Origin of the sequence: Marinobacter nanhaiticus D15-8W (assembly GCF_036511935.1) — a bacterium.
GTDB classification, from domain to species: Bacteria; Pseudomonadota; Gammaproteobacteria; order Pseudomonadales; family Oleiphilaceae; genus Marinobacter_A; species Marinobacter_A nanhaiticus.
Genome location: NZ_AP028878.1, coordinates 633,018 through 690,688, shown reverse-complemented (window position 1 = coordinate 690,688; position 57,671 = coordinate 633,018). Strand labels below are relative to the sequence as shown.

Genomic DNA, 57,671 nt, shown 5'->3' with positions numbered 1-57,671 from the left:
AATGGAGGAAGGCGCCCGCTACAAGCTCTACATCCCGTCTGACCTGGCGTATGGCCCGGGCGGCAACCGTTCGATCGGCCCCAACGAAACGCTGATCTTCGACGTGGAACTGCTTGAGGTTAACCCGTCCGAAGACGGGGGCGACTCCGGCGAACAGGGCGAATAAGACCCGCCCTCGGAACGCAAAAGAGCCGGCAACTGCCGGCTCTTTTTGTATTGGCGTCTGTTAAAGCGTTGCCCCGACCGGTAAATCAGGCGGACGACGAGGACGTCATGACCTTTTCCGCATGGACATTGTGCAGGTGCTCGATGAGGAAATCTTCCAGGGAGAAGCGGGTTTCCAACTGCTCGCCCAACTGGGATAACGGCTCCATCAGCGCCTTGAGTTGATCTTCATCGAGACTGTCGGCACTGAGTCGATCATTGAACGACAGCGCCACTTCCGTGGTGGCTTCAATCTTTGGATAAACCCGCGCCATCAGGTCGAGACCACCATCATCGAACTCCTTGGCCTCCTGGATCAGTTGTTCGTAAATCTCGAAGTGACCTGCCGACACATAGTCGACCAGTACCTCGCAGAAACGGACAAAGCGCGTATGGATGCTATCCACATTACTAAAATCCGTGGTTCCGCTGATATCGCAGAACTTGACGATCAGGTCCTGTCGATCGCGCAGCCAGCGATCAATCAATTCGCTGACACCACCCCACCTTTCCCGGGCATTCTGCACGTTGTCGAGCATGTGTCCTCCTAAGTCCGAAAGCTCGGGAGCCGCTAAACAGCAACTCCTTCTTGTCGTTATCGTACGGAAGTTACCCCAGGGGCTCCAGCCCGGGCAAGCGTTTCATTGAGTCTTCATGCAGCAAAGACTCAAAGATGTCGCTGACGGCCAAATGCGCCGAACAGAATCGCAATGCCGAGTACGAACAGCAGGGTAAAAAAGATCGCCGTCCACCCCGGAATACTCAATCCAAGGAACCGCCAGACCACCTGGGCGCAGTCACCGGTACCCTGTAGGGCAATACGGAATACGTCCAGTATCGGCATGACGTCCAGCAGGTAATCCACCGACGGACCACAGGCTGGCACCTGGTCTTCGGGCAGGCTCTGCAGCCACAGCTGACGGCCGGCCAAGGCAACCCCCACAGCGGAAAATACGGCGAGGAACAGCCCGTAGATGCGCCCACCCCACTCTTTGGGATTATGCAGCGCTGCGATCAGCGCCAGGATACCCACGACCGAAATCGCAATCCGCTGCAGCCAGCACAACGGACAGGGCTCCAGACCCATGACGTATTCCATGTAGAAGGCAACGGCCATCAACGCCGCACAGACAAGGAAAATCAGCAAAAATACAAGACGTCGACCGGGCATGGGCATCCTCAACAGGTTGAATCCTTATTTGGTGGCAGCGCAAGCGAACATCGCCGCAGGCTGTATCGAGACGTTGATAGACCAGACTGCGTCGATTCAGTTTCCGGAGGTAGAAGTTCCGGAGGCGAGAGTCCCGCAGAGCCAACCTCCGGACACGTCGCGCATTTGTGGCGTGTCCGATAGCATCCGTAAGTAAAGGACTGCTATTCTGGCAAGAAGCCTCTGATTAAGCACCCGTTTTTATCGGGATGCGCCGCCTTCGGCGATAAAACAGGATATGAAGGAGAACTGCAAGCCCATGACGCTACGACGCCTCGCCCTCGCCGCCAGCCTGGCCCTACTCTGCACCGGGCCATTACCGCTTCAGGCGGAGGAAGAGGAAACTGACGAGGCCGCCGAGGAGCAGGCTGAACCGGCGCAGTCGATCTATGTGGAGATGCAGCCACCCTTCGTGACCAACATCGGCCAGTCCAGCGGTCGTCTGAGTTACGTGAAGGCAGAAGTCACGCTGCGCGTGGCTTCGGCGGAAGCCGAGACAGCGGTCAACAACCACAAACCCCGGCTGCGGCATGAAATGGTAATGATGCTGGGCAACCAGAACCGCGAGGAACTCTCCACACCGCGGGGGCAGGAAGCGCTGCGCGCGAAGGCGCTTGAACAGTTCAATCAGGTTCTCGAAGACGAACAGACGGGAGCGGAAATCAAGGACGTGCTGTTCACGTCCTTCGTTGTCCAGCGGTAAGAGATCTCGGCAGCCGGCGCCAGCTACAGGAGAGCCTTACGTCAGCCCTGCCGACTCAGGCAATACGATCACTGAGGCCCGGCGCATCCTGGCGTAGCGCCTGCTCACCATCCTCCCAACCGGCTTCCCAGGCGGCGACGACCACCTCCCCACGATAGGGACAGCGTTCGCGGGCCATACCCATCACCGCCGCCATATACCCTTGGCGATAGGCCTTGTTGAGTGACTCCACATCCCAGCCGAGCTTGATGTCCCTGGCCATGGCGGGTCTCCTCTCGCCATCCAAACCACCGCGAACCGGACCGGCCGGCCCGAACCTGTAACAAAAATTAACAGGCGTTATCGACCCGGACAAGTGGCTGTTCGGGATTTGTGCGACAGGTCCGAAATCGCCCAGCAGGGATGTGATCAGTCGCGCAAATAGGCCTCGAGATACTCATCAAATGTCACACGATCACTGTCTTCCAGCTCTTTCTGTTCGGCGATGGAGTCCGTCGCCATCCTGGCAAAAACTGCGTCCGTTTCGGCGTCCAATGCATCCTCTCGCAGGCTCGCCTGGTGACGTCGGGATTGCGCCATGCCCCAGGCCAGATGACCTTCGCCGGACGCCTGCATAGACGCCAACACACGCGCAGAGCGGATCAAGCCAGGGTTGGCTACTGCTTCACGCTGCGCCTCCAGCGCTTTGCTATAAGTCCGCTCTCCCCCGTTAAGACCATCCAGCAGCGACGCTAGCTCTGACAGGCGATCCAGGGTCTGCATGGCAGCGTCGCGAACCGGCTTCAGCTCCCCACCGAAACAGATCTTCAGGTCGTCCTGGCGCCCCTGACCGACGACGTCCTTATAGCTGCCATCGAGCCGTTCGCACTCAGCGTCACCGATAACGTCGCTATCGCTGAGCAGACAATCGAGCAGGAACACATCGAGAAAGTCGATCTGTTGCGCGCCAATCCCCAGCGGCTCGAACGGGTCGAGGTCCAGGCAGCGTACTTCCACATACTCCACGCCACGGCTCTTGAGCGCCTGGATCGGCTTCTCACCGCGCTCCGTGGAACGCTTGGGGCGAATGGCACTATAGTACTCATTCTCGATCTGCAGCACGCTGGTATTGATCTGCTTGTACTCGCCCTGCTCGTCTTTGAGGCCGAGGTTCTCGTAGGGCGGCCAGGGCGTGTGGATCGCCCGGTACAGCGTATCGGTATAGGTGCGCAATTCGTTAAAGCAGATATCCAGCGAGGCCTGGGCATTGTTGTGGTAGCCCAGGTCGCCCATACGCAGGGACGTCGCGGTGTCGCCGAACCAGGTGTCTTCGGAGAATTTGCTCAGGTGATGGGAGACGCCATTCACGAAGCTGGCATCCAGCGCCGGCGAGGCGCCGAACAGCAGCATCAACAGCCAGCTACGGCGGCGGAAATTGCGGATCAGCCAGAAATACTGGTCGGACTTGAAATCCTGCAGCGAGCGGGAATCCCCCAGCAGTTGCTGCCAGCACTCCCAGAAGTGGTCCGGCAGGGAGAAGTTGTAGTGCACGCCAGCGATACTCTGCATCATCCGGCCATAGCGGACCGCCAGCCCACGCCGATAGACATGGCGCAGCCGGCCGCTGTTGGACGAACCGTATTCAGCGATGCGAATACTGGGATCGCCGTCCAGCCGGCAGGGCATGCTGGGCGACCAGAGTACTTCGTCACCGAGGCGGGACTGGACGAAGCGGTGGGTATCGCCGAGGGACTTGAGCAGACTATCCGTCGAGTCGCAGACGGGCGTGATCAGCTCCATTAGCGCCTCGGAATAATCCGTGGTGATTTGCGGATGGGTCAGGGTTGAACCCAACTCCGCCGGGTGAGGGGTCTGGGCGATAAAGCCATTCCGGTCGACCCTCAGGCCCTCCTTTTCCAACCCCTTGCGGAAGCCGGTCCAGTCCTTGGCAGCGAACTGCTGGAATAACGCCCTGCGGGACTCGCCCATGGTCATGCTCCTGGTACGAAGCCGCCGAGCCCTTCAGCAGGGACCGGCGGCGGATTGTCTGTAGTTCAACGGCCGTTCTTGCGAGCCGAAGCAAGTGCCTGAGCCAGTGCTCCCGCCATGGCGCCCTGCGAGGCCTTCTGCTGATCGCGCCCCTTACCGGCATTGCCCTGACCGCCGCGGGGACGATCTCCGCCTCCGCGATTCCGCTCGCCCCGACCGGCGTTGTTGCTCTCGCCAGGCTGATCGTCCATACGCATGGACAGGCCGATTCGTTTACGCGGCACATCCACTTCCATGACCTTCACCTTGACGATATCGCCCGCCTTGACCACCTCGCGCGGGTCCTTCACGAACTGGTGGGACAGCGCCGAGATATGCACCAGGCCATCCTGGTGTACACCAATATCCACGAACGCCCCAAAATTGGTGACGTTGGTCACGCTACCTTCCAGCACCATACCCGGTTTGAGGTCGTTGAGGGTTTCCACACCCTCTTCGAAACTGGCAAAGCGAAACTCTGGTCTGGGGTCGCGGCCGGGTTTTTCAAGCTCCGCGATAATGTCCTGTACAGTCGGCAGACCAAATTTATCGCTGACGTAGCGCTTGGGATCGAGGCTGCGCAGGAACGCGCTGTCCCCAACGATCTGGTCGATGGAACGGCCGCTATCCTTGGCGATAGCCTGGACGATGCCATAGGCCTCGGGATGTACCGAGGAGCGGTCCAGCGGGTTCTCGCCGCCCGCAATGCGCAGGAAGCCCGCCGCCTGTTCATAGGTCTTGGCGCCCAGGCGCGGCACGTCCAACAACTGCTTGCGGTTACGGAACGCACCGTTCTGGGTGCGGAAGTCGACGATATTCTGGGCGGTGACCTGGTTCAAGCCGGCGACCCGGGCTAGCAAGGGCACCGACGCCGTATTCAAGTCCACGCCGACGGCGTTTACGCAGTCTTCCACCACCGCATCCAGGCTGCGTGCCAGCTGTACTTGGGATACGTCGTGCTGGTACTGCCCTACGCCGATGGATTTGGGCTCGATCTTCACAAGCTCCGCCAGCGGATCCTGAAGGCGACGGCCAATGGAAACGGCGCCACGGATGGTAACGTCCAGGTCCGGCAGCTCACGGCTGGCAAATTCGGAGGCGGAATAGATCGATGCGCCGGATTCGTTGACCACGATACGGGCCAGGTTGAGTTCCGGATACCGTTTGATCAGATCTCCGGCCAGCTTCTCGGTCTCGCGGGAAGCGGTGCCGTTGCCGATGGCTATCAGCTCGAGCTTGTACTGGCGGCACCACTTGGCCAGCTGTTCGATGGACTGCTCCCATTTGTTTTGCGGCGCGTGAGGGAAAATAGCGCCGTGGTCGACCACCTGGCCAGTACCTTCGATCACAGCGACCTTCACCCCTGTGCGCAGACCCGGGTCCAGCGCCAGTGTCGGCCGCGGGCCGGCTGGGGCCAGCAGCAAGAGATCCTTGATGTTGGCGGCGAAGACCTGGATGGCTTCGGCTTCGGCCGCTTCCCGCACCTGGGCGACCAGTTCGGTTTCCAGGTGGGTGGAGAGTTTGACGCGCCAGGTCCAACGCACGACTTCAGCCAGCCAACGGTCGGCGGCGCGGCCCTGGTCGCGGACCTTCCAGTGGCCCGCAATCTTCTGCTCGGCAGGAGAGACCTTGGTGCGGTCGTCCTCGTCATCACCCACGACAATGCTGTAGTTGAGCACGCCCTCGTTGCGGCCACGCAAAATCGCCAGCGCCCGATGGGAAGGCACTTTCTTCAGCGGTTCACTGTGCTCGAAGTAATCACGGAACTTGGCGCCTTCGTTTTCCTTGCCGGCAACCACCGTGACTTTCAGGGTGCCCTGCTCCCAGAGGAAATCACGCAACTGACCGAGCAGCTCGGCATCCTCGGCAAAACGCTCCATCAGGATGAACTTGGCCCCATCGAGAGCCGCCTTGGCATCGTCCACGCCGGCATCCTTGTTGATGTAGTCGGCGGCCAGAGTGTCGGGATCCTGCGTCGGATCGTCGTACAGCGCATCCGCCAAGGGTTCGAGACCGGCTTCGCGGGCAATCTGCGCCTTGGTGCGGCGCTTGGGCTTGTACGGCAGGTAAAGATCTTCCAGACGGTTCTTGGTATCGGCGGTCTCAATGGACTCGCGCAACTCGTCGGTCAGTTTGCCCTGCTCTTCGATACTGTCGAGGATAGTCTTGCGCCGGTCTTCCAACTCACGCAGGTAACGCAGGCGTTCTTCCAGCGTTCGCAGTTGGCTGTCATCCAGGGAACCGGTGACTTCTTTGCGGTAGCGGGCAATAAAGGGAACGGTGGCGCCTTCATCGAGAAGTTCAACGGTTGCGCTGACCTGCTGCTGCCGGACGCCCAGTTCATCGGCGATCCGCTGGAAAATGCTGTTCATGCCACCTCACTTGCGTTGCATGGGTATGGTTTTGAATGGACGACCTACCGGACGAAACCGCGCATTATAGCGCCGTGACGGCCAATTTCACGACCGTCGATTTGCCCCGGGACAAGTTTATCCAGAGCAATACGAATGGCGCCAGAGACGTGCTGATGACGCCGAAGCTTTGCTGATGACGAAAGCTACAGGGCCTTATTGGCCCAGGCAAGCGAGGTTGTTGCGGGCTTCGAGAAACTCCAGGAGTTCGTTCCAGGGCATGGGTTTGGCGTAATAGTAACCCTGCACTTCGTCGCAATGTTGCTGGCGCAGGAAATCGAGCTGACCCTCGGTCTCTACCCCCTCGGCGACCACGCTCATCTGCAGGCTGTGGGCCAGGCTGATAATCGCGCGGATGATGTGCTCCGCATCGCCGCTCTGGCCCAGGCGCTGAACGAAGGACTTGTCGATTTTCACCAGCGAGATCGGCAGGTGCTGGAGGTTGCTGAGTGAGGAAAATCCGGTACCGAAATCGTCCAGCGCAAAGCTGATGCCCAACTGGTTGAGCTCCCGCAGACAACGCTGGGCGTAGTCCGGGTCGTGCATCATCGCACTTTCGGTCAACTCCAGCTCCAGCAGGCTGGTGTCGATACTGGCGTTGTAGATGATGCGGAAAATGGTTTCCGTCATCTTGCGATCGTGGAACTGGCGGAACGACAGGTTCACTGCGAACACCATGCCCGGATAGCCCAGGGATGAGGCTTCCCGCAGCCGGTCACAGGCCTGCTCCAGCACCCAGTAGCCGATGGGCACGATCAGGCCGCTACGCTCGGCCGCCGGAATGAACTCGTCCGGCCCCACCAGCCCGCGCTCGGGATGGTTCCAACGCAGCAGGCATTCCACGCCACGTACTTCCTCGGATACCAGGTCGATCCGCGGCTGGTAATAGAGCTCCAGTTGCCGGCCGCGCAAGGCGTTACGCAGGTCCGCCTCGAGGGTGAGCTGGCGCCCGACGGTCAGATGCAGTTGCTGGTTATAGAAACGGTAGCTGGTGCCGGCATCGCGCTTGGCCTCGAACATGGCCCGGTTGGCCTGGCGAAGCAGGAGTTCCGGCGTGTTGCCGGCTTCGGGGTAGGTGGAGATCCCGACGCTGGCGCTGAGCACCACGCTCTTGCCGTCGATCACCACCGGATTGTTCATGGCGCTGACCAGTTTGCGGATGATCTGGGTTACATCCAGGGAATTTTCGACCCGTTCGATGATAATGGCAAACTCGTCGCCGCCGATACGCATCAGCGAGTCCACCCGCCGCAGGTTCTGGCGTAACCGCTCCGCCAACTTGAGGATCAGTTGGTCCCCAGCCTGGTAACCGAGGCTGTCGTTGACCGCGCGGAATTCATCCAGGTTGATATGCAGCAGCGCCAGGCGCTGATCGTGACGTTCTGCCCGATGGATGGCCTGCTGCAGACGATCGAAGAACAAATCGCGGTTGATGAAACTGCCGGCCATATCTCGGCCCAACTGCCCCTGCGTCGTCTCGTGGACCCGCTGACGGAAGAGCGCGCAGAGCAGCGCCCGCCCCAGGTTCCAGGGATCGAGTCTGCCTTTGGTCAGGTAGTCTACCGCGCCATTGACACGCGCCAGGGGCAGGCCGATATTTTCCGGCTCGGCGCCCAGCGCGACGACAGGCCGCTCGTCTCCGGCCACGGACAGGTATTGCAGGAATACCGCCTGGGAGGAGACGAACATAATGCTGTCCCAAAGCACAACATCGAACTGGGTGTTGGCAACCAGGTCTTCACAGTCAGCCAGGTCCGGGCACCAGGTAATATCCAACCTCAGTTCCGGATTCTGGTGGAGCATGTGCCGGTACCACAGGTAATCCTGCAGCTCCGGCGTCAGTATGAGCAGACGGATGCTCGTGGCGTTCCACGCGTCCTCGGTATCATTCATTAGCAGCGGCCAACTCCCTTGTATCCCGTGCGGCCATTACCACACACTCATGCCGAATACCCCTCCGCGCATCGGGTACAACAGGTTCAGCAGACAAATTTACGAAACGTCCTCTCCGTAGGACGCAAGGAAAGCATAGTCGACCCGGGCGCCGGATGCAGCGCCTTTTTAATCTTTACCATGCGGTCCTTCACTACGATATGCCTTTGCCTACTATGTATTTTTACTACCGATTACTCTTTACGACTAAACGGTAAGGCACGGCTTCGACCTACATTCTCTCACGCATTACCGAACACGCTTACTCTTTTCCACCAAATGGAACGGCACCGGCGTGTAGAATACCCACCCTCACATGTAGAATAGCGGAGCTCGATTCTCCACGGCAGGCCACTCTGTGTCACAGCTCAATCCCCGTCAACGTGAAGCCGTTCGTTATGTGGATGGCCCCATGCTGGTGCTGGCCGGTGCCGGTAGCGGCAAGACCAGCGTTATTACGCGCAAGATGGCGTACCTGATCGAACAGGTGGGTATTCCCGGGCGCCATATTGCGGCGCTGACCTTCACCAACAAAGCTGCACGGGAAATGAAGGAGCGGGTCACCAAACTGGTGGACCGCAAACTGGCCCGTGGCCTGACCGTATCCACCTTCCATAACCTCGGCCTCAACATGATCCGTGAGGAGCATACCCACCTGGGTTATCACCCCGGCTTCTCCATCTTCGATGCCGAGGACGCCAAGGCCCTGCTGCAGGACCTGATGCTGCGAGAAGCCAGCGCCGATGCCGGTGACGAGCTGTCCGACATCCAGATGACCATCTCCAACTGGAAAAATGCCATGCTGGCGCCGGGTCACGCCGTCAGCCGCGCCGCCGATGAACGCGAACAGCGTATCGCCCTGATCTACAAGCGCTACCAGGAATACCTCAAAGCCTACAACGCGGTGGACTTCGACGACCTGATCCTGCTTCCTGTGCAGCTATTCCAATCCAATCCGGAGGTACTGGCCAAGTGGCGGCGCAAGATCCGCTACCTGCTGGTAGACGAGTACCAGGACACCAACCTGTGCCAGTACGAACTGGTCAAACTCCTGGTCGCCGAGCGCGCGGCCTTTACGGTGGTTGGCGACGATGACCAGTCGATCTACGCCTGGCGCGGCGCCCGTCCGGAGAACCTGGCGACCCTGAAGGACGACTTCCCCAGCCTGAAAATCGTCAAGCTGGAGCAGAACTATCGCTCTACCTCCCGTATCCTGCGCTGCGCCAACACCGTTATCGCCAACAACCCCCACGTGTTTGAGAAGGCGTTGTGGAGTGATCATGCGATTGGCGACGAAATTCGCATCATCCGCTGCCGTAACGAGGATTCAGAAGCCGAACGTATCGCAACTGAAATCCTGGACCAGAAACTCAAGAAAGGCATCGACTTCCGGGATTTCGCCGTACTCTATCGCGGCAACCACCAGTCGCGCCTGCTGGAGATGAAACTCCAGGCTTACCAGATTCCCTACCGGATTTCTGGCGGCCAGTCCTTCTTCTCCCGCAACGAGATCAAGGACGCCATGGGCTACCTGCGGCTAATGATCAACCCGGACGACGACGCCGCGTTCCTGCGGGTCGTGAACGTTCCTCGCCGTGAAATCGGCCCGTCTACACTTGAACAGCTGGGAAATTATGCCCGCGGCCGCAAGGTCAGCATGTTCCGCGCCCTGCACGACCTGGGCGCCGCCGAGCATGTGGCCGAGCGAGGACTCGACAAACTGCGCCGTTTTGCCCACTGGACCGACCGTACCTGCCAGCGCATGTACCAGGAAGATCCAATCCCGGTGATCAAGCAGCTATTCACCGATATCGAGTACGAGGAGTGGCTGCACCAGCATGCCGGCACGCCCAAGCAGGCCGAGCGGCGGATGGAGAACGTGTGGTACCTGGTGGATTCCATCCAGCGCATGCTGGACGACGGCAAGGGTACAGCGGATGAGATGGGCATCGAAGATGCCATCAGCCGGCTGATCCTGCGGGACATGATGGAGCGCCAGGAAGAGGAAGACGACAGCGACAAGGTCCAATTGCTGACCCTGCACGCTTCGAAGGGCCTGGAATTTCCCCACGTGTTCATGATGGGACTGGAGGAGGAAATCCTGCCCCACCGTTCCAGCATCGAGGAAAACTCCATCGAGGAAGAGCGCCGCCTGATGTACGTGGGGATTACCCGCGCCCGCCAGACCCTGGCGCTGACCTATGCCGCCCAGCGCAAGCAGTATGGGGAAAAGATCGAGACCATTCCCAGCCGCTTCCTGGACGAACTGCCGCCGGACGACGTGCTCTGGGAAGGCATGGGCGATACGGACGCTGCCGCCAACCAGCGCAAGGGTAAGGCCACCTTGAGCGCCCTGCTTGGCGATCTCGGCGCCTGAAAACAAAAAACGCCAGGTCTAATGCCTGGCGTTTTTGTCATTCGAAGATCAGTCGTTCTTATTGACTGCCTTCCACCATGTGCTCTACCGCCGCCTGGATTTCCTCATCCGGGCAGCTTGCGCACCCGCCTTTCGCCGGCATGGCATTGAAACCGTTGATCGCATGGTTGATCAGGGTATCCATGCCCTTCTCGATACGTGGCGACCAGGCGGACGCATCGCCAAACTTCGGTGCGCCGGCAACGCCCGTGCTATGACAGGCGGCACACACGGACTGGTAGACTTCCTCGCCGGAACGGGGACCACTGGAAGCTTCAGCCGGAGCGGGGGCCGTCAGTATATCGCCACAGTCCTCGCCTTCGACACATACCGTACCGACCGGCTCGATGCGCGAACGGATCTGGTCTTCCACTGCGGCCATTGCACCGCTGGCCCAAAGGCCCATACCAAGCAGCAACGCCGCCAGCACTCTCATCATCTTCACAGTGTGTACCTCACCTGGAATTTGTTTGGGAGCCCCCGAGCAACTCCTCGATCGCCTCTGAATGCCCGCGAGGGCATGTCTTAAAGGCAGCATCCGTTCAAGATGCGCAGAGGCGGTTCAGGCGTTGCTTCGAGGCGCCTTTTATTCTTGCCACGCATTATAGCGGCAGGTTTGCTCCAAAAAAACCTGAGTCGGTCAGACTTTATACGCATACCCACCAAAGCGCTGTGGAAGCGTCCAACTTAAAAATCCGTTAATCACCTGACCCGTCGCCGTCGTAATGGGTATGATAGGTGCCAAAGTACAGGAGCCCGGAATGCCCAAGCACTCGTCGTCAGAAAAATCTTCGCCAAAAGAGTCGTCGTCCAACGAAGCTCCAGACTCGACACCCGAACACGCGTCATCCAAGTACTTTCCAAAGGCGCACCCCTGGCGTCGCCCCTTGCTGATCATGGAATTCGGTGCCCTCGCCGTACTGCTGGGCTCCATGTTTACCCTGGGCCGCATGGCCGGCCCTGACGGCAACGTCAACCCCGCCTGGCTACTGGTTCCAACCCTGGCCAGCCTGGCGGTATTCGTCAGCTTTATCGGCCTGATGTACCTGCGATGGGTGGCCAACGTACGCGCCGAAGCCGCCATCAAACATAAACTGATCTTCGCCATACTCACGCTGACGCTGCTCGGCATCTGGGCTTACGGCATCGCCCAGACCTGGCGCAGCCTGTGACTTGTTTGCTGTAGTCCAATCGCCGGAACATAGAATAAGGACGGAACCAACCATGCGAGTATTACCCGCCCTATGCCTTATTGCGGCTGCGCCCCTGGTCGCCAACGCCCAGGACGCTGCGGATCAACCTGATTTCTCGGACATGACTCCACAGGAATGTGCCCTGGTGGAAAACGGCGTTAAGCGCCTGGCCTGTTACGACGCCCTGACGAATCCCCCGCAGGTTCGGGCACAGGCCACCGAGGAAGAAATCGAAGAAGCGAATTCGGCCACCGATCCGCTGGGTTTCCAGCCCAGCGACGACGCCGATACCGACGCAATATCCAACGGTGATGTAGAGACGGACGAGAACAGCCAGGCGAACTCCCTGGTCAGCCGCTACCTCGCTGCCGAGAGAGCGCTTTTCTCTTTTTCAGGCAGTTTCCTGACCCACCGTCCGACTTACATCCTCCCCTACACCTACGTCCACGAGCCGAACCAGCGCCCCTATAGCCCGCGCACCGGCTACACGGACTACGACAATTCACTGGACTATGACGAAGCCAAGTACCAGATCAGCTTCAAGGTACCGCTACTGACAGGGGTCTTTGACGAAAAGACGACCCTCTGGTTCGGCTATACCCAACTCTCGTTCTGGCAGCTCTTCAACGACGATGGGTCCAAACCCTTCCGGGAAACCAACTACGAGCCGGAGATCTTCGTCCGCTACGCCTCCCAGTGGGATTTCGGCCCGGGCCGCGTGGAGGCCCTCACCCTGGGTATCAACCACCAGTCCAATGGCCAGTCCGAACCGAAGTCACGTAGTTGGAACCGTATCCTCGGCGGTGTCGCCTACAGCTACGACCGCTGGTTGTTCATGGTCCAGCCCTGGTACCGGATTCCGGAAGACGAAGATGAAGACGACAACCCCAATATCGAAAACTACATGGGTTATGCCAACTACTGGGCGGTCTACAAGGTCGACGAGCAACGCACCCTGTCGCTCAAGCTACTCAACAACCTGAAAGCCGATGAGAACCGCACCTCGGTACAAGTTGGTTACAGCTTCCCACTGGGCGAGACCGTCAAGGGCTACGTTCACTACTACAACGGCTACGGTGAGAGCCTGATCGACTACAACGAGCGCATCCAGCGGATTGGTATCGGGATCATGCTGAACGACTGGCTGTAATCGGCCCACGGATGGCTACTGCGCAGCCCCAATAAAAAACGCCCGGTTCAAGCCGGGCGTTTTTGCATCTACCCGTTACACAGGATCAGGCGTTAAGCGCATCCATATCCTTCAGCAGCTGTTCGGTTTTCTGCTCCATCAGCGCCTTGTCACCGCGGGATTCCACATTCAGCCGAACCACCGGCTCAGTGTTCGACATTCGCAGGTTGAAGCGCCAGTCCTTGAAGGCGACACTCAGGCCGTCCACGTGACTGATGGATTCGGCATCCCCGCTGTACTTTTCCTCAATCGCCTTGATTACTTCCGGCGGATTATCGATGGTCCGATTGATCTCGCCACTGGCTGGATAGGCATCGATACGGGCATCGATCAGCGACGACAGGGTCTGTCCGGACTGGCAGATACGCTCGGCCAGCAGCAACCAGGGAATCATGCCGCTGTCGCAATAGGCGAAATCCTTGAAGTAATGGTGGGCGCTCATTTCACCGCCGTAGAGGGCGTCCTCGGCACGCATGCGCTCCTTGATGAAGGCATGGCCGGTCTTACTCTCGACCGCGCGACCACCGGCCTGCTCTACGAGGTCCTGCGTGTTCCAGACCAGGCGTGGGTCGTGGATTACAGCCCCGCCCTTACCGTGCTTGCGCAGGAACTGGTCCGCCAGCAGACCCACAATGTAATAGCCTTCGATAAAGCGGCCGTTCTCGTCCCAGAAGAAGCAGCGATCGTAGTCGCCGTCCCAGGCAATGCCCAGATCCGCCTGATTCGATTTCACCGCATCTTCGGTGACCTTGCGATTCTCCGGCAGGATCGGATTGGGCACGCCGTTCGGGAAGTTGCCGTCCGGCTCGTTCTGCAGCTTGATGAAATTGAAAGGCAGCCTGGATTCGAGCTGGTCGATGACCCGGCCCGCGCCGCCATTACCCGCATTCACCACGATGGCCAATGGCTTGAGGCTAGCGCTGTCGACGTAGCCCAGCAGGTGCTCGATATAGTCGTCCTCCGCTTCCAGCGTGTGGTAGGCGCCGGGCGTTGCGGCGTCTTCGAAGGCTTCGTCGAGGCGGTCGTGGATATCCCGCAGGCCGGTATCGTTGCTGATGGGTTTGGAATCCTCCCGCACCAGCTTCATGCCGTTATAGTCCTTCGGGTTGTGACTTGCGGTCACCATGATGCCACCGTCCATCTTGTAGTGGCTGGTGGCAAAATATACCTGCTCCGTGCCGCATAGGCCGATGTCATAGACATCCGCGCCGGCGGCCATCAAACCCTTGCCCAGCGCCTCGGCCATTTCCGGGCTGGACAGGCGGATGTCATAGCCGACGATCACGTTCTTCGCTCCGGTTACGGCGACATAGGCGCGTCCAATGCGCTCGGCCAGTTCCGGATTGATCTGGTCGGGAATCCGACCGCGGATGTCATATGCCTTGAAGCATGAATAGCCCATCAAAATCTCCTTTTGCGGCTTTGCGGGAGCCTTGAACGACTCCTCAATCACGAATCTTCTTTCCTGTTTTCATTCTAGGCCGAGCGAAACGCCGCCAGAACTTACAATCCCGACAGATCAGGTCTTCTGCATGGCTGTTTCGGGTGTCTCCGAGCCATCGGAAGCGGCGCTCTCCGCCGTCCGGCCATAGTTGTCCTGCAGACGCTCGATATCGTCCTCGCCCAAATAGGCGCCGGATTGTACCTCAATTAACTCCAATGGAATCTTCCCGGGATTGGCCAACCGGTGCACGGCGCCGATCGGGATGTATGTCGACTGATTCTCTGTCAGCAGGTAGGTTTCATCGTTGCGGGTCACCTCGGCGGTACCCCGTACCACAATCCAGTGTTCAGCCCGATGGTGATGTTTCTGCAGGGAAAGTTGCTCGCCCGGCTTCACCGTAATCCGTTTGACCTGGAAACGGGTACCACTATCCACGCTGTCATAGCTGCCCCAAGGGCGATAGACCTCCCGGTGATTTGTCACTTCCGAACGGCCCTCTTCGCGCAGGCGTTCGACCAGCCCTTTTACCTCCTGCACGCGATGCCGACGCGCCACCAGCAGGGCGTCCCGGGTATCAACCACCACGAGATCGTTCACCCCCAACAAGGCCACCAACCGATCCTTCGAGTGCACCAGGCAGCCCTGCGATTGCTCCAGCAGCGCCTCGCCGATCACAACATTCTGCTGATCGTCGCTGACCTGGGATTCCCAGTAGGTCGCCCACGAAGCCACATCGCGCCAACCGGAATCCATCGGAATGACCACGGCACGGTCGGTTTTCTCCATGACAGCCCGGTCCACGGCCTCTTCCGGGCAGTGCTCATAGACTTCCGCAGGAATACGGCAGAATTCCAGATCCTGCCAAACGTTCCTGGCGGCAAGTTGGCAGGTATCGTAGATATCGGGGCTGTGCTTCTGGAGTTCTTCCAGGTAGCGATCGGCCCTACACATAAAGATGCCGCTATTCCAGAAGTGACTGCCCTGGGAAAGCATACCCTCCGCAGCGGACCGATCTGGCTTCTCCACGAACTGGGTCACGCGGAAAACACCGTCGGGCAACGACCGGTCCGGTTCCGAGCCGATATAGCCGAATTCCGTATCCGGCCCTTGGGGCAACACACCGAACAACACGAGCGAACCGGCTTCAGCGGCCGCTTCCCCACGCGACAGGGCCGCGCGGAAGGCATCCTCATCTTTCATCTGGTGATCTGCTGGCAGCACCAGCATGATCGCTTGGGGGTCGTCCGCTGCGATCTGCAGTGCTGCCATGGCCACAGCAGGCGCGGTATTGCGGGCGAACGGCTCGAGCAGGATGCCGCGCGGCTCACAATCGATCGCGGCCAACTGTTCGCTGAGGATAAAGCGGTGCTGGTTGCTCGCCACGATCAATGGTGCCGAAACCCGATCTGACGGCAGCCGCGACAACGTCTGCTGCAGCAGGCTGTGATCGCCAGCCAACTGAAGAAACTGTTTGGGAAATGCCTCGCGGGACAACGGCCACAAGCGCGAGCCGGCGCCGCCAGAAAGAATCACTGGAATCATGGAAATGTCCTCCCTGAAAGCCCCGCCTGAGACGCGTCCTTGGATGCCTCCCGACTACAGCGAGCGCTATACGTCGAATGATACTGCCTGGGGAATATGACACAGCGGAGTCCCCCACCTCGGGGAAGATTCAATATCCATGCCCCTGGGTGCTGAAAGCCTGCTCCGCAGCCACAGGCTCCGGCGATAATACACAGGAATTCAAGGACCTGGCGGAAGATTAAAAAGAGATAAAGTGCGGGCAATGCGCCGGCGAACGGAATGTAGGCGGGAGTAAAGCACAACGGCGGAGCAAATGCCCCAAAAGAACCCGGGAATCAGGCAAGTGTTGCCGAGCAGGAAGGGAAATCAGGTACCGGCAGAACGCCGGCACCTGTAATCATTCAGCCGTCAGCGTGGCCGCTCTGCAGCTGAACGTAATTCTGGATACCCATCTTGCCGATCATGTCGAGCTGGGTTTCGAGCCAGTCGATATGATCTTCCTCGCTATCGAGGATGCTGCGGAACAGCGCCCGGCTGGTGTAATCGTTGACCTGCTCGCAGTGCGTGATGGCTTCCTTTAGATCTTTGTGGGCAGCATGCTCCAGTTTCAGATCGCATTCGATCATCTCCTGGACATCCTCGCCAATCAGCAGCTTGTTCAGATCCTGCAGATTCGGCAGCCCTTCGAGGAAAAGGATGCGCTCGATCAGCTGATCGGCGTGCTTCATCTCATCGATGGATTCTTCGTATTCCTTCGCGGCCAGGTGAGTAATTCCCCAGTCCTTGTACATCCGCGAGTGGAGAAAGTACTGGTTAATCGCCGTCAGTTCGTTGGCGAGTACCTTGTTGAGGTACTGAATGACCTTCTTATCACCTTTCATGGCAGCGAACTCCTATCCTGATGCATGGAAAACAGTAGGATAGACCCATTTCCCGCAATAAAAAATCGCAGCGGAAAATGATTCGCAGTGATATCAGTGAGTAAGACGCAGTAAGCGCGTCATTCAGTAAAGGCGACCTGCGCGGGAATAACGATCAGGCGGGTTGGGCAAGCATGCCGGCAAGCGTCATGTATTCTTCAGTCTGACACTCACGCAAGATCTCACGTGCCGTAGAAGCACAACGGCCACATTGACGGCCAACACCCATCTCCTTACCCAATTGACGCATGGAGCGACATCCTTCCTCGGCTGCCTGGCGAATCTGGCGGTCGGTCACCCCATGACAAAGGCATACGTACATAAAGATAAGTCTCATAGCCGTGATCAATGTTGATGATAATTATTGTTATTCGCGAATGTAAATGCAACCCCTTTGAGTGAAGTTTGTGTAACGGATAACCAGTACTGTGTATACGGACGCACCAATGAGAAGACTGGACAGAACGTCGACTCGCACGTAAGATTGCGCACTCGAATTTGGCGCCACGTGCCCGATTCTGCGCCCGTAGCTCAGCTGGGCGGAAGCGGATAAAGCGGAAGCGTAGCTTTCGCCCGCTGGAGCGGCCGTCGCGATGCAACGCGGCGGACTGGACCCGAAGGGGAGCGTGTTACGCTCTAGCCAGTGCACCGCAAGTTGAGTCGAACTTTTTCAGTTCGGAAGTATGAACAAGTTTATTTGCGCCCGTAGCTCAGCTGGATAGAGCGTTGCCCTCCGGAGGCAAAGGTCATAGGTTCGAATCCTATCGGGCGCGCCATATTCCATAAAAAAAGCCCCGCCACGTGCGGGGCTTTTTTTATGGAACTTTGATTTGCTCGATGGCAGATGAGTGACCTGCCCCCAGCATTTAATCCAGCTGCTCCCTAGTAATGTTCGTTGCTTGACCCTACTCCCATATTAGGCTCGGCCAGAATTGGAAAAATCCGGCTCCAATTGCCTCTGCTTTCTTCGTGAAACCTCATACTTTCTGGCTTAGTCCGAGGGCGTGGGCCACCCAACGCAGAGTGGGGGTGACCACGAGCTCGTCAGCGTAAGGAAGCTAGGCCTGCATACCCATTCGAAACGCGCTTACCAATGCCTGAATCACATCGTTAGAAGCAGCGCCTGCGTCGGCACAAAGCCTTTCAACTGAGCCTCCATAAAGTAAAGATTTGAGAAACAAAAGCGTTTGGATCTCAGCCGCCCTCGCAACATCTGCTCCCAACACATGAGCCGCCGCCATACGGGTATCCCAGCCATATTTCTCGAGGATATCCGCGTGCTCGCCATACAGCCGGTCGGTGATTGCCGGAATATTTTCATAGTTGTGGAGCAGGTAGAAAAAGTCCGCAGCATCTTTCCGTCGAACTTGAGGTTCCCTCTCAGACCAAGACACCAACTTAAGAAGGGCTAGCCCAACCGGGCTGGCAACAGGCACATCAAGCGGCGGTTGACCGCCAACGATGACAAGATCAGCGGATGCCAGTGCTTCCGTAAAACCCATCACCCCCATGTGGCGATCTTCATCCGGCCACTCGATCCTGGCACCGGCACCCGCGAGCGGCCCAAAGGGAATAATATCCAATGGCATATTGTGCTCGTCGACCAATCGGTGGGCGATCTTCGTTTCCCGATAGCCGCTAGCGATCAGACTTGTCTTTATGGCATCGAAAGACTCCCAATCCTCGACTTGAACCGCCAAGTCGATATCTCGCGTAGCCCTCTGAATCTGTGCCCCATAGCCATGGTGCATCACAAGATCCCTGGCCGATGCGCCCACAATAATAAATGGCACCTGTTTCTCAGAGGCAACCCGAACAATAGCTTCATACGTTCTTCGTTGAATCGGATCAATCGCGCTCGAGTCGATCTTTAATTCGGCCATACAGGCGCTCCGCAGATTCCAGGTTGCGAGGATCTCCAGTGGCGACAAGATCGGCGTAGACCAGAATATCTGGCGCCACTTCAGGGTTGTTCGAGCAAGCAGACTGGCCGGTGAGATGCCAGAACTTCTCTACGATGCAGATGGTGTCCGATTCACCCTGTAAGCCGTCGCTCTTTTTCCGTAGGCGATGCCGCAACACCACATCCTTCAGGCGTTCTCGAGGGAGGTAGAGTTTTCCCCGCGCTGGCGATAGATAAGGATCGAAGAGGTAAGCGCCGACTTCTCCGCTCCAGCGTCCTCCAAACTCCGATGCCTGGATCTCTTTCCACGGAAATTGGTAAGGCGTTTGGAACCAGCCCAGCTCCATGCTCGGCAGAAGAATTTCGGGGTAACCCTCTACCCAACGATCCAACAAAGCGAGTGGCCGCTTGAGTCGCCGCTCTTTGGTTTTTCCCCGTTCGCCAATGTAACCCTGCGCCTTCAAGTCATTAATAACCCATCCAATGGTGCCAAGCGATACGCCAGCAGCGGCTGCAATCGCTCTGTAGGTCTGTCCTACGAGATCAGGATCGACCAGGAAGCAGAGAACCAGCTTGAGCCCTGAAGCGTTAAAGGCCCGCGTCGCTTTTGGGGACATGGAAAGAGCGCTTAAGGGGCGATGGCCTTTGATAAAAATATGGAGACCATTGCCATTAAGGTAGGTGTTCCCGGCGGCGTCGATAAACTGAACCCCGGACTCGCGCAGGCGGTCGGCCATATTGGGGTTAATAAAATCTGCGACAAGGAGAGAAGGTTCAGGCAGCTTGTTCAACTGAGCGATAAGTGCGCCGGTATTCGCCTGCTGGGCCCAGCGTTTCAGTTGCGCATTGTATTGGATATTCTGGGGACGCAGAGTTAATAAGGCGTCGACACCGATATCGCGTCCAGTAGACGTCTTGCCATCGCACTCGAAGTTTAATCCGGTTTCACGATTGAATACGTTAAGCGCTTGTTCCAGCAGATCGACCTCTGCGTTCGGGTTTTCCATAGCGTATCTCCAAGCTTGTTCACAGAATAGCAGCGTTCATTAATAATGAACAAGCCAATTTAATGAACAAAGCCCGCTTTGAGCCTCCTCCCCCATAGACGACACTGACCTATCGGCAGCGCTCTACTTCTACTTGTAAATAATTCTTACAAGCTGCCCGCCTCGCACAAAACTACACTCCCAACCGCCGCACGATCCAAAACAACAAAACCCCACAAACACCCACGATCACACCGCCCACCATAAACGCCACACCAAACCCGGCAGCGGCAAACACCGCGCCGAATACCAACGGCGCAACCAGCTTCACTGCCCTGTTCCCCATCAGCCGCATACCCAGCGCGCCGGAACGTTGCTCGCTGTTTACGCTCTCGGCCAGCAGGACCATAGACAACGGCTGTGAGAGGCCGGCCCCGATACCGACCAAAGCGGAGAGAATGCCGAGAATGACAACGGTATGGACGCTACCGGTGAACGCCAGACCAACCGTCATAGCCGCGACGGAGACAAGAACGGTGGTTTCCCGCCCGCCGAGAATGGAGATGATGCGGCTGGTGAAAGGCCGCACGAGCATGGACGCGATCGCGCGCAGACTCACCAGAACGCCAATGGTGGAAGCCCCCATGCCCAGGCCGTCCAGGTAGACCGGCAGGTAACTGCCGTGAGCCGTAAGGGCAAACATGGCGGCCATGGTAACGGCGATGGAGACCTGTACGCCGCGACTGGTTTTCAGCAGTCGACCCTGGGCGCGGAAGCCACTGACGGCACGGTTGGTGGTTCGACCCTGCCGGGCATCACCGACCAGTCCCAGCGCCAGGAAGGCACCGATCAGGGACAAGAGCACCATGGCATAGAACGCCGGCTCTGGCGTGCCATAGAGGTCGATCAATCCGCCGGCGAGTAGCGGGCCAAGCACCTGGCCGCCGGACAGCCAGGTGGTATACCAACCGAAATAGTTCTCCAGCGTCTTGCCGGTGCCCAGGCTAGAAACCACAGTCTGCGCCGCAAGCACCATCTGCATTTGGGCAATGCCGATCAGTAATTGGGCCGCGAACAGACCAATGATCGAGGGGAAGAGCAGGATGAGGCAGACGCCCAACGCCGCGATCAACGCGCCCACAATAATGGATAAACGCCCACCCCGGCGGGTGACGAAGCCACCCATGGGAATGGCGAAGAATAACGGCAATACTGCCGGCGCGGCGAAGATGGCTCCCAGCTCCAGCGGCGAGGCGTCCAGGTCCAGCGCGTAGACCGGGATTGCGACGAGCAACATGGCCTGCGCCACGAACGCCGCCGTCATTGCGATGCAGATAAGGCGAAAGTTGAGCCGGTTGTCGCTGCGCGCTCCGTTATCGGTGTGTAGAGCTTCTTTTAGCGGGTTACTCAAGGGTGTGATGGAACCTCATTCCGGGTAAGCCTATTGGCTATGGAGAGATTAAATTAAACTAGGCAAGCACTATTGCCGAGCCTACGCGGTAAAGCGCGGCGCCAGAACCATGAATCATGACGACACTCAACTTAAGGCGCCTTCCTACCTGAAACAGGGGCCCGCCATTAACCGGTGGCGTCGATGATCGTTACGCCGCCACCTCAAGCTCCCCTTCACCCAATACCCATTGCCTGAACAGATTCACTACCTCGTCGTCCTTTCGGTGATCGGGCAGTACGAAGTAGTAACCGCCGCGATTCTGGAAACTGTGCGAAACCGGAACAATCAGCTGCCCGGAAGCCAGTTCACGCTCGATCAGGAATGGCGGCACCAGCGCAATGCCCATGCCGTGGGTGGCCGCCTCCGCCAGCATGGTGAAGAGTTCATAACGCGGCCCGGACATATCCCGCTCCACCCGCATATCCAATGACCGGAACCATTCGCGCCAGGCGTAGGGACGCGTGGTCTGCTGCAGCAGGGGATAGTTCGTGATGTCCTCACAGGTCAGGGCGGTATCCGGCGCGATTAGCTCCGGGCTGCACACGGGGACCGGCCGCTCGTGCATGAACAGCGTGGTCTGGGTGCCCGACCAGTTGCCGTCGCCGAAATAGATCGCGGCGTCGAACGGCGTGTCCGAGAACAGGAAAGGCCGTGTCTTGTTGGTCATGTTGATCGTAATGTTCGGATGCAGCGCCTTGAACTTGCGTAGTCGCGGGATCAGCCAGCGGGTGCCGAAGGTGGGCACAACCGCCAGCTCAAGTGCGTTTTCCGTGCCATGATTACCCATGACCGAGAGCGTATCCCGCTCGATTTCGTTGAGCCGCTGCGCCACCAGGCGATGGTAGTTGTAGCCGGCATCCGTGAGCCTCACGCCCTGGCGACCGCGGCGGAACAACTTGACGCCAAGGAATTCTTCCAGCGATGCAATCTGGCGGCAGATAGCGCTCTGGGTCAGCGACAGCTCCTGGGCCGCTTCGGTGAAACTGACATGGCGTGCTGCCGCCTCGAAACCCATCAGAACGGTTGTACTGGGGACCTTACGACGCATGAATGTGCTCCCGGTGCGCTCGACACCTGTTACGCTACTCTATTGAGAGAATGAGATTCTTGAAGTGAGTTTTATGCACAATGAGATGAAATATTATCGCTTGAGTCAACGCTCACAGATTCTTTAGCATGCTCTAAACCAAAAATACTGCGTGCTCCCGCATCCTGAGACACATCGCCAACACCGCTAAATGTGAGGTTAACGAACAATGAGCCGCTCCAAAGCCGAATTTGACTGGTTAAGCCCGCTCCTACTGGACGACCAGCTGGAAGAAGAAGAGCGCATGGTGCGCGATACCGCCTATAGCTATGCACAGGACAAACTGGCGCCCCGTATACTGGACGCCTTCCGCAACGAGAACACCGACCCGGCCATCTTCCGCGAAATGGGTGAGCTCGGTCTGTTGGGCGCCACGATTCCCGAACAGTACGGCGGCGCTGGCTTGAACTACGTGTCCTACGGCCTGATTGCCCGGGAAGTCGAGCGGGTCGATTCCGGCTACCGCTCCATGATGAGCGTGCAATCCTCCCTGGTCATGGTGCCGATCAATGAATTCGGCTCCGAAGAGCAGAAGCAGAAGTACCTGCCCAAGCTGGCCAGCGGCGAGTGGATTGGCTGCTTCGGCCTGACCGAACCCAACCACGGCTCCGACCCCGGCAGCATGGAAACCCGCGCCAAGAAAGTAGACGGTGGGTACAAGCTGAGCGGCAGCAAGATCTGGATCACCAACAGCCCGATCGCCGATGTATTCGTAGTGTGGGCTAAAACCGAAGACGGCAAGATCCGCGGCTTTATCCTGGACAAGGGCATGAAGGGCCTGAGCGCGCCCGCCATTCACGGTAAGGTCAGCCTGCGCGCATCCATTACCGGCGAGATTGTGATGGATGAAGTCTTCGTGCCGGAAGAGAACATGTTCCCGGAGGTCACCGGCCTGCGCGGTCCGTTCACCTGCCTGAACTCCGCACGCTACGGCATCGCCTGGGGCGCCCTGGGTGCCGCCGAATTCTGCTGGACCGCCGCCCGCCAGTACGTATTGGATCGCAAGCAGTTTGGTCGCCCGCTGGCCGCCAATCAGTTGATCCAGAAGAAACTGGCGGACATGCAGACTGAAATCACCCTCGGCCTGCAGGGCTGCCTGCGTCTCGGTCGCCTGAAAGACGAAGAAAAGGCTGCCGTGGAAATCACCTCGCTGATGAAGCGCAACTCCTGTGGCAAGGCACTGGATATTGCCCGTACCGCCCGTGACATGCTCGGCGGCAACGGCGTATCCGATGAGTACGGCGTCATCCGCCACATGGTGAACCTGGAAGCCGTCAACACCTACGAGGGCACCCACGACGTTCACGCCCTGATCCTCGGTCGCGCCCAGACCGGCATCCAGGCGTTTTCTGGCTCGTAACCACCCTCCCCCTATACGTCTGACCGGCAGTCGGCCTGAAGCTGCCCGGTCAGACCGCTTTCCCTTCACATGCGATGGAGGCGATCCACTCGTGCCTGTATCTTCAGAATCCAAACCCTCGGCATCCGGCCCGCTGAGCCACCTGACCGTTCTCGACCTGAGCCGTATCCTGGCCGGACCCTGGACCACCCAGATCCTTGCGGATCTCGGTGCCCGCGTCATTAAGGTGGAAAGCATCAGCGGTGATGACACTCGACGCTGGGGCCCTCCCTTCCTGACCCGCGAGGCCGAAGACGCCAGCATCGAGGGTTCCGACGCGGCCTATTTCACATGCTGCAACCGTAATAAGGAATCTGTCTGCGTCGACTTTTCCAAACCGGAAGGCGCGGAACTGATCCGCAAGCTGGCGGGCTCCGCCGACATCCTGGTGGAGAACTTCAAGGTCGGCGGCCTGAAGAAATATGGCCTCGACTACGCCAGCCTGCAAAAGGTGAACCCGCGACTGGTCTATTGCTCCATCACCGGCTTTGGCCAAACAGGCCCCTACGCCAGCCGGGCCGGCTACGACTTCCTGATCCAGGGCATGGGCGGCCTGATGAGCATTACCGGCCATCCGGAAACCGAAGAGCGCCGTGCCGAGCCGCTCAAGACAGGCGTTGCGATCACCGACGAATTCACCGGGATGTATGCGGCAACGTCGATCCTCGCCGCGATTGCCAGTCGCGAACAGACTGGCGAAGGCCAGCACATCGATTGCTCGTTGTTCGACTGTCAGGTCGCCATGCTGGCCAACCAGGGTTCCAATTGGCTGGTGGGCAAACGCACGCCAAAGCCAATGGGCAACAACCATCCCAACCTGGTGCCCTACCGGGCCTACCCGGTGCAGGATGGTCATGTCATCATCGCCTGCGGCAATGACCGTCAGTACCGTTCGCTCTGCGACGTTCTCGAGCTCAAGGCGCTTGGTGAAGATCCTCGATTCCTGACCAACGCGGACCGTGTCGCAAACCGAGCCGAACTGGAAAGCCTGCTCGAGGAGCGCCTCGCCCATTTCCCCCGCGAGCGTATTATCAACCTGCTTGAGATCGCCGGGGTCCCCTGTGGGCCGATCAATACCATTCCGGAAGTGTTCGAGGACCCCCAGGTTATCGCCCGGGAGATGGTCGTGCCGATGAAGCGGGCCGATGGCTTCGAGATTCCCACAGTCGCCTTCCCGGCAAAATTCAGCGGGACGCCGGCGAACTATCGATCTGCCCCTCCTCGCCTGGGTGATCGCACCCACGCCTTACTCGCAGAAGACCTGGCGCTGGATCAGGCGACCATCGAGAACCTGGTCAAATCCGGCGTCGTTGCCTGAGCACGGCGCCAACTGTCAGCGAACGATTCGAACCCTGGCCTATTACCGTAGGCCAGCCCATCTTCAGGCACCGGTCGGCACGCACATGAAGGCGATCATGTCGCCGACCGACCTTGCCAACCCAATCCACTGACACACCCTGACGATCCCCTGTCTGGATTGCCCCCTGGCAACCGCCGGCGTCAACCAAACTCTTAGCCCAACAAAGTTTTATCGCGGTCAGCATGACAGGGAGACGGGAGCCTTCCGCATGAGCTGCAAGACCGTGGGCACCTTCGGCGCCTCAGAAGCTGAAGCATCTGCTACATGCTCGAGTTATCTAGAAATGTAGCCGACGATTCGGAAACGCCCACCGAGCTGTCCATTCCCGGAATGGTTTCCGTTACATGGGCTCCCGCTAAAGTGCGACGCACAAAAAAAGGCCCCGGGACAATGCCCGAGGCCAAAAGAGTCAGCAACTCGTCAGGAAAGACGCAACTTATGCCTTCGCCAATCAGAAGCCGTATTGAATCATGGCCTGCAGGCGGACCGCGTCACCTTCGTCGCCATTCACCTGTTCGCGTGTGTGGTAGCCCGCTTCCACACCGTAGGTGAGCTGCTCGAACGGCGACCAGATGTAGTTGACGAAGGTGCTGCTATAACGCTCGTCCGTCGTGGCCGCAATGTCGCCGCTCTCATAGCCATCATCCAGATCAGCGATCACCAGGCCGTAGCCGAGGTTGAATGCACCCGGGCCTGCGTTGACGGTCATGCTCACGCCGCCGCCGGTCGCTTCGATGGTTTCCAGGTTGCCATCGCCGTCGACATAACCCGGGCCTGCGGGACTCAGGTAAATGTAGCCGCCGATACCGTCGCCGTGGCTGATAGAGCCACGGATGGTGATGCTATCCGTCAGCTTGGTATTGGCCTCCACCATCAGACCCCAGCCCGTGGCGCTATCGTCATCCCAGTTCGGATTGGCGGTATCGGAGCCCTCTGCATCGTATTCGAGGAAACGTACGAGCGCCGCTGCAGCGTATTTAACCGGTCCTACACTGCTCTGGTAGCGGGCGGTCAGGTCAGGCAGACGATACTGGTTGGTACCGTCGGCCTGGATGTCACCACCGGCCGCACCGCTACCTTCCGGATCTTCAGCAGAAAATGAGAAAGGCCCGGTCGTATAACGAACCTGCGCCTGGCGTCCACCGCCCTGACCCAATGAGCCATTGAAATCAACGGTCTGGTAGAGACTCAGCACGTTACCGAAGTTACTCCAGGTCTGACCGGCGAGGATACCGTTCCAGGTGCCGTAGGCATGACGCAGGCGGAATTCGCCGCCGCCGCCGCCAAAACCGTTATTGCCGTAAAAATCCCCTTCGATGACGGTTTTCAGCGTATCGCCGGCAACCGGTGTCGAGGTCTTGAGACCCAGACGGCTCTGGAACGCGTGCATATTGGTATGGCCGTCGACCCCGTCCTCGTCATCGAGACGGATCTTGCTGCGGATAATGGTATTTCCCAGATCGGCGTCGACGTCATAGATCAGGTCAAGCTTTGCATAACCATACAGATCAATGTCTGTTTTATTGACAGTGAGATCCGCCGCCTGAAGTGAGGAAGCGGCCAGCAAAGACAGTGTACCCACGGAAAGCGCGAGCAGGTTCTTACGAGTGTTTAAGAGCATAAACCCCCCAGTGACTGTGTCTATATATCGTTGTTGGTTTGGCTTAGAGAAGTCGGCGGGTGAGTCGTCGCGTTCGTTTTTCTGAGTTGGTGGAACGCAAGACCTCTCAGTATTTCTTCTTATTGACTCACGATTTTGATACTACATGAACTTGTATTTTTTACAATACAATTAAAAGCGGTTTTATAGACTCATTTTTGTATCTTTTTGATACAGGAGGAAGGCGATCGATATCGCAGACACAGCGATGGCGGGAAGGGGGGAAGTTGGAAGGAAGCCGAACCTGGCCGACGACCGTTGCAGAAAAAGGCCGGGCGGCCCCCGAAAGGTATCGCCCGGCCACGTCGTACGCCTCTAGCCGAGCGAGGGCAGCCAGGTGACGATGCCGGGGAAAGCCACCAGCAAGGCCACGAGCAGGAGAGAACAGGCGATATAGGGAATCGCAGCCAGGTATATCGACTTCATGGTCGTTCCCGGTGGCGCCACACCTTTCATAACGAACAGGTTCAGGCCCAGGGGCGGCGTCGAGAAGCCCACTTCCAGCGCAATCAGCGTAATGATGGAGAACCACACCAGGTCGAAACCCAGCGACTGCGCCAATGGGAAGAAGAAGGGCACGGTAATCATCATGATGGAGATCGCCTCCATGAAGGTGCCTAGAACCAGCAGCACCAGGAACATGCAAGCCAGCATCAGCAGCGGCGGCAGGTCAAAGCTGGTCGCCCAGGAAATCAACCCGCTGGAGGCGCCCGAGAAGGCAAGCAGTTGGCTGAAGGTGGCGGACCCGAACACGATCAGGTATGCCATCAAGGTCACTTTCAGCGCGCCGGCAACGGATAGCTTGAACGCGCTCAACGACAGCTCGCCGAAAACCAGCGCCAGGACGATCACGCCAAGGGCGCCGAAAGCCGCCGATTCCGATGGCGTGGCGAAGCCGGTCAGCATCATCACCACGATCATCACAATGACGCTCAACATCGGCAGGATATCCCGCAGGAATATCTTGAGCTTCTCCCCGAGGGATACGGTCTGGACTTCGTATGCCGGCGCAGCATCCGGTCTGAACCGGGTCTTCAGCCAGATGGTCACCATATACAGCAGCGCCAGCAGGACGCCGGGCACGATACCGCCGATGAGCACATCCCCGATATCGATCTTGGCCAGGGTGGCCAGCAGGACGCCCAACGCGGAAGGCGGAATGATGATCGCAAGCCCGCCAGTACCGAGAATCGGGCCGATCGACATGTAGCTCTTGTAGCCGCGACGCTCCATTTCCGGCACCAGCAGCGAGCCCAACAGCGCAGTCGATCCCATGGAGGAACCACTCAGCGTGGAAAAGGCCGTACCGCCAACCACTGTCACGTAAGACAGACGACCGGGCACCTTCCCCATCAATTGATCGATGGCATTGAACATTCGCATCCCGAGACCGGTGCGAAAGAACAGCTCGCCCATAAGCAGGAACAAGGGAATCGGCACCAGGCCGAAGTTCGAGAGCGCGCCAAAACCGTTGTTCAGTAGCTGGGTCAGCCCGGCGTTGCCGCCCATGAAGTACCAGGCGCCGACAAGGTTTGCACCGATAAACGCAAACGCGACGGGCGCCCCGATCAGCATCAGGATCAGCACGAACGACAGCAGGAAAAACAAGGATTCATGCCAGGCCATATTACGCGTCCCCGTTTTCGCAACTGTGGAAGGTTTCTTTGGAGAACATGAAGCGGGTGAACTCTATCCCCATAAGCAGGAAGCTGACCGGGTAGGTCACCGTGAATATCCACATGGGAACGAAGTACGTGCGGACGTCGTAATCGTTGCTTTCGATATTCTGCAGCACGAGCTCCAGACCCACCCAGGCCAGCACGAAGCTGATAACGGCGCAGATCAACATGACGAGTCTCGAAAGGCTATTCAGCAACGGCGGAGGCAGGCGGTTGATCGCAACCTCGATGTACACATGCCCTTTTTCCCGTACGAGCCAGGGCGCGCCCAGCAACGTCAGGTAGAACATCGAATATTCGGTTGAGGAGAACAGCCACGCGGGCGGCTGAAATCCGAGATTTCGTATAGCTACAGACAGCACCACAGCCACCATGAGCCATACCAGCAGCGCAGCCGCCAGAAAGGCCATGGCATCAATAAGCCTGTTGTAGAATCGACTTAACGAAGACATAGGAACACTCGCCGGGATAAGGAGACAGCCCGGCAGGCGCCGGGCGTCGGTCGATTAGTTCTGTTGCGGCTCGTTGAATTTCTCGACCAGCTCCTTGGCATTCTCCAGGCCGCCCGGCTGCCGCTCCATGTGGGAGCGCATACGGTTCAGCGACGCTTCCTTGGCTGCCTTGAGATAGGTATCAGCGGCGTCGCCTTTCAGCACGAAGGGCGTCATACCGCTCTCATCGAGCTCGGCTTGCTGCTTACTGGCCAGGGCATCGAACGCTTCGGCACTTTCCCGCTCATGCTTGATCGCCACGCTTTGCAGGATTTCCTTTGCCTCGTCGCTCAGCTTGTTCCAGCTCTTGAGGTTGACGATGGCACCCATATCCGTTGAGTAGAATGCAGGATCGATGCGGTAGTTGAGGAACTTGTCCCAGTTCAGGTCCTTCATGCCGATCTGGGTCCAGCCCGTTGAATCCACGGTGCTGCGCTCAAGGGCCGAATAGACGTCAGTGGTCGGCAGACTGATGGGCTGGGCCTTCAGGTAATCGGTGAAGAATGCGTTGTAGACCGGGTTACTGCGAAGGCGAATGCCGGACATATCCAGGTTGCCTTCGTTATCCAGCTTAGGCTCGTTCACGGTGTAAAGATTGTACTTAACCCCGCTGTCGAACCAGCCCAGATAGTAGACACCCATCTTCTTCTGGTGGATCTCGTTCAGCAGGTCGAGACCACCGGATTCACGGGCGTAGATGGCATTGGTGTTGGATGAGATCAGCGCATCGCGTTCCGGGAGCTTGTCGGCGTAGAAGCTGGCGGCCGTGTAGGCCATGTCGACCACGCCGTTACGCACCGCAGTGGGCTGCTGGGACAGGCCAATAACCTCCGGACCACCCAGGACGCGAATATTGATGACGCCCTTCCCCTTCTCGTTGACCTCATCAACGAAGTCGAGAAAGCTCTGGGTGTAGATCAGCGATGTCGGGAACGCGTGAACAGCCTTGAGCTGCTGTTCTTCGGCCGACGCATTCAGTGCCAGGAATAGAGAGAGAGCGCCCGTCAGTGTACGAATTGGATTTTTCATAATAACCTCGAATGGTTGTTTTTGCTGTCGGCAGTTATTTGATTTTATTGGAGTAAATATCTATATCAGGCCAGCCATGGGTACTGGTCCAGATAGTCTTCCCTGAACCGCTCGATGTCCGGCGTCCTGGCGAGGGTCAGGTCGATGTCGTCCCAACCGTTGAGCAGTTTTTCCTTCCAGGTCGGGTTTACGTCGAACGAAACCTCGCCCCCTTGAAACGTGATGGCCTGGGATTTCAGATCGACCGTGACCGGCCTGGGCTCGCCTGCAAGCGCGTCCAACAGACGCTCGGCATCCGCTTCGCTCACCACGGCAGGCAACAAACCGTTGTTGACCGCATTGGAGGCAAAGATATCGCCGAAACTCGGCGCAACAACGCAACGGAAGCCGAAATCGACCATGGCGTATACCGCCGCTTCCCGTGAGGAGCCACCACCGAAGTTTCGACGGGCCACCAGGATTTCCGAGCCGGCGGCCTGTTCGTGATTGAGGATAAAGTCCCGGGGTTTGCCCTCCGCGTCGAAGCGGTGGTCGTGGAGCAGGAAGCCGCCGTAGCCCTTGGCCCTCGACTCCTTCATGAACCGGGCCGGGATCAACTGGTCCGTATCGACATTCTCGAGCGGCAGCGGGCACGCCGGCGATGAGACTTTCACCAAAGGTTCCATAACGACTTACCCCTGCAGATCGCGAATATCGGTGAGATGACCGCTGATGGCGGCGGCCGCCACCATGGCCGGCGACATCAGGTGTGTCCGGGCACCGGGTCCCTGGCGGCCCTTGAAGTTACGGTTGGTCGTGGAGGCGCAGCGCTCGCCGCTGGGAATGAGATCGCCGTTCATGCCTACGCACATGGAGCATCCGGATTCCCGCCACTCCAGCCCAGCATCCGTGAAGACCTTGTCCAGGCCCTCTTGCTCAGCCTGCGCTTTTACCTGGGTAGAACCGGGAGAGACGATGCCGCCGACCTTGCAGCGCTTGCCACGCAAGACCTCTGCCGCCGAGCGTAGGTCTTCGATGCGGGCGTTGGTGCAGGAACCAATAAAGACCCTGTCCACTTGGATATCGGTCAGCTTCTGTCCGGGCTTGAGCCCCATATAGTCGAGACTGTCCCGGATTTGCCGCGCCTTGGCTTCGGATCCGGCAACCTCAGGATCGGGCACGGCGCCATCGATGGGCAGGGCCTCTTCAGGCGAGACGCCCCAGGTGACCGTCGGCGCGACGTCCCGGCCGTCGAGGATCACCTCGCGGTCGAATTCAGCATCAGCGTCGCTGTATAGCGTGCGCCAATACATCTCCGCCTTTTCGAGCGCCTCGCCTTCCGGCGAGAACGGGCGCCCTTTGACGTAATCGATGGTTTTGTCGTCGGGCGCAATCATCCCGCACCGGCCACCACCTTCGATGGAAAGGTTGCACAGCGTGAGACGCGCCTCGACACTCAGGGCATCGATCACCTCACCCGCGTATTCGATGGCATAACCCCGCGCTCCGTCGGCGCCGAGAATCGATATCCAGGCGAGCGCGATGTCCTTGGCGGTCACGCCCGGTGCGAGCGCGCCATCGATACGGATGCGCATGCGCTTGGGCTTGGTTTGCCAGAGGGTCTGGGTGGCCAGCACATGGGCGACTTCCGAGGCACCGATACCGAAGGCCAGCGCGCCAAGCGCCCCGTGGGTGGACGTATGGCTGTCGCCACACACCATGAGCAGGCCGGGCTGGGTGATGCCCTGCTCGGGCCCGACCACATGGACAATACCCTGGCGCGGGTCGTCCAGACCGATCAGCTTGACCCCGTGGCGACGGGTGTTCTCGACCAACTGCTCAATGACGTTGCGAACCTTGGACTGGACGGCAATCAAGTCGCGGCCGATGGTGGGCACATAATGATCTGCAATGCCGATGGTCTGTTCGGGATGGCGAACGGCAAGGTCCCGCTCGGCCAGCTTATTGAAGGCGTGAAAGGACCCTTCGTGCGCGAGGTGGCGATCCACCCAGAGCAATGACTGCCCCTCGTCGTTCCGGCAGATCTCGTGTGCCTGCCAGATTTTGTCAAACAGTGTCTTGCCTGCCATGCCCGACTCTCTAATCAGTGCTCATCAGTGAGTGGCTCGATACCCGTTCGGGGACCGACCCAAATGTCTCTTATAGAAATCTTCAAATGTATTATTTTGAATACATATGAAGGTATACCACTCCTTTCAGAGATGTCAACTCACGGAAGCATGGCTTGGCATTCAGGATTTCGTTGTAGCCATCGGCTGCCAGTAGCGCTCGTCCTCGTCGCCAGCCCGGCTCAGATCGATCTCGATGCGGTAGCGGTCAGGCCGATAGAGCGCATGGAGGTACTCCACGCCCTGGCCATTCTTGTCGAAGACAACACGGGTGAGGGAAATCAAGGGTGAGCCCACTGACACGTCGAGGGCCTCGGCCACGTCCTTGGTGGCAAGTACTGCGGAAATGCTCTGGGTCGCGTGGTCCACATGCACACCACTTCGTTCAAGTAACGCAAACAGGGGCGTCGTCGCCAGATCGGCTTCGTCGTAGCTCAGCGCAATGTGCTCCGGAACATGGGTTGTGAGGTAGGAGAAAGGTTTGTCTTCTGCGAGACGCACCCGGATCGAACGCTGGGTTCGCTCGCCGGGCGCCAGTTTCAGCCGCCCCTGAATGGTTTCGGATGGCAACCCGTACCCAAACTCCAGAAGGCGCACCCGGGAACTCTCACCCAGCTTGACCATATTGGGCAGCAGGTTGGAGACGCTCGCACTCATAACGGTCGCGCCCACAGGGCGCTCGCAGACCAGCGTGCCGACCCCCGGCTTCCGGCTGATCAGCCCTTCTTCGGTCAGGGCTTCCAGGGCCCGACGCACCGTGACCCGGGATACCTGGTGCTCCTCGGCCAACCTCAGCTCGCCCGGTATTTTCGAGCCCGGGCTCATCCGACCGCTGACGATCGCGTCTTTCAATAGAAGAAACAGCTGATGCGACTTGGTACCACCAGGCCCATTAGCGGATAAGGATGTCACCATTTAACTTGCCTCACAGTTTCTGGAGCCATCCCAGACTTGACAGCTCATCTTCGTAGAACATATAAATGTATTATGTATAGAACAATGAAACATTCAAGTGAAGGCATCGAACCGCGCCTATCACTGCAGAAGGATCCGTTATGCCAATGCTACAGGTCAATTTGTTATCGGGGTATAGCGGCGAATTGAAGATGCGCCTGATGCGCGCGCTGACGGCCGTCATCAGGGGAACAACCCGGGCCAAACCCGAAGCTATCACGGTATGGCTCAACGAAGTCGATCCTTCGGCCTACAGCCGCGGCGGCCTCTCTCGCCAGCCCGGCCCCGAAGCCCGGGATCCGGAAGCGCTGGTCCATGATTATCTGGAGGCGATGCAGAAGCGCGATCTCAGGAGCGCCCATGAATGTCTTGCCGATGATTTCGTCATGACCTTTCCCGGTAGCGGACAACTTTCCTCCCTGCGCCAACTGGTGGACTGGGCAAAGGACCGCTATCGCTACGTCGACAAGACCATCACCTCGACCAATGTCAGCTACGAAATGAACAAGGTGGTGGTGTTCGTTTCTGGAACGCTGTCGGGCGAGTGGCCGGATGGTGAGCGTTTCGATGGCGTCCGTTTTATCGACCGGTTCGAAATCGTCCACGACCGGTTGGTCCGCCAGGACGTGTGGAACGATCTGGCCAACACCCGCCCCTAAGTTCGCTCGGCGCCAAAGGCCAAACCAGTTCATGACCGGCAGTACGCCAGACCCGCTGCCGCCTATAATCAAAAACCGAACGGAAACTTGTATGCCAGCAACCCAAAACGCCGTCCCGTCGATGGCCCTTAAAGACAAGCTGCACAATCCGGAGATTGTGGTGGCGCCAGGCGTCTATGATGCACTGAGCGCTTCCCTGGCCGAACAGGCCGGCTTCGACACCGTCTATCTTTCCGGTGCCAGTATCGCCTACACCAAACTGGGCCGCCCCGACATTGGCCTGATGAGCCTGACCGAGGTCAACGACTCGCTTGCACATATCCGCGAGCGCACGGATATTTCCATCGTCGTTGATTGCGATACCGGTTTCGGCAACGCGCTGAACGTTATGCGCAGTGTGCGCATGCTTGAACGCTCCGGCGCCAACGCGATCCAGCTGGAAGACCAGACCTATCCAAAGCGCTGCGGACACCTTCAGGGCAAGACCCTGGTCAGCACCGGTGAAATGGTCGGCAAGGTTAAGGCGGCGCTCGATGCCCGCCATAGCGATCAGACCCTCATCATTGGTCGTACCGATGCCATCGCTGCGGAAGGCCTGGAAAGCGCGCTCGAGCGGGCGAATGCCTACTACGAGGCCGGCGCCGACGTTATCTTCGTCGAGGGTATCCGTTCGGCCGATCAGGTACAGCAGGTCATGGGCCAGTTCGGCGGTCGCATTCCGGTCATGGCCAACATGGTCGAGGGCGGCGACACGCCGCTGCAGGATGCCAGCACCCTGCAATCGCTGGGATTCTCGATGGTGATCTTTCCAGGCGCACTGGTTCGCGCACTGACCCATATGGCCTCCCGCTTCTTCGAAACGTTGAAAGCCGATGGAACCACCGACAATTTCCGCGACCAGATGTTCGACTTCAAACAGCTGAACGACTACCTGGGCACACAAACGATGCTTGAACTGGGCGAGCGTTACGAAGATAGCGCACGCTGAGACAGGCGGATCCCGAATAGACGAGGTACACGATGCAAACGACCGACAAAACCGCAAAAGAGATCTTCTTTGACGTCATGGCGAACCCGCAGCGGGTTCCTTTCGGTTTTGGCAAGAAAGCGGTGCTGGTGAACGTCGACCCGCAAAAGGCCTATACCCGGACCGACCTCTACAAGACCGCCTATGAGACCGATCCGCGTCAGCTGGAATACGTCAACGCCCTCGCCGAACGTTTCCGCCGGCTGGGTTGGCCGGTCGTCTGGACCCACGTCGCGTTCCTGGATTCGGCCGAAGACGCCGGCGTGTGGGGCACGCGTACCGATACCCCAGACTCTCTCCAGAACATCAAGTACGGGTCTGATCGCGCCGCCTTCGACGAGCGCGTGAACATCGATTACGACCGGGACGTCGTCTACACCAAGCGCATGCCGTCCGCCTTCTTCGAGACGCCCTTGCAGTCATTGCTGGTATGGCACCAGGTGGACACCGTTATCGTTACCGGCGGTTCCACCTCCGGCTGCATCCGGGCGACGGCGGTCGAGAGCCTCTCGCGCGGCTACCGTACGATCGTTCCGGAAGAGTGCGTGGCCGACAAGCACGAGAGCTACCACTACGCCAACCTGACCGATCTGCACCTGAAGTACGCGGATGTGGTCAAGGTCCAGAGCGCGCTGGACTGGCTGGACCAGCAGGCCGCCGAAAAAGCGTAACGGCCGCTACAGCCCGACGGGGAGCGAGGGGTGGGGCATCCCTCGCTGTCACCTCCCAGATTCATCAAGAGGCGGAAGGTTATGAAAGAGAGTCTTGGCGTTTACGATTATTGGCCCTACAAGGACCGCCCCAAGATCCGCTGGCCCAACGGCGCCAAGGTCGCCTTCTGGGTCGCGCCCAATATCGAATTCTATGAGCTGGACCCGCCGGACAACCCCTACCGGAAGGCCTGGCCCCAGCCCAGCCCCGCACTCCCGGGCTATACCATCCGCGACTATGGCAACCGCGTGGGTCACCGCCGCCAGATGGCGCTGCTCGACAAATACGGTATCCGCGGGTCCGTCTCCCTCTCCGTCGCCCTGTGCGAGCACTACCCCGAGATTATCGAGATGTGCCAGGAGCGCGACTGGGAACTCTTCAGCCATGGCATCTACAACACCCGCTATACCTACGGCCTGAGCGAGCAGCAGGAACGCGACATGATTCGCGATTCCATCGAAACCATCTATCGCCATACCGGGCAGAAATGTGCCGGGTATCTCGCGCCCGCCCTGTCCCACTCGGAACGCACACTCGACCTGTTTGCCGAAGTGGGCACCGAACTCTTCGGCGACGAGGCGGGCATATACACCTGCGACCTGTTCCATGACGACCAGCCCACCCCGGTGTCGGTACGCAGTGGCAAGCGATTCATCTCGATCCCCTATTCACTGGAGATGAACGACACCATCGTTTACGCGGTCAACAAAGTCGAACCGCGCCACTACGGTGAAATCCTCAAACGCCACTTCGACCGTCTATATCAGGAAGGCGAGGAATCCGGCACCGTCATGTGCATCCCTACCCACAACTACCAGGTGAGCTGTCCGCACCGGATCAAGGCCTTCGAAGAAGTCCTCGAGTACATCACCGGCCACAGCGACGTCTGGGTAGCGACTGGTCGGGAAATCGCCGACTACTACCTTGAGCACTACTACGATGCCGCGCTGGACGATATCGAACGGAAAAAGGGGAGTGTGAAATGAGCCTCGACAACGATTATCTCGAGTACCCCTGGCGCGCCTACGGCAACGACCATGAACGCTATGACTGGTCGATGCTGGCCGATCGGCCAGCCGTTACCTGGCCTGGTGACAAGCCCCTGGCGGTATGGATCAATACGTCTCTAGAATTCTATCCGCTCAACCAGCAAGGCAAGCCGTTCAAGGTCCCCAACGGCATGAAAATGCCTTACCCGGATCTGCGGCATTTCACCCTCCGTGACTACGGCAACCGGGTTGGCATCTACCGCTGCCTGAAGGCGTTCGAGCGCTTCGGCATCCGCCCGACCTTCGCCATCAACACCCAACTGGCGCAGGACACGCCCTACCTGCTGGAGCAGTTGCTGGCATTCGACGGCGAGATCCTTTGCCACGGCTGGAACATGGATCACCTGCATTACGGCGGTCAGGACAAGGACGAGGAAGCAGAGCTGGTGAAGCGCTCTGTCGATACCCTGCAGGAACTGACAGGACGCTCCGTCCGGGGCTGGCTCAGCCCGGCCAAGAACCAGAGCTGGAACACGCCGGACCTCCTGGCGGCCAACGGCATCGAATACTGTTGCGACTGGGTGAACGACGACATGCCCTATGCGTTCAGGACCGAAAACGGCCCGCTGACCATGATGCCCCTGTCCACCGAACTCGAAGATCAGTTCGTGATTGGCCAGAACCTCCATTCCGAGGATTCCTGGGTCGAACAGGTCAAGGATGCCTGTGACTTCCTGCTGGAAGAGGCAGCAACCCAGGGCGGCCGCATGCTCGCTCTCAACATCCACCCATGGCTGATCGGCCAGCCCCACCGTATCAGCAGCCTGGAAGCCGTGCTCGAATACATCGCCGGCCGCGATGACATCTGGCAGGCGCCCGCTGGTGAGATCCTGGATGCATTCACCGCGCAGACTGCAAAAGAGGACTGAACCATGGCAGACGTCAAGCTGGATGGTGCAACCCGCTCCTTCGACTTTTCACTGCCACTGGTGATCATCGGCGCCGGTGCTTGCGGACTGGTCGCTGGCCTGGCGGCCAAATCGATGGGTATCGACGCCGTCGTCCTCGAGCGTGACGCCATACCGCGCGGCAGTACTTTCATGTCTTCAGGTTTCGTGCCGGCGGCGGGAACGCGATTCCAAAAGGACGCGGGTGTCGATGACTCTGCGGACATCATGGCAGCGGACATCCTGCGCAAGACACACCATGAAGCCGACCCGGAAATCGTCGCCCAGCTGGCCAAAGCCTCGGGCGAAATCGTTGAGTGGCTGGCCGATGAGCATGGCATCCCGTTCGAACTGGTAGAGGGCTTCCTCTACCCTGGTCACAGCCGAATGCGCATGCATTGCACACCGCGGCGGACCGGGGAAGAGCTGATGGCGTGCCTGCTTAATGCCGCGGAGAAGGCAGGGCTCGATGTCCTCACCGAAGCCCAGGTCATCACGTTGCATACCGACGAGGAAAAACGGGTACACGGCCTGTCCTACCGCCGACCCGACGGCGCCATTGAACAGCTGGGCTGCCAGACCCTGGTGCTCGCCTGCAATGGCTACGGGGGCAACCCCGACCTGATCGCTCGCCACATCCCCCAGATGAAGGATGCGCTCTACTTCGGTCATAAAGGCAACCAGGGCGAAGCCGTCCTTTGGGGCGAAGCCATGAACGCCAGTCTCAAGGACATGGGCGCCTACCAGGGTCATGGCTCCCTAGCCTGGCCGCACCAGACGCTGATTTCCTGGGCGGTAATGATGCAGGGTGGTATCCAGATCAACCGTGAAGGGCGGCGATTCTCCAACGAACACGGCGGCTATTCCGAACAGGCCGCCGTCGTCCTCAAGCAACCGGAGGGCATTGCCTTCAACATCTTCGACGCCCGCATCCATGAGCAGGTGCTGCAGTTCGAAGACTATCATTACGCGTTCAACACCGGCGCCGTGCGGGTTTTCGACTCGGCGGAGGCGCTGGCCGAAGGACTGGATTTGCCGCTAGAGGACACACGCGCCACTTTCGACGAAATGGAACGGCTGCAAGCTGAGGCGGGCACAGATCGATTCGGACGTCGCTTCGACCCGAAACTGCGTCTGGCCGCGCCCTACTACGTCATACGTGTGACCGGCGCCCTCTTCCATACCCAGGGCGGCCTTGAGATTTCGACCGACGGCCGTGTACTCGATACCGAAGGCCACCCGCTGCCCAACCTCTATGCAGGCGGCGGCGCAGCTCGTGGTGTCTCCGGTGCCAGCGATAGCGGATATATGTCCGGCAATGGATTGCTCAGCGCCGTGGTCATGGGCGCAATAGCCGGCCGCTCCGCAGCGATGGCCGTCAACGATGCCGAGACGACGAGCGTCTGATCGGCTGTCTCGCTCCTCCAATCCCTCACCATCCCTCCGAGTTGTCACGACCTTGGGCGCTGGCGATTGCCACCCCGGCGCCCCTTTTTTCTGGTTCATCGCTGATTAGCGTGACAGGGGTCAGGAGTCCTCCACACGAGTCGTAAGACCATGGGCACCTTCGGCGCCTCAGAAGCTGAAGCATCTGCTACATGCTCGAGTGGTCTGTAAAATGTAGCCGACGCTTCAGGGGGTGTTGCAAAAGCTTGCGGCTTGAAGCCTCTCTCCCCTGGCGGGAGAGAGGTTTGGAGTGTGCAAACCGGCAACATAGGTAACACCTCAAGCCGGGAACATGGGTTACACAAGTTACGGTATGGGCAAGGAGGACGCGCCCATGCCCTGGAAAGAGACTTGTGTAATGGATCTGAAGATGCAGTTGATCGCGGCCTGGCTGCAGGGCGGGCACGGTGTAAGCGATCTGGCCCGCGGCTACGGCATTAGCCGCAAGACGGCTTACAAGTGGATCAGGCGCTACCAGGAGGAAGGTGCCGGTGGGCTGCAGGAGCGCTCCCGAGCGCCGCACTATTGCCCACATGCAGTGACGGAGGACGTGGCTGAACAGATTGTGGCGATCAAGAAAGTCCATCCCAGCTTTGGCCCCAAGAAGGTTCTGGACCGCTTGCGTGAGCTAGAACCGGCGATGGCATTGCCGGCAGACAGCACGGCCGGTGAGATACTCAAAGCGGCGGGTCTGGTCAAGAAACGGCGCTACAAGCGGCCGTACCCGGCCGACCCGCAACCGTTTGAACTGGGTGATCGCAATAATGCGCTGTGGAGTGTGGACTACAAGGGGCAGTACCGGACGGCCGGCGGGCGCTGGTGTTATCCGCTCACGGTAACCGACAATGCCAGCCGTTATGTCTTGGGCTGTCATGGCGTGAGCGCAACAGACTACGTCCAGGCGAAGCCGATTATGGAATGGGTTTTCCATGAGTACGGTCTGCCGGAGGGGATCTTGTCCGACAACGGGGCGCCCTTCGCCAGTCGCTCAGCAGGAGGTCTGACGCGACTGTCGAAATGGTGGGTCGAGCTGGGCATTGGGGTGCATCGTAGCAAGCCGGGAACGCCCACACAGAATGCCCGTCACGAGCGCATGCACGGTTCACTGAATCGAGCAGTGGGTGGACGGATGCGCGGGACAAGCTTGATGCAGCAACAGACCACGCTGCAGGCATTCCGTGAGGAGTTTAACGAACAACGCAGCCATGAGGCGCTGGGCAGGCAAACACCGGCCAGCGTGTATCAGCCCTCAAGGCGTCGGTACTCGCCCGTGCTGCGCCCGATTGAATATAACGTGGACCAGGCGGTTCGCAACGTTCGTCACAACGGCGAAATCAAGTGGCAGGGCCATCTGATCTACATCAGCGGGCTGTTAGCCAGACATCGCGTAGGCCTGCAAGAGGTGGAGAATGACCGGGTCGAGGTGCGATACAGCACCCATCTGCTCGGTCATATTAACCTCAAAACCGCGCGATTGGAGCCCGCATGCGAGTGGCATGCGGGGGAATAGGTGTAACCCATGTTGCCGGTTCAAAGTGTTACCTATGTTCCGGTTGCACAGAGAGAGGGGCGAGGCAAAAGCCTCGCTCGAAGTCGGCTCTGGCAACGATGAGTGCCTGACGGCGCTACCCCCTCTCCCCGGCCCTCTCCCGCGAGGGGAGAGGGAGTTTATGCCGGTATTTTTGAGATACGGCTACTTTTGAAACGCCCTCTTCAACTTCGGAGCAGCCCGACGGGCTGCCCATTCCCGGAATCCTTTCCGTTATACGGATTCCCGCTGCAGTGCTATGGACATTGTTCTTGCGTTTATCGGCAAAAAACCGGAAGACCTGCATATATTTAAGCCTGCAAGCCGCCACTGCCCAATCCCGAAGTAATCGCTCATTTTCCAGACAACCATCTTCAAATCCAGACTACCCGAAACCCGCACTTTACGTTAAGGTCAACCCTGACCGATCCAGCCGGGTTTTATTCAAACCCGGCCATTCGGCATCAAGAGAGCTCTGTCGCATCCGGTTGATCATCGGAAAATGCGGCGAAAACACATTGCCCGGCAACGCTTACATACGGTCGACACAGATCGGGTGAACAAACTGCGGGCTATGTATTGCGTTCTATACTCTGGAAAAGATCCCGAGGGAACGGAGTTCTCTATAAAGATTGGATGCCCCCACAAGGGGCGTCTCGTTCCTCAAGCCACTACCCCAGGAAGAGGATTATGACAACAACAAGATCCAAGGTTGTGTACTCCCCGAATTTCACCGATGGTGCGGAATTCCACATTCCCACCTTCAAGATGCTCAAGCAGGACGGCTCCCTATACAAGGGTGCCAAAGCCCCTGACATCGACAAAGACAAAGCCCTGCGCATCTACCGCGCGATGGTGACGACCCGGGTGCTCGACGAGCGCATGCTTGCTGCCCAGCGCCAGGGCCGGCTGAGTTTCTACATGCAGTGTACCGGCGAGGAAGCCGCCGTAATTGGCAGTACCGCCGCGCTCGACGACGCCGACATGATCATGGCCCAGTACCGTGAACAGGGCGCCCTGGCCTACCGTGGCTTCACCATCGACGAGTTCATGAACCAGCTGTTCGGCAACGAGAAGGACTACGGCAAGGGCCGTCAGATGCCGGTTCACTATGGCTCGACCAAGCTGCATTACATGACCATTTCCTCGCCGCTGGCCACGCAGATTCCCCAGGCGACCGGCTACGCCTACGGCCAGAAGCTCTCCGGCCAGGGCCACTGCACGGTGACCTATTTTGGCGAAGGCGCCGCGTCGGAGGGCGACTTCCACGCCGCCCTGAACATGGCTGCCGTGCATCGCGTGCCGGTCATCTTTTTCTGCCGCAACAACGGCTATGCGATCTCTACGCCGGCGATCGAGCAGTTTGCGGCAGATGGGGTGGCGCCACGGGCCTATGGTTACAAGATGGATGTTATCCGTGTCGACGGCAACGACGTCCTCGCGGTCCATGAAGCGACCCGCCTTGCCCGCAAAATGGCGGTGGAAGAAAACCGGCCGGTGTTGATTGAAGCCATGACCTATCGTCTGGCCGCTCACTCTTCCTCGGACGACCCATCCGGCTATCGCAGCAAGGATGAAGAGGCCAGTTGGCGCGAGAAGGATCCGCTGCTGCGCATGCAGCGCTGGATGCAGAAGCACAAATGGTGGACCGAGGACGACGAGAAGAAGCTCCAGGAGGAGCTGCGCCGTGAAGTCCTGGAAACCATGAAGCGCGCCCAGAAACGGCCGCCACCCCCGCTTGAGTCCCTGGTGACCGATGTCTATGACCAGGCACCTCCGACGCTGAACGCCCAGTTCGAGAAGCTCAAGGCCCATATCCGCAAGTATCCGGACGCCTATCCGAAGAGCGCGAACGATCCGTCCATCACGTCGAAGGGAGGGGCCTGATATGGCGAAGATGAATATGCTCCAGGCCATCAACGATGCCCTGGATATCGCGATGGCCGGTGACGACCGGGTACTGTGTTTCGGTGAGGATGTCGGCGTCTTCGGCGGCGTGTTCCGGGCCACCAGCAACCTGCAGCAGAAGTACGGTAAGGCACGGTGTTTCAATACGCCGCTGGTGGAACAGGGCATCGTCGGTTTCGCCAATGGTCTGGCGGCACAGGGCTCGATTCCCGTAGCTGAGATCCAGTTTGCGGACTATATCTTTCCGGCGTTCGACCAGATCGTGAACGAGTCCGCCAAGTACCGCTACCGGTCGGGCAACCTGTTCAACGTGGGCGGCCTGACCATTCGAGCACCTTACGGCGGCGGTATTGCCGGCGGTTTGTATCACTCCCAGTCCCCGGAAGCCTACTTTGCCCACACCCCGGGCCTGAAGATCGCCGTGCCACGCAATCCGCACCAGGCTAAGGGGTTGTTGCTGGGCGCGATCCACGATCCGAATCCGACCCTGTTCTTCGAACCCAAACGTCTCTACCGCGCCTCTGTCGGTGAAGTGCCCGAGGGCGAATACCAGTTGCCCTTGGGCGAAGCCGAAGTGCTCAAGGAAGGCACAGATGTCACTGTGCTGGGCTGGGGCGCGCAAATGGAGGTGATCGAGAAAGCCGTCGAGAAGGCGGAAAAGGAAGGTATTTCCTGTGAAGTCATCGACCTGCGCACGATCCTGCCGTGGGATGTGGAAACCGTCGCCGACTCGGTGTTCAAGACCGGCCGGCTGGTCGTCACCCACGAAGCACCGCTGACCGGCGGCTTCGCTGGCGAGATCGCCGCCACGATCCAGGAACGCTGCTTCCTCTATCTGGAATCCCCGATCGCTCGGGTCACCGGGATGGATACGCCCTTCCCGCTGGTGCTGGAAAAAGAGCACCTGCCCAACGAGCTGAAGGTCTATGAAGCCATCAAAGACAGCGTGGAATTCTAGGTCCCCGATTTTCGTTGGGGATGAGGGAAGGACAGGAGAGAACAACCATGAGCGATTTTATACTGCCCGATATCGGCGAAGGTATCGTGGAGTGCGAGCTGGTCAAATGGCTGGTGAGCGAAGGCGACATCATCGAAGAAGACCAGCCTGTGGCCGAGGTCATGACCGACAAGGCCCTGGTGGAAATCCCCGCGCCCTACAAGGGCCGCGTGGCACGTCTCTACCACCAGGAAGGCGACATCGCCAAGGTGCATGAGCCGCTGTTCGAGCTGATCGCCGAAGAGGATGAAGATAGTGGCGACAGTGCTTCGGCAAAAACGCCATCCACTGCGGAAAGCTACACCAAGAACGTCCAGGAAGCGGAGCAGAAAGGCCAGACCGCCGTTTCCGATGATGGCGAAACCGAGGACTTCATCCTGCCGGATATCGGCGAGGGTATCGTCGAGTGTGAGGTGGTGGAATGGCGCATCGCCGAAGGCGACGAAATCGAGGAAGACCAGCCCGTCGTCGATGTAATGACCGACAAGGCTATGGTGGAAATCACTGCCCCCAAGGCCGGCCGGGTGTCCAAGCTGTATTACCAGAAGGAAGAACAGGCCAAGGTGCACTCGCCACTGTTCGCCTTCGTGCCCCGTGAGCGCGAGGAAGATTCGGCGCCCGCGAAAGCCCAGCAGCAAGCCGAGCCCAAGAGCAGCGAATCGGTGCCGGCCACCGCCAAGAGCACGACCTCGCCACAAACCCGCCAGCGCATCCCCGCCAGCCCGGCGGTTCGGCGCCTGGTTCGCGAGCATGATCTGGAACTGGCCGACATCGCAGGCACCGGTAAGGACGGACGGGTCCTCAAGGCGGATATCCTGGCGCATCTGGAGAAACCAGCCGCAGCAAAAGACACGAGCCAAGCCTCCGAACTGGCCAGGACCAGCAAACCACGCCGTGCGGATACCGGGGACCAGGAGGTCCGGGTCGAGCCGATCAAAGGCATGCGGGCGGCCATGGCCAAACGGATGGCGGAATCGGCCTCGACCATTCCTCACTTCAATTTCAGTGAGGATATCGACGTAACCGATCTGCTCGCGCTGCGCGAAAAGCTCAAACCGGAGGCGGAAACCCGAGGCACCCGCCTGACTCTCATGCCGTTCATCATGAAGGCCATGGCACTGGCGGTTCAGGAGTTCCCGATACTTAATAGCCGCCTCAACGACGAGGTCACCGAAATCCACTACCAGCCCAACTGCAACATCGGCATGGCGGTCGACAGCAAGGTGGGCTTGATTGTGCCGAACGTGAAAGGCGTCGAACGCCTGAGCCTGTTGGAAATCGCCGATGAGGTGGCACGCCTGACCGAAGATGCACGTAACGGACGGGTGAGTCAGGAGGACCTCAAGGGCGGCACCATCACCATCTCCAACATTGGCGCGTTGGCTGGCACATATGCGGCGCCGATCATCAATCCTCCAGAGGTGGCGATCGTCGCGCTTGGCCGCACCCAGCGCCTGCCGCGATTCGACGAGCATGGCGAGGTCGTGGCCCGGTCGATCATGACCATCAGCTGGGCCGGTGATCATCGCATCATTGACGGCGGTACCATCGCCCGCTTCAGCAATCGCTGGAAGGGCTACCTGGAAGCACCGCAGACGATGTTGCTGCATCTGGGCTGAGCATGCTGCACGAAACCGAGCCATCACAGCTTCAGCAGTTCTATATTCCCGAAGAGCAGTCAATCTACCTGCTCAGCGAGGATGATGCGCGAAAGCTGAAGGATTGGGTGGCTCTGTGCACGGACCAGTTGCGACAGCTGGGTTACCGCGATATCGAGATGATCGGTAAGGGTGCCTATGGCTTCGTATTCGCCGGCCGGCTGGCACTGGAGGGCGCGCGGCACCTTGAGCACGTGTTCAAGTTCACGCGTATCAACCTGCCCCGGCATCTGCAGGACCGTCTTGAGGACGAGGCCTTTATCCTCGAGCAGGTGGAGCACCCCCGGGTGCCTCGCCTGATTGCCTTCCAACGGGCGCGGAACCAGCCCATTTTGGTGATGGAACGGGCGGCGGGCCTCAATCTGGAAGAGGTCTCGCTACGCGAGGGTCGCCTCAAACCGCGCCTGGTCGTACGCATTGCCGACCAGATCGCGGATATACTGCGAAACCTGCGCCGTGAGTCCGGTCCGTCCGGGCGCCCTATCGTCCACGGCGATATCAAGCCTTCCAACCTGGTCTTCGACGCCGAGCATGAAAACATCGCGCTGATCGACTGGGGCTCGTCGGTATTTGCGCAACTGGATGCCAACCAGCAATTCGTCACCGCGAACGTGATGGAGCTAATGTCCGACAACCTGCAACAAACCAACGCGCGACTGGGCGATGTCTACTTTATTGGCGAAGAGCAACTGCACGGGGGCCTGTCCTCGCCACGCTTCGACGAACAGGGCGCCGCGGGTACGCTCTATGCCTTGGCTTCCGGGCAGTCCTGCCGCTTTGGTCATCGCGCCATTCCAGCCACCTCACTCGGGCTACCCATGGAATTCGCCCGCATGCTCGACGGCATGCTCGACGACGATCCCGAAACCCGCCACCGGGCGGGTGATTACTACCTGAACGAAATGCCGCGCATGGCCCGAACAGTGATGATCGATCTACCAGAACCCGCGCCAAGCCCTCTGGTCCCGGTCTGGACCCGGCAGTCCGACCGGGAAATCGACACGGTCGTGTACAGCTCGCGCAAGTCGTTCCTGAGGGAGGAAAACGCGCCATCCACACTCAATGATGTCAACGACGTGCAGCTCGACCGCTACTACAAGAACTTCATGCAGGGCATGGGGGAAACCGAAAAGGCCTTCCTGGCAGCGGTGAGCCGGTTGGGCCGTTACCCCGTGGAAGGCGGGCTGGCGGTGCGCTGGGAAGCTAACGGCGTCTACGTCGACACCTCGCTTAACCTGCACGATCCGAGCCTCAAGGATGCCTTCGTCACGGCCGTGAACAACATGGTCAACCTGGCCCAGGCGATCTATCGACAGGGTATCTTCAAGAGCTGCCTGTTCAACGCCCGGGACACACTACACGTGGACCGCGACGAACCGCACCAACCCTTCGTTCCTTCGCCGGACATGCGGCTGCGTTACGAGGTTAGCGCTGCGCCTGAAATCGAGGACCGCACCCGCATCCACTCCTATTTCGAGGATGGCCCCGATCCGGAGGAATTCCTGGTGCTGCCCGAGGCCATCATGAAGTCGCTGGAGGCCCTGAACACCATCCACCATACCGGCATGATCATTTTCGAGGCCCTGCCCCGGCACCTGAAGATTCACAGTCATTACCGACTGCTCGATCCGGCGAAGGAAGCTGAATTCAGCCGCCGCCTGGACGACATTCTCGCCGCCGTGGACCAGATCACCGGTTTGGGCGTATCCGGCTTTATGAAAATGCCTTACAAGGACACCCGGTTCTTCCCTCATATCGAGCGTATGCCGGAACGGTATTATCCGAAGAACCCGAGGGCCGAACTCTAGGGCACCTTACAAAGCGCGAAGGCGCCGCCGTTGCATGCCCCGGCACTTATGGTTACATTTGCATGTCATTCGCGTGACAGCCTCACGCACCCAACGCGCCAAGGATCGGCGTGGCAACGAATCCGCAAAGGACATGCGTTAAATGCAGATCAAGAAACCCCGGGACCTTACGCTCCGGGACCTCCCCAATATCGAATCACCCTTCGTTGCCGCCAGTAAGATAGAGTTCTTAGCCAATCGCCCCGGTTCGTCACTGACCTGGGATCAAAGCCTGGTTGAGGATTCCCCCTTCGAACAGCCACTCGATCAACAAACGTTCGTCGATCGCCTCCAGGAAAAGCTCGAGAAAGGCGAACTGCTCATGGTCTATGGGGTTACCGACGGCCACCCATTCAGCCCACTCGTTGCCTGGCATGAAGGCGGAGCCCTACCGGCTCGCTGGCAGTTGGAAAAAAGCGTCTTCGGGCTGAATCTGGAACACAAGATCGCCCAGCTCAATGACTGGCAGATTACGCCCGAACAAATCGATCACCTCGGCCCCGGCGGGGTTGGACACCTATCCGCGTCCAGCTTCGATAGTGACCTTCGCGCCCAGAAAGCCGAAGAGCGTGCCCAAGCCAAACAGAATCAGGAGCGCAGCCTTTCAGGGCCTATCGTTGCGGCCGCTGCGGTGGCACCGTTGGGGGTTGCAGCGCAGGAATCGGATGAGGAAGCGGAGCCTGAGAAGAAGCTGCATTTTGAGGTTGGGATTTTTACGGATGGGACTTTGAACGATGCAACCAATGTTGAGAATTTCCTGGAGGAACTAAACAGGAAATGCGCGTCACCGAACTCTCTCGATCCAGCAGAAGTACAAGAATGTAAACACCGCTTAGCTCTGGTCATGGGGGCAAGTTATTCGAATGGCAAAACCAATGTTGCAAAGCTGTTCGATTTGTACCGGCAACAGCAAACTACGAGCCAGAACGAGATTGTACACACCATCAGAATTTATAAGAACGGGGTGGGAACAACGACCGGCGGAGAAGACTCTCTATGGAGTTCCGCCACGGGCCTTGGCTCTTCAGGAATCTCCGAACAGGTAAAATCAGCATTCGAAGATACCGCCGCGGCCATATCTAGGGCATCGGGTAAGAAGGCCATTGGCGGCCTAACCATCGATTTATTTGGCTTTAGTCGGGGAGCAGCAGCCTCACGCCACGCCGCACACGAAATTTCAAAAGGTAAAAACGGTCTCTTGGCGGAAATTTTCGGACGTTATCATTTGAAATGGCCCGAAAAGGTTTCGATTCGTTTTGTTGGTCTCTTCGATACCGTCGCAGGTGTTGTAAACGTACTCCGCACTGACCTAAGCGCCTCAAATGACAAGACTACGCCGATTAATCTTTTCCTTGACCCAAACAGCGTAGAAACTGCCGTCCACCTTACTGCCGCTGATGAATGCCGGGAAAATTTTGCTCTTAATAGCATCTCGAACCCCGACGGCTCGTTGCCTGAGCATTTTAGAGAAATATCTCTACCTGGCGTACATTCGGACGTTGGCGGCGGCTATCACGATGAACAGGATGAGCATGTATTACTTTCCCGAAAACGAGTTATTTCTGACAGCCGTACTGAATGGCCGAAACAAACCATGGACTGGGATAACCTGGAATCAATACTGGACGCCACACGCCAACAAGGCTGGATAGGGAATAGTAGTATTCGAGATAAATCAGCCAACGTACCAGCGCTGGAAATCCATCAACTCTCAAGAGTTCACCCCACTCCACATGGTAGGGTGGACCTGACTCTTGAGATGAAGCGAAGAGTTTTTGGTCAGTATGCAGGAGTTGGTCTAAGACTGATGCACCAGTTAGCTCTAGATGCGGGTGTGAAGCTGGACGAAATCGACGAGAAAGACCCTACACTGCGACTTCCCGATGAACTACGCCCTATTCATAAAACAATCTCCGAGCAAATAGAAGCGGGGGCCAATACACCAAGCCTGACTGTCGACGAGTTAGAGTTATTGAAACAACGTTACGTCCACCATTCAGATAATTTCAACACCGTCGAATTTATGCTCGGCAACAAGATTGCTGAACTCGAGGTGCCGTGGGATTTACTCCTTCCTTTCATGCCTACTCATGATCGGGCACGCATAATTCATCCCAATGAGCCGGAGCATTCATGAAGAAAGTAGTTATATTGCTGCTTTGCTTAGGCAGTATCGCTTTGACTGGGTGCGCAACTACGATTGAGGGCAATAATCAAAATTGGTATTACGCCGTTGCAGCACCAGAGCATTACAAAGTCTGGGTTGAACATCTGGAACTGGAGAAACCTGGGGAGCGACATTGGCGGATGCCAATGGGCAATGTTGAATGTTGCTGGAAGGGCCCTAAGGGCCCTTTTGGATCAGGCGGGCGGCTATCGCCCTTCCCAAACCTCATTGGAATCCAATGGTTTTCATTCGCTGAACAAAAATTCTATCAACGACTTATTATTCTGCCAGAAGACCTACAAGAAAAAATGAGTGTGGAGGCGACCTACCAAACCAGCATGGGAACATTCAAAGGCCCACGCAATTCGTTAATAATTGGCGTGGCTCCAGGTGGCACCATTGTCCTTTGGATCATGAACCAAATTGGCAACGAAATCGAAGTCGCGCGAATGCAGGCTAACGAAATCGAAGGCGATCCAACCCAATACCAGAAAAGAACGAAGAGCTACTTAGACGAACATGGCTCCTATCTAGAAAAACACGGCATCCCAACGGAGGGCTGGTAAGGCGTCGCCTGCCAGCCATCATTCTCGAGTGTCATGCAGTTCGCCGACCATGAAGTTCACCAATCACCTCCATAGCTTTTCCGGGCCACACCCATTAAGAGCTTCCCAACTCTATTTAGCAAACCCGTTGTATACCAAGCATTTCAAGCCAGCCAAGTGACCAGGCCTTCAGGCTCCCGACATATGCACAAAACCTCATAAGACTTTCGGCTAGTTGCACCCTAACTATCATTAAAATCCAATGGCCACTTGGTGAAATCCCAATCTGCGTTATTTCACCTATGCACTCTAATTCATATACAGCAACAAGAATGAGAGCTGCTATGAGAGACTCCAGCGCACTCAGTTGCGACCGGGGAGCTTTATCCCCCGTTTGCCCAGACCTACCCCCAATACTCCCGGCCTCGGGAGGTTGTAGCCTTTCGCCTGCCCGTCGACGAAGTAAACCAACGACCCCGACATCGAAAAGCCCTGCAGGCGACAATCGGCAGTCAGGATATTCATCGCTCTAGAAATGCTGTACGTGGGCCCTTCGATCTGCGGCGGAGCCCCGGTAAAAACCAAGAAAAATCAGAGGACTGTTTATGGACGGCATCACTGAAGACGGCGCATTGGCATCCGGCGGACGGCGCTCCGCTGGTTTCTTTGCCCGTGAAAGCACAATTGCAGGTCCCAGCTTCAACCGCTGGCTGGTACCTACTGCTGCACTGGCTATTCACCTATGTATCGGGATGGCCTACGGCTTCTCGGTGTTCTGGCTGCCGATGAGCAACGAAATTGCCAACGCGCCGGCAAGCTGCGCAAATATCGGTCTCATGCAAGCGCTGACAACCACCACCTGTAACTGGTCGGTGGCCCATGTGACCTATGTCTTCGGCATCTTCATTGCCATGCTCGGTGTCTCGGCCGCCATCTGGGGTGCCTGGCTGGAGCATGCCGGCCCCCGTAAGGCGGGCTGTATCGCGGCCCTCTGCTGGGGTGGCGGCATGGTCGTTGGTGGCATTGGCGTGATGGTGCATCAGCTGTGGCTGGTCTACCTTGGCGCCGGTGTTCTCGGCGGTATTGGCCAGGGCCTGGGTTACATCACTCCCGTATCCACCCTGATCAAGTGGTTCCCGGACCGTCGCGGCATGGCCACCGGCTTTGCCATCATGGGCTACGGTGGCGGCGCCATGGTCGGGGCTCCACTGGCCGTGCTGCTGATGAGTCATTTCTCGGCAGATGGCGGCACAGGCGTGGCCATGACGCTGATTACGATGGGCATTATCTACACGATCGTCATGGCTAGCGGCGCGATCGGCTTCAGGGTCCCGCCCAACGGTTGGCATCCAGCCGGCTGGAAGCCCAGCGACGACGGTAAGAGCAATGCCATGATCACCAAGGGTCACGTTCACCTGAACACGGCCTGGAAGACCAAGCAATTCTGGCTGATTTGGGGCGTGCTCTTCCTCAACGTGACGGCGGGCATTGCCGTGATCTCGATGGCCAGCCCCATGCTCCAGGATGTTTTCGGCGGTGCGCTGGTCGGCATTCAGGACAGCTCCGTAGCCCTGACCGACGCCCAGAAAGCTGCCGTGGTTGCTGCGGCCGCCGGCCTGGTTGGTCTGATCAGCCTGTTCAACAGTGTGGGCCGTCTCTTCTGGGCTTCGCTTTCCGATAAGATCGGCCGCAAGAATACCTACTACTGCTTCTTCGTTATCGGCATCGCCATGTATTGCCTGCTGCCGACCTGGGGTCACCTGGGCATGGCGGGTATGTTCGTCATTTCTATCTGCGTCATCCTGAGCATGTATGGCGGCGGCTTTGCGACCGTACCCGCCTATCTCGCCGATATTTTTGGTACGCAAATGGTCGGCGCTATCCATGGCCGCCTGCTGACCGCGTGGACCGCTGCCGGCCTGGTCGGTCCGCTGATCATCGCGGCATTGCGTGAAGCCCAGCTGAAGGCCGGCGTCGAGCCCGCGCTCGTCTATGACCGGACGCTCTACATCATGGCGGGCCTGCTCTTCCTCGGTCTGATCTGCAACATGCTGATCAGGCCCGTAAAAGAAGAACATCACATGACTGATGAGGAAGTGGAGTACGAGCGTTCCCTCCAGCACGACGACAGCATCGCCGCCAATGCTGAAACCGCGGCACGGGGCAAGTTTGGTGTCACCGGCGTACTGTGCTGGATGGGTGTCGGGATTCCGTTCCTGATAGGCCTGTACATCGCACTGGCAAAGGCGGCGGCATTGTTCTAGATCGCCAATGGGCGTGGCGTCCTGATGTCGTTGGGCAGGACGCCAGCAAGCCTAGCGATCGCTGGCGAGCAACTGCGCAAAAGTGCATATCTCGCCGCAGCGATCCGGAGCGTAACCGGGCAGTTTGTCGATCTCGCCCAGGAATTCCGGAGCACGCATGAGGTCCAACAATTGGCGCATGTTGCCCTGCTTGAGTTTGTCCTCGTGACAGATCAGCAGGTAGTGCTCCGTCGCCAGATTGATGAAGTCCAGACCGAACTGGCGAGCCGAGGCCTCCACCCCAAAGCCGGCGTCGGCCATACCAGCGGCGATATAGGCGGCTACGGCAGTGTGGGTGAATTCTTCCTGATCGGCGCCGTTGATATCGTCGATGACGATGCCCTGATCTTCCAGCAACAGGTTGAACAGGATACGGGTACCGGAATGGCGGTCACGGTTGATGAAGCGGACATCTGGCTTGGTGAGATCCTGCAAGCCAGCGATCGAGTCGCGGCTATCGCTGCGAATGATCAGCCCCTGCTCCCGGGTGACGAAACGGATTACGCGGAGGTTCTTGAGATCGAGCTGGCGCTTGTAGATCGCCATGACTTGATCCGCCAGCTGCGGAGAAGCTGGAAAGTGAAAGCTGGCCAGGTCGGATTCGCCCCGGGTCAACGCACTTATTGCGTTGGCGGGATTGGTGTACTGCAGGTCCAGCTCCACCCAGTCGGAGAAGTCTGGCAGCAGCGCCACCGCATAGCCATGGCTGGCATGTAGGCGCAGCACAGGGTGAGCACCGGCGAGCAGTTGCTGGAGTTGCATGTTGAGCTCGGACGCCATGCTGTCGATCTGGGGTCCAAGGCGCGCCTTGACCCGCTGTTCGGACCACAACAGCTTCTCCCCCAGGGGCGAAAGCTGGGTGCCGTGACCCTTGCGCATCAGCACCAGCGGCACGCCGAAGAAGTCGGCCCCGCGGTTGAGGAGATTCCAGGCGTGGCGGTAGGAGATATTCGCACCCTCGGCCGCCGCCGTGAGCTTGCCGGAATCGCGGACGCCCTTGAGCAGGCGGAAAAGGACAGGCTCGAACAACTCGCCGTCTTCGGTCCGGAACACCCAGGCGGGCGAGATATGAAGCTTCTTTTTATGCATTGTCATTCATATTTATCGGGCATTTTTGGAGTGTTATTTTCAGCAAGATAGCCTAATAAAGCCAAAAACAATTAAGAATGGTTATTCATATGTTAGAGGAAAATAACCGCACCGATGAGAGTTTGTCCATGGCACCTGCCGGCTCACGACCGCCGCAGGAATGGACGCCCGAGTTGATCCAGCAGGAGGTCGATCGCCTGAAGGAGAAACCCGGGGCTATGTTGCCTATCCTGCACGCGATCCAGGATCGCTTCGGCTATATCCCGGAAGCCGCCGTGCCGATCATCGCCGAAACCCTGCGCCATACCCGCGCCGAGGTCCACGGCATTATCAGTTTCTACCATCATTTCCGGACGCACCCGATAGGCAGCCATGTGGTTCATATCTGCCGCGCCGAGGCGTGCCAGGCCGTGGGTAGCCGCCAGCTTGAAGCCCATATCAAGGACAGGCTGGGGGTGGACTATCACCAGACCAGTCGCGATAACGAGTTCACCCTGGAACCGGTGTACTGTCTGGGTAATTGCGCCTGCGGCCCATCAATTCGCGTGGATGATTCGATTCACGGCCGCGTGACCGCCGACAAATTCGATCGCCTGGTGGACCGGCTCACCACCTCGGCCGTGGAGGTGAAGTGATGACCGTAACCGTTTACATCCCCTGCGACACTACTGCCCTGGCCATGGGCGCCGATGACGTCGCCGCCATGATCGAGCGGGGAGCGGAGGGCCGCCAACTGGATATCGAGCTGGTTCGCAACGGTTCCCGCGGACTGTTCTGGCTGGAGCCGATGGTGGAGGTCGCAACGCCCGAGGGTCGTGTCGCCTACGGGCCGGTGGAGCCGGCCGATGTAGCCGACCTGGTGTCGTCAGGCCTGTTCGAAGGCAAGCAGGAGCATCGGCTGGCCCAGGGGCTCACCGAAAGCATCCCTTACCTGAAGAACCAGCAACGCCTGACCTTCTCCCGCATCGGTATCACCGATCCACTCTCCATCGCGGACTACAAAGCCCATCGCGGTTTCGCCGGCCTGGAAAAGGCGCTCAAGATGGAAACGCAGGCTATCGTCGATGAGGTTAAGAACTCAGGCTTGCGCGGACGTGGCGGCGCAGCCTTCCCTACCGGCATCAAGTGGCAAACCGTTCACGACGAACCACCCGGCCAGAAATACATCGTGTGCAACGCGGATGAGGGCGACTCGGGCACCTTTGCCGATCGATTGGTGATGGAGTGCGATCCCTACATGCTGATTGAAGGCATGGCCATTGCCGGACTCGCTGTGGGCGCCACCCAGGGTTACATCTATCTGCGTTCCGAATACCCGGTCGCCCACCGGATCTTCAACGAAGCGCTGCGACTCGCGTACAACGCCGGCTACCTCGGCAGTAATATCCTTGGCAGCGGCAAACATTTCGACCTCGAAGTGCGCCTTGGCGCCGGTGCCTATATCTGCGGCGAGGAGACCTCCCTGCTTGATAGTCTTGAAGGCAAGCGCGGCATGGTGCGTGCCAAACCGCCGCTACCTGCCATCAAGGGGCTGTTCGGCCGGCCTACGGTGGTGAACAACGTACTGTCTCTCGCCGCGATCCCGTTTATCGTCGATCAAGGGGCTCGGGCCTATGCCGACTACGGCATGGGGAAATCCCGCGGCACCCTGGCCCTGCAGCTAGCAGGCAACGTTAAACGCGGTGGCCTGGTGGAACTGGCCTTCGGCACTACCCTGCGGGAATTAATGGAAGACTTCGGCGGCGGCACTCTGAGCGGCCGTGCCTTGAAAGCCGTCCAGGTCGGTGGACCGCTGGGCGCCTATCTCCCTGAAAGCCAGTGGGACAGCCCCATCGATTACGAAGCTTTTGCGTCCTTCGGCGGCGTTGTCGGCCACGGCGGCGTAGTGATGTTCGACGACACGGTGGACATGGGCGAACAGGCCCGCTTCGCCATGGAATTCTGCAGCATCGAATCCTGTGGCAAGTGCACACCCTGTCGTATCGGCGCCGTGCGAGGTGTTGAGGTGATAGACCGCATCCGTGCCGGCACCAACCGCGACGCCAACCTCGAACTCCTTTCCGACCTCTGCGAAACCATGGTGGATGGTTCCTTGTGCGCTATGGGCGGTATGACGCCCTTCCCCGTGCAGAGTGTCATGAAGCATTTCCCGAATGATTTGACCCGGCAGCAAGCCTGACCGAGTGGAGGCAAGCATGTTGAACTATTTCGACCCCAGCCAACACCGCATCAATCCCGAGAGAGATTATGGAACACCGGCGATGCTGTCCGAGAAACACGTCGCCCTGACCATCGACGGCATGGAGATCAGCGTCCCCGAAGGCACCTCCGTCATGCGCGCAGCGGCCCTGGCGGGCATCACCATTCCAAAGCTGTGCGCCTCCGACAACCTTGAGGCTTTCGGCTCCTGCCGGCTATGCGCCGTGGAGATCGAAGGTCGGCGCGGCTATCCCGCCTCCTGCACCACACCGGTGGCCGAAGGCATGGACGTCACCACGCAGAATGGCAAGCTGGCCAAGCTGCGGCGGAATATCATGGAGCTGTACATCTCCGACCACCCGCTGGACTGCCTGACCTGCCCGGCCAACGGGGATTGCGAGTTGCAGGATATGGCCGGTGCCGTCGGCCTGCGGGATGTACGCTACGGCTTCGACGGCAAGAATCATCTGGATGCGGAGACGGATGCCTCCAACCCCTATTTCAGCTTCGACCCCAGTAAGTGCATCGTCTGCTCCCGCTGCGTACGGGCCTGCGAGGAGGTCCAGGGCACCTTCGCCCTGACCATCGACGGGCGCGGCTTCGACTCCAAGGTCGCCGCCGGCCAGGACGAGGAATTCATGGATTCCGAATGCGTCTCCTGCGGCGCCTGTGTACAGGCCTGCCCCACCTCGACGCTAATGGAAAAGAGCGTGATCGACCAGGGCGTACCGGAGCATAGCGTGGTCACCACCTGTGCCTACTGCGGCGTAGGCTGTTCCTTCAAGGCAGAGATGAAAGGCGACCAACTGGTACGTATGGTGCCCTACAAGGGCGGCGACGCGAACCACGGCCACTCCTGCGTGAAAGGCCGCTTTGCCTTTGGCTATGCCACCCATAAGGACCGCATCAGGGAACCGATGATCCGCGACTCCATCGACCAGCCCTGGCGCACCGTGTCCTGGGAAGAAGCCATCGGCTTCGCGGCCAAGCGCCTGAAGGAGACCCAGGCCAAGTACGGTCGGGAAAGCATCGGCGGCATTACCTCCTCACGCTGCACCAACGAGGAAACCTACCTGTTACAGAAGCTGATCCGCGCGGCCTTCGGCAACAACAATACCGATACCTGTGCCCGGGTCTGTCATTCGCCGACCGGTTATGGCCTGAAAACCACCATCGGTGAATCCGCAGGGACCCAGACCTTCGATTCGGTGATGAAGGCGGACACCATACTGGTTATCGGCGCCAACCCGACCGATGCCCACCCGGTCTTCGCCTCACAGATGCGCCGGCGGCTGCGTCAGGGCGCCACGTTGATCGTCGCCGACCCCCGCCGGATCGATCTACTCAAGACACCCCATGGCAGCACGTCCATGCACCTGGCGTTGAAACCGGGTACGAACGTCGCGCTGATCAATTCGCTGGCGCACGTGGTGGTGACCGAAGGTCTTGAGGACAAGGGTTTCATCGAGCGCCGCTGCGAGACTGAAGCCTACGAGGCCTGGCGTAACTTCATCAGTGAGGAACGCAACTCGCCGGAAGCCCTGGAAACCGAAACCGGCGTGCCCGCCGCACAGGTTCGCGAAGCGGCGCGCGCCTACGCCACCGCCGGCAATGGCGCGATCTACTACGGTCTTGGAGTGACCGAGCACAGCCAGGGGTCCACCATGGTGCAGGGTATCGCCAACCTGGCGATGGCCACCGGCAACCTCGGGCGCGAAGGCGTGGGCGTCAACCCACTACGGGGTCAGAACAATGTGCAGGGTTCCTGCGACATGGGCTCCTTCCCCCACGAACTTCCGGGCTACCAGCACGTGAGTGATCCCTCGGTGCGTGAGCGCTTCGAAGACATATGGAAGGTGAAGATCGACGACGAACCAGGCCTGCGCATCCCCAACATGTTCGATGCCGCCATCGCCGGCACCTTCAAGGCGATGTATGTACAGGGCGAGGATATCGCCCAGTCCGATCCCAATACCCAGCATGTGGAAAGCGCACTGACTTCGCTTGACTGCCTGATCGTGCAGGACATTTTCCTCAACGAGACCGCCAAGTACGCCCATGTGCTACTGCCCGGCTCCACATTCCTGGAGAAGAACGGCACCTTTACCAATGCCGAGCGCCGCATCAACCGGGTACGCAAAGTGATGCCGCCGGTAGCCGGCAAAGAGGATTGGGAGGTGACCCAGGACCTGGCGAATGCGTTGGGTTACCCGATGAACTACAGCCATCCGTCCGAGATCATGGACGAGATCGCCCAATTGACCCCGACCTTTACCGGCGTCAGTTATGCCAAGCTCGAGGAACGGGGCAGCATCCAGTGGCCGTGCAACGACACCCATCCCGATGGCACCCCGACGATGCACGAGGTGGACTTCCCCATTGGCAAGGG

48 protein-coding genes and 1 tRNA gene (2 of these 49 cut by a window edge) are annotated in these 57,671 nt (G+C 58.8%); 26 read left to right on the top strand and 23 right to left on the bottom strand.

The genetic code is table 11. The features are described from left to right. A protein-coding gene (locus RE428_RS03040) for a BamJ family beta-barrel-assembly machinery protein (RefSeq protein ID WP_004579011.1) crosses the window boundary here: on the top strand, positions 1 to 166 show its end. It extends 575 nt beyond the left edge of the window; the window shows 166 of its 741 coding nt (coding positions 576-741); its start codon lies beyond the left edge, outside the window; the stop codon is at positions 164 to 166. Positions 167 to 251: 85 nt separating this feature from the next. On the opposite strand, the gene RE428_RS03035 is transcribed toward RE428_RS03040, so the two are convergent. Both RE428_RS03035 and RE428_RS03030 read right to left on the bottom strand, forming a co-directional pair. Further along, positions 252 to 743, bottom strand: coding sequence for an Rsd/AlgQ family anti-sigma factor (locus tag RE428_RS03035; protein ID WP_004579012.1), 492 nt, complete (start codon positions 741 to 743; stop codon positions 252 to 254). A 128-nt stretch (positions 744 to 871) separates the two neighbouring features. Next, complete coding sequence (locus RE428_RS03030; RefSeq protein ID WP_004579013.1) at positions 872 to 1,375, bottom strand: disulfide bond formation protein B; 504 nt, start codon at positions 1,373 to 1,375, stop codon at positions 872 to 874. 298 nt (positions 1,376 to 1,673) lie between these two features. Here RE428_RS03030 and RE428_RS03025 point away from each other — a divergent pair, with 298 nt between their 5' ends. Next, positions 1,674 to 2,117: a flagellar basal body-associated FliL family protein gene (locus RE428_RS03025; protein ID WP_004579015.1), complete on the top strand. Its 444-nt coding sequence runs from the start codon at positions 1,674 to 1,676 to the stop codon at positions 2,115 to 2,117. 55 nt (positions 2,118 to 2,172) lie between these two features. Here RE428_RS03025 and rmf read toward each other — a convergent pair whose 3' ends face one another. The 3 genes from rmf to RE428_RS03010 all read right to left on the bottom strand — a co-directional run bounded on the left by rmf (position 2,173) and on the right by RE428_RS03010 (position 6,496). Continuing rightward, a complete protein-coding gene (gene rmf / locus RE428_RS03020) occupies positions 2,173 to 2,379 on the bottom strand; it encodes a ribosome modulation factor (protein WP_004579016.1) in 207 nt (68 codons plus the stop codon). 146 nt (positions 2,380 to 2,525) lie between these two features. Continuing rightward, positions 2,526 to 4,085 carry a glutamate--cysteine ligase gene (gshA, locus tag RE428_RS03015; RefSeq protein WP_004579017.1) on the bottom strand — a complete coding sequence of 520 codons (1,560 nt, stop codon included), beginning with the start codon at positions 4,083 to 4,085 and terminating at the stop codon, positions 2,526 to 2,528. Between the two features lie 65 nt (positions 4,086 to 4,150). Next, positions 4,151 to 6,496, bottom strand: a complete 2,346-nt coding sequence (locus tag RE428_RS03010; protein ID WP_004579018.1) for a Tex family protein — start codon at positions 6,494 to 6,496, stop codon at positions 4,151 to 4,153. 35 nt (positions 6,497 to 6,531) lie between these two features. Between RE428_RS03010 and RE428_RS03005 the strand changes: the two genes are divergently transcribed. After that, positions 6,532 to 6,672: a hypothetical protein gene (locus RE428_RS03005; protein ID WP_154660719.1), complete on the top strand. Its 141-nt coding sequence runs from the start codon at positions 6,532 to 6,534 to the stop codon at positions 6,670 to 6,672. A 19-nt stretch (positions 6,673 to 6,691) separates the two neighbouring features. On the opposite strand, the gene RE428_RS03000 is transcribed toward RE428_RS03005, so the two are convergent. Beyond that, a complete protein-coding gene (locus RE428_RS03000; protein ID WP_004579019.1) occupies positions 6,692 to 8,428 on the bottom strand; it encodes a bifunctional diguanylate cyclase/phosphodiesterase in 1,737 nt (578 codons plus the stop codon). Positions 8,429 to 8,825: 397 nt separating this feature from the next. On the opposite strand from RE428_RS03000, the gene rep reads away from it, so the two are divergent. Continuing rightward, on the top strand, positions 8,826 to 10,844 hold the full coding sequence (rep, locus tag RE428_RS02995; protein WP_040882265.1) for a DNA helicase Rep: 2,019 nt from the start codon (positions 8,826 to 8,828) through the stop codon (positions 10,842 to 10,844). A 58-nt stretch (positions 10,845 to 10,902) separates the two neighbouring features. Here the strand turns inward: rep and RE428_RS02990 are convergent, their stop codons facing one another. Next, positions 10,903 to 11,322, bottom strand: a complete 420-nt coding sequence (locus RE428_RS02990; RefSeq protein ID WP_004579021.1) for a c-type cytochrome — start codon at positions 11,320 to 11,322, stop codon at positions 10,903 to 10,905. Between the two features lie 322 nt (positions 11,323 to 11,644). Between RE428_RS02990 and RE428_RS02985 the strand changes: the two genes are divergently transcribed. Together RE428_RS02985 and RE428_RS02980 are read left to right on the top strand one after the other, a co-directional pair. Next, entirely contained in the window at positions 11,645 to 12,055 is a 411-nt protein-coding gene (locus RE428_RS02985; protein ID WP_227500175.1) for a hypothetical protein, read from the top strand. 52 nt (positions 12,056 to 12,107) lie between these two features. Further along, the gene (locus RE428_RS02980) at positions 12,108 to 13,226 is read left to right on the top strand and encodes a phospholipase A (RefSeq protein ID WP_004579023.1); all 1,119 of its coding nucleotides are present in this window, start codon (positions 12,108 to 12,110) and stop codon (positions 13,224 to 13,226) included. Between the two features lie 85 nt (positions 13,227 to 13,311). Here the strand turns inward: RE428_RS02980 and RE428_RS02975 are convergent, their stop codons facing one another. The 4 genes from RE428_RS02975 to RE428_RS02960 all read right to left on the bottom strand — a co-directional run bounded on the left by RE428_RS02975 (position 13,312) and on the right by RE428_RS02960 (position 17,475). After that, positions 13,312 to 14,667 carry a phosphohexomutase domain-containing protein gene (locus RE428_RS02975; RefSeq protein ID WP_040882268.1) on the bottom strand — a complete coding sequence of 452 codons (1,356 nt, stop codon included), beginning with the start codon at positions 14,665 to 14,667 and terminating at the stop codon, positions 13,312 to 13,314. Positions 14,668 to 14,784: 117 nt separating this feature from the next. After that, complete coding sequence (locus RE428_RS02970) at positions 14,785 to 16,251, bottom strand: mannose-1-phosphate guanylyltransferase/mannose-6-phosphate isomerase (protein ID WP_004579025.1); 1,467 nt, start codon at positions 16,249 to 16,251, stop codon at positions 14,785 to 14,787. 383 nt (positions 16,252 to 16,634) lie between these two features. Beyond that, a complete protein-coding gene (bfr, locus tag RE428_RS02965; protein WP_004579026.1) occupies positions 16,635 to 17,114 on the bottom strand; it encodes a bacterioferritin in 480 nt (159 codons plus the stop codon). Positions 17,115 to 17,268: 154 nt separating this feature from the next. Beyond that, on the bottom strand, positions 17,269 to 17,475 hold the full coding sequence (locus RE428_RS02960) for a bacterioferritin-associated ferredoxin (protein WP_004579027.1): 207 nt from the start codon (positions 17,473 to 17,475) through the stop codon (positions 17,269 to 17,271). 377 nt (positions 17,476 to 17,852) lie between these two features. Between RE428_RS02960 and RE428_RS02955 the strand changes: the two genes are divergently transcribed. Continuing rightward, a tRNA-Arg gene (locus RE428_RS02955) sits at positions 17,853 to 17,929 on the top strand. A gap of 282 nt (positions 17,930 to 18,211) precedes the next feature. Here RE428_RS02955 and RE428_RS02950 read toward each other — a convergent pair. From RE428_RS02950 to RE428_RS02935, 4 genes are all read right to left on the bottom strand, one after another. Then, a complete protein-coding gene (locus tag RE428_RS02950; RefSeq protein ID WP_004579028.1) occupies positions 18,212 to 19,036 on the bottom strand; it encodes a nucleotidyl transferase AbiEii/AbiGii toxin family protein in 825 nt (274 codons plus the stop codon). Then, positions 19,002 to 20,063 (bottom strand): type IV toxin-antitoxin system AbiEi family antitoxin, encoded by a 1,062-nt coding sequence (locus tag RE428_RS02945; RefSeq protein ID WP_004579029.1) that lies wholly within the window; start codon positions 20,061 to 20,063, stop codon positions 19,002 to 19,004. Before RE428_RS02945 ends, RE428_RS02950 begins: the two co-directional genes overlap by 35 nt. 172 nt (positions 20,064 to 20,235) lie before the next feature. Beyond that, the gene (locus tag RE428_RS02940; RefSeq protein WP_004579030.1) at positions 20,236 to 21,453 is read right to left on the bottom strand and encodes an MFS transporter; all 1,218 of its coding nucleotides are present in this window, start codon (positions 21,451 to 21,453) and stop codon (positions 20,236 to 20,238) included. Between the two features lie 190 nt (positions 21,454 to 21,643). Beyond that, positions 21,644 to 22,543, bottom strand: a complete 900-nt coding sequence (locus tag RE428_RS02935; RefSeq protein ID WP_004579031.1) for a LysR family transcriptional regulator — start codon at positions 22,541 to 22,543, stop codon at positions 21,644 to 21,646. Between the two features lie 208 nt (positions 22,544 to 22,751). On the opposite strand from RE428_RS02935, the gene RE428_RS02930 reads away from it, so the two are divergent. Further along, the gene (locus RE428_RS02930) at positions 22,752 to 23,942 is read left to right on the top strand and encodes an acyl-CoA dehydrogenase (protein WP_004579032.1); all 1,191 of its coding nucleotides are present in this window, start codon (positions 22,752 to 22,754) and stop codon (positions 23,940 to 23,942) included. 91 nt (positions 23,943 to 24,033) lie between these two features. Next, the gene (locus RE428_RS02925) at positions 24,034 to 25,299 is read left to right on the top strand and encodes a CaiB/BaiF CoA transferase family protein (RefSeq protein WP_004579033.1); all 1,266 of its coding nucleotides are present in this window, start codon (positions 24,034 to 24,036) and stop codon (positions 25,297 to 25,299) included. A gap of 493 nt (positions 25,300 to 25,792) precedes the next feature. Here the strand turns inward: RE428_RS02925 and RE428_RS02920 are convergent, their stop codons facing one another. The 7 genes from RE428_RS02920 to RE428_RS02890 form a co-directional block, all read right to left on the bottom strand. After that, positions 25,793 to 26,962, bottom strand: a complete 1,170-nt coding sequence (locus RE428_RS02920; protein WP_004579034.1) for a DcaP family trimeric outer membrane transporter — start codon at positions 26,960 to 26,962, stop codon at positions 25,793 to 25,795. 354 nt (positions 26,963 to 27,316) lie between these two features. After that, positions 27,317 to 28,627, bottom strand: a complete 1,311-nt coding sequence (locus RE428_RS02915) for a TRAP transporter large permease (protein WP_004579035.1) — start codon at positions 28,625 to 28,627, stop codon at positions 27,317 to 27,319. A gap of 1 nt (position 28,628) precedes the next feature. Further along, on the bottom strand, positions 28,629 to 29,132 hold the full coding sequence (locus RE428_RS02910; RefSeq protein WP_040882270.1) for a TRAP transporter small permease: 504 nt from the start codon (positions 29,130 to 29,132) through the stop codon (positions 28,629 to 28,631). Positions 29,133 to 29,186: 54 nt separating this feature from the next. After that, positions 29,187 to 30,200: a TRAP transporter substrate-binding protein DctP gene (gene dctP, locus RE428_RS02905; protein ID WP_004579037.1), complete on the bottom strand. Its 1,014-nt coding sequence runs from the start codon at positions 30,198 to 30,200 to the stop codon at positions 29,187 to 29,189. Between the two features lie 65 nt (positions 30,201 to 30,265). Next, the gene (leuD, locus tag RE428_RS02900) at positions 30,266 to 30,865 is read right to left on the bottom strand and encodes a 3-isopropylmalate dehydratase small subunit (RefSeq protein ID WP_004579038.1); all 600 of its coding nucleotides are present in this window, start codon (positions 30,863 to 30,865) and stop codon (positions 30,266 to 30,268) included. 6 nt (positions 30,866 to 30,871) lie between these two features. Next, on the bottom strand, positions 30,872 to 32,269 hold the full coding sequence (leuC, locus tag RE428_RS02895; RefSeq protein WP_004579039.1) for a 3-isopropylmalate dehydratase large subunit: 1,398 nt from the start codon (positions 32,267 to 32,269) through the stop codon (positions 30,872 to 30,874). A 162-nt stretch (positions 32,270 to 32,431) separates the two neighbouring features. Beyond that, positions 32,432 to 33,223 carry a GntR family transcriptional regulator gene (locus RE428_RS02890; protein WP_004579040.1) on the bottom strand — a complete coding sequence of 264 codons (792 nt, stop codon included), beginning with the start codon at positions 33,221 to 33,223 and terminating at the stop codon, positions 32,432 to 32,434. Between the two features lie 140 nt (positions 33,224 to 33,363). Between RE428_RS02890 and RE428_RS02885 the strand changes: the two genes are divergently transcribed. The 14 genes from RE428_RS02885 to RE428_RS02820 all read left to right on the top strand — a co-directional run bounded on the left by RE428_RS02885 (position 33,364) and on the right by RE428_RS02820 (position 51,955). Continuing rightward, on the top strand, positions 33,364 to 33,921 hold the full coding sequence (locus RE428_RS02885) for a nuclear transport factor 2 family protein (RefSeq protein WP_040882272.1): 558 nt from the start codon (positions 33,364 to 33,366) through the stop codon (positions 33,919 to 33,921). 91 nt (positions 33,922 to 34,012) lie between these two features. Further along, positions 34,013 to 34,909 carry an isocitrate lyase/PEP mutase family protein gene (locus RE428_RS02880; protein WP_004579042.1) on the top strand — a complete coding sequence of 299 codons (897 nt, stop codon included), beginning with the start codon at positions 34,013 to 34,015 and terminating at the stop codon, positions 34,907 to 34,909. 32 nt (positions 34,910 to 34,941) lie between these two features. Then, positions 34,942 to 35,619, top strand: coding sequence for an isochorismatase family protein (locus RE428_RS02875; RefSeq protein WP_004579043.1), 678 nt, complete (start codon positions 34,942 to 34,944; stop codon positions 35,617 to 35,619). Between the two features lie 81 nt (positions 35,620 to 35,700). Continuing rightward, complete coding sequence (locus RE428_RS02870) at positions 35,701 to 36,645, top strand: polysaccharide deacetylase family protein (RefSeq protein ID WP_004579044.1); 945 nt, start codon at positions 35,701 to 35,703, stop codon at positions 36,643 to 36,645. Next, positions 36,642 to 37,577 carry a polysaccharide deacetylase family protein gene (locus tag RE428_RS02865; RefSeq protein WP_004579045.1) on the top strand — a complete coding sequence of 312 codons (936 nt, stop codon included), beginning with the start codon at positions 36,642 to 36,644 and terminating at the stop codon, positions 37,575 to 37,577. The genes RE428_RS02870 and RE428_RS02865 overlap by 4 nt, the downstream gene beginning before the upstream one ends. A gap of 3 nt (positions 37,578 to 37,580) precedes the next feature. After that, positions 37,581 to 39,002 carry an FAD-dependent oxidoreductase gene (locus tag RE428_RS02860; protein ID WP_004579046.1) on the top strand — a complete coding sequence of 474 codons (1,422 nt, stop codon included), beginning with the start codon at positions 37,581 to 37,583 and terminating at the stop codon, positions 39,000 to 39,002. A 331-nt stretch (positions 39,003 to 39,333) separates the two neighbouring features. After that, positions 39,334 to 40,551, top strand: coding sequence for an integrase core domain-containing protein (locus tag RE428_RS02855; protein WP_227500176.1), 1,218 nt, complete (start codon positions 39,334 to 39,336; stop codon positions 40,549 to 40,551). Positions 40,552 to 41,259: 708 nt separating this feature from the next. Continuing rightward, positions 41,260 to 42,456, top strand: coding sequence for a thiamine pyrophosphate-dependent dehydrogenase E1 component subunit alpha (locus RE428_RS02850; protein ID WP_004579048.1), 1,197 nt, complete (start codon positions 41,260 to 41,262; stop codon positions 42,454 to 42,456). Position 42,457: 1 nt separating this feature from the next. Then, the gene (locus RE428_RS02845; RefSeq protein ID WP_004579049.1) at positions 42,458 to 43,435 is read left to right on the top strand and encodes an alpha-ketoacid dehydrogenase subunit beta; all 978 of its coding nucleotides are present in this window, start codon (positions 42,458 to 42,460) and stop codon (positions 43,433 to 43,435) included. Between the two features lie 47 nt (positions 43,436 to 43,482). Further along, on the top strand, positions 43,483 to 45,093 hold the full coding sequence (locus RE428_RS02840) for a dihydrolipoyllysine-residue acetyltransferase (RefSeq protein ID WP_004579050.1): 1,611 nt from the start codon (positions 43,483 to 43,485) through the stop codon (positions 45,091 to 45,093). A 2-nt stretch (positions 45,094 to 45,095) separates the two neighbouring features. Next, positions 45,096 to 46,940 carry a protein kinase domain-containing protein gene (locus RE428_RS02835; RefSeq protein WP_004579051.1) on the top strand — a complete coding sequence of 615 codons (1,845 nt, stop codon included), beginning with the start codon at positions 45,096 to 45,098 and terminating at the stop codon, positions 46,938 to 46,940. A 142-nt stretch (positions 46,941 to 47,082) separates the two neighbouring features. Next, positions 47,083 to 49,116, top strand: a complete 2,034-nt coding sequence (locus RE428_RS02830) for a T6SS phospholipase effector Tle1-like catalytic domain-containing protein (protein ID WP_004579052.1) — start codon at positions 47,083 to 47,085, stop codon at positions 49,114 to 49,116. After that, complete coding sequence (locus RE428_RS02825) at positions 49,113 to 49,712, top strand: DUF2931 family protein (protein WP_004579053.1); 600 nt, start codon at positions 49,113 to 49,115, stop codon at positions 49,710 to 49,712. Before RE428_RS02830 ends, RE428_RS02825 begins: the two co-directional genes overlap by 4 nt. Positions 49,713 to 50,296: 584 nt before the next feature. Further along, positions 50,297 to 51,955, top strand: a complete 1,659-nt coding sequence (locus tag RE428_RS02820) for an OFA family MFS transporter (RefSeq protein WP_004579054.1) — start codon at positions 50,297 to 50,299, stop codon at positions 51,953 to 51,955. 51 nt (positions 51,956 to 52,006) lie between these two features. On the opposite strand, the gene RE428_RS02815 is transcribed toward RE428_RS02820, so the two are convergent. Beyond that, the gene (locus tag RE428_RS02815; RefSeq protein ID WP_227500177.1) at positions 52,007 to 53,089 is read right to left on the bottom strand and encodes a substrate-binding domain-containing protein; all 1,083 of its coding nucleotides are present in this window, start codon (positions 53,087 to 53,089) and stop codon (positions 52,007 to 52,009) included. 83 nt (positions 53,090 to 53,172) lie between these two features. On the opposite strand from RE428_RS02815, the gene RE428_RS02810 reads away from it, so the two are divergent. The 3 genes in view from RE428_RS02810 to fdhF are tightly spaced (at most 16 nt apart) and all read left to right on the top strand, a layout consistent with a single transcriptional unit that may run on beyond the window. After that, positions 53,173 to 53,718, top strand: a complete 546-nt coding sequence (locus RE428_RS02810) for a formate dehydrogenase subunit gamma (RefSeq protein WP_004579056.1) — start codon at positions 53,173 to 53,175, stop codon at positions 53,716 to 53,718. Next, a complete protein-coding gene (locus RE428_RS02805) occupies positions 53,718 to 55,262 on the top strand; it encodes a formate dehydrogenase beta subunit (protein WP_004579057.1) in 1,545 nt (514 codons plus the stop codon). The genes RE428_RS02810 and RE428_RS02805 overlap by 1 nt, the downstream gene beginning before the upstream one ends. Before the next feature lie 16 nt (positions 55,263 to 55,278). Next, positions 55,279 to 57,671, top strand: the 5' portion of a protein-coding gene (gene fdhF / locus RE428_RS02800) for a formate dehydrogenase subunit alpha (RefSeq protein ID WP_040882276.1). The gene runs 496 nt beyond the window's last position; only the first 2,393 of its 2,889 coding nucleotides appear in the window; it begins with the start codon at positions 55,279 to 55,281; its stop codon lies off the right edge, out of view.

What these genes read in the sequence shown, in the direction of transcription:
- RE428_RS03035 (WP_004579012.1), bottom strand. Translation starts at nt 743, where the DNA reads ATGCTCGACAACGTGCAGAATGCCCGGGAAAGGTGGGGTGGTGTCAGC.
- RE428_RS03030 (WP_004579013.1), bottom strand. Translation starts at nt 1,375, where the DNA reads ATGCCCGGTCGACGTCTTGTATTTTTGCTGATTTTCCTTGTCTGTGCG.
- RE428_RS03025 (WP_004579015.1), top strand. Translation starts at nt 1,674, where the DNA reads ATGACGCTACGACGCCTCGCCCTCGCCGCCAGCCTGGCCCTACTCTGC.
- rmf (WP_004579016.1), bottom strand. Translation starts at nt 2,379, where the DNA reads ATGGCCAGGGACATCAAGCTCGGCTGGGATGTGGAGTCACTCAACAAG.
- gshA (WP_004579017.1), bottom strand. Translation starts at nt 4,085, where the DNA reads ATGGGCGAGTCCCGCAGGGCGTTATTCCAGCAGTTCGCTGCCAAGGAC.
- RE428_RS03010 (WP_004579018.1), bottom strand. Translation starts at nt 6,496, where the DNA reads ATGAACAGCATTTTCCAGCGGATCGCCGATGAACTGGGCGTCCGGCAG.
- RE428_RS03005 (WP_154660719.1), top strand. Translation starts at nt 6,532, where the DNA reads ATGGACGACCTACCGGACGAAACCGCGCATTATAGCGCCGTGACGGCC.
- RE428_RS03000 (WP_004579019.1), bottom strand. Translation starts at nt 8,428, where the DNA reads ATGAATGATACCGAGGACGCGTGGAACGCCACGAGCATCCGTCTGCTC.
- RE428_RS02990 (WP_004579021.1), bottom strand. Translation starts at nt 11,322, where the DNA reads ATGATGAGAGTGCTGGCGGCGTTGCTGCTTGGTATGGGCCTTTGGGCC.
- RE428_RS02985 (WP_227500175.1), top strand. Translation starts at nt 11,645, where the DNA reads ATGCCCAAGCACTCGTCGTCAGAAAAATCTTCGCCAAAAGAGTCGTCG.
- RE428_RS02980 (WP_004579023.1), top strand. Translation starts at nt 12,108, where the DNA reads ATGCGAGTATTACCCGCCCTATGCCTTATTGCGGCTGCGCCCCTGGTC.
- RE428_RS02975 (WP_040882268.1), bottom strand. Translation starts at nt 14,667, where the DNA reads ATGGGCTATTCATGCTTCAAGGCATATGACATCCGCGGTCGGATTCCC.
- RE428_RS02970 (WP_004579025.1), bottom strand. Translation starts at nt 16,251, where the DNA reads ATGATTCCAGTGATTCTTTCTGGCGGCGCCGGCTCGCGCTTGTGGCCG.
- bfr (WP_004579026.1), bottom strand. Translation starts at nt 17,114, where the DNA reads ATGAAAGGTGATAAGAAGGTCATTCAGTACCTCAACAAGGTACTCGCC.
- RE428_RS02960 (WP_004579027.1), bottom strand. Translation starts at nt 17,475, where the DNA reads ATGTACGTATGCCTTTGTCATGGGGTGACCGACCGCCAGATTCGCCAG.
- RE428_RS02950 (WP_004579028.1), bottom strand. Translation starts at nt 19,036, where the DNA reads ATGGCCGAATTAAAGATCGACTCGAGCGCGATTGATCCGATTCAACGA.
- RE428_RS02945 (WP_004579029.1), bottom strand. Translation starts at nt 20,063, where the DNA reads ATGGAAAACCCGAACGCAGAGGTCGATCTGCTGGAACAAGCGCTTAAC.
- RE428_RS02935 (WP_004579031.1), bottom strand. Translation starts at nt 22,543, where the DNA reads ATGCGTCGTAAGGTCCCCAGTACAACCGTTCTGATGGGTTTCGAGGCG.
- RE428_RS02930 (WP_004579032.1), top strand. Translation starts at nt 22,752, where the DNA reads ATGAGCCGCTCCAAAGCCGAATTTGACTGGTTAAGCCCGCTCCTACTG.
- RE428_RS02920 (WP_004579034.1), bottom strand. Translation starts at nt 26,962, where the DNA reads ATGCTCTTAAACACTCGTAAGAACCTGCTCGCGCTTTCCGTGGGTACA.
- RE428_RS02915 (WP_004579035.1), bottom strand. Translation starts at nt 28,627, where the DNA reads ATGGCCTGGCATGAATCCTTGTTTTTCCTGCTGTCGTTCGTGCTGATC.
- RE428_RS02910 (WP_040882270.1), bottom strand. Translation starts at nt 29,132, where the DNA reads ATGTCTTCGTTAAGTCGATTCTACAACAGGCTTATTGATGCCATGGCC.
- dctP (WP_004579037.1), bottom strand. Translation starts at nt 30,200, where the DNA reads ATGAAAAATCCAATTCGTACACTGACGGGCGCTCTCTCTCTATTCCTG.
- leuD (WP_004579038.1), bottom strand. Translation starts at nt 30,865, where the DNA reads ATGGAACCTTTGGTGAAAGTCTCATCGCCGGCGTGCCCGCTGCCGCTC.
- leuC (WP_004579039.1), bottom strand. Translation starts at nt 32,269, where the DNA reads ATGGCAGGCAAGACACTGTTTGACAAAATCTGGCAGGCACACGAGATC.
- RE428_RS02890 (WP_004579040.1), bottom strand. Translation starts at nt 33,223, where the DNA reads ATGGTGACATCCTTATCCGCTAATGGGCCTGGTGGTACCAAGTCGCAT.
- RE428_RS02885 (WP_040882272.1), top strand. Translation starts at nt 33,364, where the DNA reads ATGCCAATGCTACAGGTCAATTTGTTATCGGGGTATAGCGGCGAATTG.
- RE428_RS02880 (WP_004579042.1), top strand. Translation starts at nt 34,013, where the DNA reads ATGCCAGCAACCCAAAACGCCGTCCCGTCGATGGCCCTTAAAGACAAG.
- RE428_RS02875 (WP_004579043.1), top strand. Translation starts at nt 34,942, where the DNA reads ATGCAAACGACCGACAAAACCGCAAAAGAGATCTTCTTTGACGTCATG.
- RE428_RS02870 (WP_004579044.1), top strand. Translation starts at nt 35,701, where the DNA reads ATGAAAGAGAGTCTTGGCGTTTACGATTATTGGCCCTACAAGGACCGC.
- RE428_RS02865 (WP_004579045.1), top strand. Translation starts at nt 36,642, where the DNA reads ATGAGCCTCGACAACGATTATCTCGAGTACCCCTGGCGCGCCTACGGC.
- RE428_RS02860 (WP_004579046.1), top strand. Translation starts at nt 37,581, where the DNA reads ATGGCAGACGTCAAGCTGGATGGTGCAACCCGCTCCTTCGACTTTTCA.
- RE428_RS02855 (WP_227500176.1), top strand. Translation starts at nt 39,334, where the DNA reads ATGGGTTACACAAGTTACGGTATGGGCAAGGAGGACGCGCCCATGCCC.
- RE428_RS02850 (WP_004579048.1), top strand. Translation starts at nt 41,260, where the DNA reads ATGACAACAACAAGATCCAAGGTTGTGTACTCCCCGAATTTCACCGAT.
- RE428_RS02845 (WP_004579049.1), top strand. Translation starts at nt 42,458, where the DNA reads ATGGCGAAGATGAATATGCTCCAGGCCATCAACGATGCCCTGGATATC.
- RE428_RS02840 (WP_004579050.1), top strand. Translation starts at nt 43,483, where the DNA reads ATGAGCGATTTTATACTGCCCGATATCGGCGAAGGTATCGTGGAGTGC.
- RE428_RS02835 (WP_004579051.1), top strand. Translation starts at nt 45,096, where the DNA reads ATGCTGCACGAAACCGAGCCATCACAGCTTCAGCAGTTCTATATTCCC.
- RE428_RS02830 (WP_004579052.1), top strand. Translation starts at nt 47,083, where the DNA reads ATGCAGATCAAGAAACCCCGGGACCTTACGCTCCGGGACCTCCCCAAT.
- RE428_RS02825 (WP_004579053.1), top strand. Translation starts at nt 49,113, where the DNA reads ATGAAGAAAGTAGTTATATTGCTGCTTTGCTTAGGCAGTATCGCTTTG.
- RE428_RS02820 (WP_004579054.1), top strand. Translation starts at nt 50,297, where the DNA reads ATGGACGGCATCACTGAAGACGGCGCATTGGCATCCGGCGGACGGCGC.
- RE428_RS02815 (WP_227500177.1), bottom strand. Translation starts at nt 53,089, where the DNA reads ATGACAATGCATAAAAAGAAGCTTCATATCTCGCCCGCCTGGGTGTTC.
- RE428_RS02810 (WP_004579056.1), top strand. Translation starts at nt 53,173, where the DNA reads ATGTTAGAGGAAAATAACCGCACCGATGAGAGTTTGTCCATGGCACCT.
- RE428_RS02805 (WP_004579057.1), top strand. Translation starts at nt 53,718, where the DNA reads ATGACCGTAACCGTTTACATCCCCTGCGACACTACTGCCCTGGCCATG.